This window comes from Saccharopolyspora shandongensis (assembly GCF_900106995.1).
In the GTDB taxonomy this organism is placed as follows: Bacteria; Actinomycetota; Actinomycetes; order Mycobacteriales; family Pseudonocardiaceae; genus Saccharopolyspora; species Saccharopolyspora shandongensis.
This window is the reverse complement of record NZ_FNOK01000003.1, coordinates 56,320-113,990: the sequence shown is the minus strand read 5'-3', so window position 1 is coordinate 113,990 and position 57,671 is coordinate 56,320. Positions and strand designations below refer to the sequence as shown.

49 protein-coding genes (2 of these 49 only partly in view) are annotated in these 57,671 nt (G+C 71.1%); 30 read left to right on the top strand and 19 right to left on the bottom strand.

Going from position 1 to position 57,671, the window contains the following annotated elements:
- The 5 genes from BLW84_RS03865 to BLW84_RS03845 form a co-directional block, all read left to right on the top strand.
- Positions 1-946, top strand: partial view of a M20 metallopeptidase family protein gene (locus BLW84_RS03865; RefSeq protein ID WP_093261342.1) — the 3' portion only. Its footprint begins 269 nt before the window's first position; only the last 946 of its 1,215 coding nucleotides appear in the window; its start codon lies off the left edge, out of view; its stop codon occupies positions 944-946.
- Positions 947-1,272: 326 nt separating this feature from the next.
- The gene (gene lpdA / locus BLW84_RS03860) at positions 1,273-2,733 is read left to right on the top strand and encodes a dihydrolipoyl dehydrogenase (RefSeq protein ID WP_093261339.1); all 1,461 of its coding nucleotides are present in this window, start codon (positions 1,273-1,275) and stop codon (positions 2,731-2,733) included.
- A 22-nt stretch (positions 2,734-2,755) separates the two neighbouring features.
- Positions 2,756-3,856: a pyruvate dehydrogenase (acetyl-transferring) E1 component subunit alpha gene (gene pdhA / locus BLW84_RS03855; protein ID WP_093261336.1), complete on the top strand. Its 1,101-nt coding sequence runs from the start codon at positions 2,756-2,758 to the stop codon at positions 3,854-3,856.
- 111 nt (positions 3,857-3,967) lie between these two features.
- The gene (locus tag BLW84_RS03850; protein ID WP_093261334.1) at positions 3,968-4,963 is read left to right on the top strand and encodes an alpha-ketoacid dehydrogenase subunit beta; all 996 of its coding nucleotides are present in this window, start codon (positions 3,968-3,970) and stop codon (positions 4,961-4,963) included.
- A gap of 248 nt (positions 4,964-5,211) precedes the next feature.
- Positions 5,212-6,462 carry a dihydrolipoamide acetyltransferase family protein gene (locus BLW84_RS03845; RefSeq protein ID WP_177226266.1) on the top strand — a complete coding sequence of 417 codons (1,251 nt, stop codon included), beginning with the start codon at positions 5,212-5,214 and terminating at the stop codon, positions 6,460-6,462.
- 113 nt (positions 6,463-6,575) lie between these two features.
- On the opposite strand, the gene BLW84_RS03840 is transcribed toward BLW84_RS03845, so the two are convergent.
- Both BLW84_RS03840 and BLW84_RS03835 read right to left on the bottom strand, forming a co-directional pair.
- On the bottom strand, positions 6,576-7,070 hold the full coding sequence (locus tag BLW84_RS03840) for an Lrp/AsnC family transcriptional regulator (protein ID WP_093261331.1): 495 nt from the start codon (positions 7,068-7,070) through the stop codon (positions 6,576-6,578).
- 49 nt (positions 7,071-7,119) lie between these two features.
- Positions 7,120-8,154, bottom strand: coding sequence for an iron-siderophore ABC transporter substrate-binding protein (locus BLW84_RS03835; RefSeq protein WP_093261328.1), 1,035 nt, complete (start codon positions 8,152-8,154; stop codon positions 7,120-7,122).
- A 205-nt stretch (positions 8,155-8,359) separates the two neighbouring features.
- Here BLW84_RS03835 and BLW84_RS03830 point away from each other — a divergent pair, with 205 nt between their 5' ends.
- From BLW84_RS03830 to BLW84_RS03805, 6 genes are all read left to right on the top strand, one after another.
- Positions 8,360-8,578, top strand: coding sequence for a hypothetical protein (locus BLW84_RS03830; protein ID WP_093261326.1), 219 nt, complete (start codon positions 8,360-8,362; stop codon positions 8,576-8,578).
- Between the two features lie 78 nt (positions 8,579-8,656).
- On the top strand, positions 8,657-9,424 hold the full coding sequence (locus BLW84_RS03825; protein WP_093261324.1) for an EI24 domain-containing protein: 768 nt from the start codon (positions 8,657-8,659) through the stop codon (positions 9,422-9,424).
- Between the two features lie 53 nt (positions 9,425-9,477).
- Entirely contained in the window at positions 9,478-10,791 is a 1,314-nt protein-coding gene (locus BLW84_RS03820; RefSeq protein ID WP_093261322.1) for a M20 family metallopeptidase, read from the top strand.
- 179 nt (positions 10,792-10,970) lie between these two features.
- Positions 10,971-11,948 (top strand): LacI family DNA-binding transcriptional regulator, encoded by a 978-nt coding sequence (locus BLW84_RS03815; protein ID WP_093261320.1) that lies wholly within the window; start codon positions 10,971-10,973, stop codon positions 11,946-11,948.
- A gap of 49 nt (positions 11,949-11,997) precedes the next feature.
- Positions 11,998-12,705: a M50 family metallopeptidase gene (locus tag BLW84_RS03810; protein ID WP_093261318.1), complete on the top strand. Its 708-nt coding sequence runs from the start codon at positions 11,998-12,000 to the stop codon at positions 12,703-12,705.
- 119 nt (positions 12,706-12,824) lie between these two features.
- On the top strand, positions 12,825-13,727 hold the full coding sequence (locus BLW84_RS03805; RefSeq protein ID WP_093261315.1) for an oxidoreductase: 903 nt from the start codon (positions 12,825-12,827) through the stop codon (positions 13,725-13,727).
- Between the two features lie 3 nt (positions 13,728-13,730).
- On the opposite strand, the gene BLW84_RS03800 is transcribed toward BLW84_RS03805, so the two are convergent.
- Positions 13,731-14,684, bottom strand: a complete 954-nt coding sequence (locus BLW84_RS03800) for a GlxA family transcriptional regulator (protein WP_093261313.1) — start codon at positions 14,682-14,684, stop codon at positions 13,731-13,733.
- Between the two features lie 71 nt (positions 14,685-14,755).
- Here BLW84_RS03800 and BLW84_RS03795 point away from each other — a divergent pair, with 71 nt between their 5' ends.
- From BLW84_RS03795 to BLW84_RS03785, 3 genes are all read left to right on the top strand, one after another.
- A complete protein-coding gene (locus BLW84_RS03795; RefSeq protein WP_093261311.1) occupies positions 14,756-15,448 on the top strand; it encodes a DJ-1/PfpI family protein in 693 nt (230 codons plus the stop codon).
- 109 nt (positions 15,449-15,557) lie between these two features.
- Entirely contained in the window at positions 15,558-16,367 is an 810-nt protein-coding gene (locus BLW84_RS03790; RefSeq protein WP_093261309.1) for an SAM-dependent methyltransferase, read from the top strand.
- 89 nt (positions 16,368-16,456) lie between these two features.
- Positions 16,457-18,613, top strand: a complete 2,157-nt coding sequence (locus tag BLW84_RS03785; protein ID WP_245760914.1) for a putative bifunctional diguanylate cyclase/phosphodiesterase — start codon at positions 16,457-16,459, stop codon at positions 18,611-18,613.
- A gap of 64 nt (positions 18,614-18,677) precedes the next feature.
- Here BLW84_RS03785 and BLW84_RS03780 read toward each other — a convergent pair whose 3' ends face one another.
- A complete protein-coding gene (locus BLW84_RS03780) occupies positions 18,678-20,123 on the bottom strand; it encodes an LVIVD repeat-containing protein (protein WP_093261305.1) in 1,446 nt (481 codons plus the stop codon).
- Between the two features lie 143 nt (positions 20,124-20,266).
- Between BLW84_RS03780 and BLW84_RS03775 the strand changes: the two genes are divergently transcribed.
- From BLW84_RS03775 to BLW84_RS03765, 3 genes are all read left to right on the top strand, one after another.
- Positions 20,267-20,896 (top strand): DUF305 domain-containing protein, encoded by a 630-nt coding sequence (locus BLW84_RS03775; RefSeq protein WP_093261303.1) that lies wholly within the window; start codon positions 20,267-20,269, stop codon positions 20,894-20,896.
- A 185-nt stretch (positions 20,897-21,081) separates the two neighbouring features.
- Positions 21,082-23,238 (top strand): WD40 repeat domain-containing serine/threonine protein kinase, encoded by a 2,157-nt coding sequence (locus tag BLW84_RS03770; protein ID WP_093261710.1) that lies wholly within the window; start codon positions 21,082-21,084, stop codon positions 23,236-23,238.
- 61 nt (positions 23,239-23,299) lie between these two features.
- Positions 23,300-24,139, top strand: coding sequence for a maleylpyruvate isomerase family mycothiol-dependent enzyme (locus tag BLW84_RS03765; RefSeq protein ID WP_093261301.1), 840 nt, complete (start codon positions 23,300-23,302; stop codon positions 24,137-24,139).
- Positions 24,140-24,145: 6 nt separating this feature from the next.
- On the opposite strand, the gene BLW84_RS03760 is transcribed toward BLW84_RS03765, so the two are convergent.
- The 7 genes from BLW84_RS03760 to BLW84_RS03730 form a co-directional block, all read right to left on the bottom strand.
- Entirely contained in the window at positions 24,146-24,502 is a 357-nt protein-coding gene (locus tag BLW84_RS03760; protein WP_093261299.1) for a GntR family transcriptional regulator, read from the bottom strand.
- Between the two features lie 45 nt (positions 24,503-24,547).
- Entirely contained in the window at positions 24,548-25,549 is a 1,002-nt protein-coding gene (gene meaB, locus BLW84_RS03755; RefSeq protein ID WP_093261297.1) for a methylmalonyl Co-A mutase-associated GTPase MeaB, read from the bottom strand.
- Positions 25,550-25,551: 2 nt separating this feature from the next.
- Entirely contained in the window at positions 25,552-27,771 is a 2,220-nt protein-coding gene (scpA, locus tag BLW84_RS03750) for a methylmalonyl-CoA mutase (RefSeq protein ID WP_093261295.1), read from the bottom strand.
- The gene (locus BLW84_RS03745) at positions 27,768-29,633 is read right to left on the bottom strand and encodes a methylmalonyl-CoA mutase family protein (protein WP_093261293.1); all 1,866 of its coding nucleotides are present in this window, start codon (positions 29,631-29,633) and stop codon (positions 27,768-27,770) included. The genes scpA and BLW84_RS03745 overlap by 4 nt, the downstream gene beginning before the upstream one ends.
- A gap of 188 nt (positions 29,634-29,821) precedes the next feature.
- Positions 29,822-30,082 carry a type II toxin-antitoxin system RelE family toxin gene (locus tag BLW84_RS03740; protein ID WP_093261291.1) on the bottom strand — a complete coding sequence of 87 codons (261 nt, stop codon included), beginning with the start codon at positions 30,080-30,082 and terminating at the stop codon, positions 29,822-29,824.
- Positions 30,079-30,360, bottom strand: coding sequence for a type II toxin-antitoxin system Phd/YefM family antitoxin (locus tag BLW84_RS03735; RefSeq protein WP_093261289.1), 282 nt, complete (start codon positions 30,358-30,360; stop codon positions 30,079-30,081). The genes BLW84_RS03740 and BLW84_RS03735 overlap by 4 nt, the downstream gene beginning before the upstream one ends.
- 46 nt (positions 30,361-30,406) lie before the next feature.
- Positions 30,407-30,604: a hypothetical protein gene (locus tag BLW84_RS03730; RefSeq protein WP_093261286.1), complete on the bottom strand. Its 198-nt coding sequence runs from the start codon at positions 30,602-30,604 to the stop codon at positions 30,407-30,409.
- Positions 30,605-30,748: 144 nt separating this feature from the next.
- Here BLW84_RS03730 and BLW84_RS03725 point away from each other — a divergent pair, with 144 nt between their 5' ends.
- From BLW84_RS03725 to BLW84_RS03715, 3 genes are all read left to right on the top strand, one after another.
- On the top strand, positions 30,749-33,277 hold the full coding sequence (locus BLW84_RS03725; protein ID WP_093261284.1) for a DEAD/DEAH box helicase: 2,529 nt from the start codon (positions 30,749-30,751) through the stop codon (positions 33,275-33,277).
- 92 nt (positions 33,278-33,369) lie between these two features.
- On the top strand, positions 33,370-33,783 hold the full coding sequence (locus BLW84_RS03720) for a universal stress protein (RefSeq protein WP_093261282.1): 414 nt from the start codon (positions 33,370-33,372) through the stop codon (positions 33,781-33,783).
- Positions 33,784-33,821: 38 nt separating this feature from the next.
- Positions 33,822-34,409: a DUF1349 domain-containing protein gene (locus BLW84_RS03715; protein ID WP_093261709.1), complete on the top strand. Its 588-nt coding sequence runs from the start codon at positions 33,822-33,824 to the stop codon at positions 34,407-34,409.
- Between the two features lie 75 nt (positions 34,410-34,484).
- Here the strand turns inward: BLW84_RS03715 and BLW84_RS03710 are convergent, their stop codons facing one another.
- Complete coding sequence (locus BLW84_RS03710) at positions 34,485-36,383, bottom strand: heavy metal translocating P-type ATPase (protein WP_093261707.1); 1,899 nt, start codon at positions 36,381-36,383, stop codon at positions 34,485-34,487.
- 98 nt (positions 36,384-36,481) lie between these two features.
- On the opposite strand from BLW84_RS03710, the gene BLW84_RS03705 reads away from it, so the two are divergent.
- From BLW84_RS03705 to BLW84_RS03685, 5 genes are all read left to right on the top strand, one after another.
- The gene (locus BLW84_RS03705) at positions 36,482-36,826 is read left to right on the top strand and encodes an ArsR/SmtB family transcription factor (RefSeq protein WP_093261280.1); all 345 of its coding nucleotides are present in this window, start codon (positions 36,482-36,484) and stop codon (positions 36,824-36,826) included.
- A 204-nt stretch (positions 36,827-37,030) separates the two neighbouring features.
- Positions 37,031-38,395, top strand: coding sequence for an MFS transporter (locus BLW84_RS03700; RefSeq protein ID WP_093261279.1), 1,365 nt, complete (start codon positions 37,031-37,033; stop codon positions 38,393-38,395).
- A gap of 126 nt (positions 38,396-38,521) precedes the next feature.
- Positions 38,522-39,292, top strand: a complete 771-nt coding sequence (locus tag BLW84_RS03695) for an IclR family transcriptional regulator (protein WP_093261277.1) — start codon at positions 38,522-38,524, stop codon at positions 39,290-39,292.
- Positions 39,289-40,515, top strand: a complete 1,227-nt coding sequence (locus BLW84_RS03690) for a CaiB/BaiF CoA transferase family protein (RefSeq protein WP_093261275.1) — start codon at positions 39,289-39,291, stop codon at positions 40,513-40,515. Before BLW84_RS03695 ends, BLW84_RS03690 begins: the two co-directional genes overlap by 4 nt.
- A complete protein-coding gene (locus tag BLW84_RS03685) occupies positions 40,512-41,360 on the top strand; it encodes a citryl-CoA lyase (RefSeq protein WP_093261273.1) in 849 nt (282 codons plus the stop codon). The genes BLW84_RS03690 and BLW84_RS03685 overlap by 4 nt, the downstream gene beginning before the upstream one ends.
- 4 nt (positions 41,361-41,364) lie before the next feature.
- Here the strand turns inward: BLW84_RS03685 and BLW84_RS03680 are convergent, their stop codons facing one another.
- The 5 genes from BLW84_RS03680 to BLW84_RS03660 form a co-directional block, all read right to left on the bottom strand.
- A complete protein-coding gene (locus tag BLW84_RS03680) occupies positions 41,365-43,062 on the bottom strand; it encodes a formate--tetrahydrofolate ligase (RefSeq protein WP_093261272.1) in 1,698 nt (565 codons plus the stop codon).
- Positions 43,059-43,901 (bottom strand): methylenetetrahydrofolate reductase, encoded by an 843-nt coding sequence (locus tag BLW84_RS03675; RefSeq protein WP_093261706.1) that lies wholly within the window; start codon positions 43,899-43,901, stop codon positions 43,059-43,061. The genes BLW84_RS03680 and BLW84_RS03675 overlap by 4 nt, the downstream gene beginning before the upstream one ends.
- A gap of 16 nt (positions 43,902-43,917) precedes the next feature.
- Positions 43,918-45,111 (bottom strand): glycine cleavage T C-terminal barrel domain-containing protein, encoded by a 1,194-nt coding sequence (locus tag BLW84_RS03670; protein ID WP_093261270.1) that lies wholly within the window; start codon positions 45,109-45,111, stop codon positions 43,918-43,920.
- A 329-nt stretch (positions 45,112-45,440) separates the two neighbouring features.
- Positions 45,441-47,912 carry a GcvT family protein gene (locus tag BLW84_RS03665; RefSeq protein ID WP_093261268.1) on the bottom strand — a complete coding sequence of 824 codons (2,472 nt, stop codon included), beginning with the start codon at positions 47,910-47,912 and terminating at the stop codon, positions 45,441-45,443.
- A 290-nt stretch (positions 47,913-48,202) separates the two neighbouring features.
- On the bottom strand, positions 48,203-48,859 hold the full coding sequence (locus BLW84_RS03660; protein WP_093261266.1) for a GntR family transcriptional regulator: 657 nt from the start codon (positions 48,857-48,859) through the stop codon (positions 48,203-48,205).
- A 96-nt stretch (positions 48,860-48,955) separates the two neighbouring features.
- Between BLW84_RS03660 and BLW84_RS03655 the strand changes: the two genes are divergently transcribed.
- From BLW84_RS03655 to BLW84_RS03640, 4 genes are all read left to right on the top strand, one after another.
- The gene (locus tag BLW84_RS03655) at positions 48,956-50,176 is read left to right on the top strand and encodes a sarcosine oxidase subunit beta family protein (RefSeq protein WP_093261264.1); all 1,221 of its coding nucleotides are present in this window, start codon (positions 48,956-48,958) and stop codon (positions 50,174-50,176) included.
- 64 nt (positions 50,177-50,240) lie between these two features.
- Positions 50,241-50,507 (top strand): sarcosine oxidase subunit delta, encoded by a 267-nt coding sequence (locus tag BLW84_RS03650; RefSeq protein WP_093261261.1) that lies wholly within the window; start codon positions 50,241-50,243, stop codon positions 50,505-50,507.
- Positions 50,504-53,356, top strand: a complete 2,853-nt coding sequence (locus BLW84_RS03645; protein ID WP_093261258.1) for a 2Fe-2S iron-sulfur cluster-binding protein — start codon at positions 50,504-50,506, stop codon at positions 53,354-53,356. Before BLW84_RS03650 ends, BLW84_RS03645 begins: the two co-directional genes overlap by 4 nt.
- Positions 53,343-53,957, top strand: a complete 615-nt coding sequence (locus BLW84_RS03640; RefSeq protein ID WP_093261256.1) for a sarcosine oxidase subunit gamma — start codon at positions 53,343-53,345, stop codon at positions 53,955-53,957. The genes BLW84_RS03645 and BLW84_RS03640 overlap by 14 nt, the downstream gene beginning before the upstream one ends.
- 55 nt (positions 53,958-54,012) lie before the next feature.
- Here the strand turns inward: BLW84_RS03640 and BLW84_RS03635 are convergent, their stop codons facing one another.
- On the bottom strand, positions 54,013-55,212 hold the full coding sequence (locus BLW84_RS03635) for an NAD(P)/FAD-dependent oxidoreductase (RefSeq protein WP_093261254.1): 1,200 nt from the start codon (positions 55,210-55,212) through the stop codon (positions 54,013-54,015).
- 219 nt (positions 55,213-55,431) lie between these two features.
- Between BLW84_RS03635 and BLW84_RS03630 the strand changes: the two genes are divergently transcribed.
- Positions 55,432-56,175, top strand: coding sequence for an IclR family transcriptional regulator (locus BLW84_RS03630; RefSeq protein WP_093261252.1), 744 nt, complete (start codon positions 55,432-55,434; stop codon positions 56,173-56,175).
- 16 nt (positions 56,176-56,191) lie between these two features.
- Here the strand turns inward: BLW84_RS03630 and BLW84_RS03625 are convergent, their stop codons facing one another.
- Positions 56,192-57,671, bottom strand: partial view of a Na+/H+ antiporter gene (locus BLW84_RS03625; RefSeq protein WP_093261250.1) — the 3' portion only. 86 nt of this gene lie beyond the right edge of the window; 1,480 of the gene's 1,566 nt are visible here — the last part of the coding sequence; its start codon lies off the right edge, out of view — the gene reads right to left on this strand; its stop codon occupies positions 56,192-56,194.

Here is a 57,671-nt window from a genome sequence, read left to right as displayed (position 1 = left end):
CGGGCTGGATTTCGCCGCGGACAACGGCCGGATGCACGCCTGCGGTCATGATCTGCACACGACGATGCTGCTGGGTGCGGCGAAGCTGCTCACGCCGCGCCGGGATCAGCTCGCCGGGGACGTGGTGTTCATGTTCCAGCCGGGGGAGGAGGGCTACGACGGCGCGGCGCGGATGCTCGACGAGGGCCTCCTGTCCGCTTCCGGGCGCAAGCCCGACGCGGCCTACGCGCTGCACGTGATCTCCGGCCTGCGCGGGGGTCTCTTCACCACCCGCGGCGGGCCGATGCTCTCGGCGTCCAGCCGGCTGGAGGTGACCGTCCGGGGCAGTGGTGGGCACGGTTCGGCGCCGTTCCGGGCGGTGGACCCGGTGCCGGTGGCGTGCGAGATGGTCCTGGCGCTGCAGGCCTTCGTGACCCGCCGGTTCGACATCTTCGACCCGGTGGTGCTGACGGTCGGCACGATCCACGGCGGCACCCAGGAGAACGTCATCCCGGACGAGGTCGTCTTCGCCGCGACGGTCCGGTCCTTCTCCCGGCACGCCCAGGCGGTGGTCAAGGACGGCGCGGTCCAGGTCTGCGCGGGCATCGCCGCAGCGCACGGTGCGGAGGTCCGGGCGGAATTCGCCGAGCAGTACCCGGTGACGGTCAACGACGAGGCGGAGGCGGAGTTCGTCGCGCACGCCCTGCGGGAGCTGCACGGCGAGAACCGCTTCGCCCCGGCTCCCCAACCGCTCAGCGCTTCGGAGGACTTCTCCCGGGTGCTCGACGAGATCCCCGGAGCGATGATCTCCCTGGGCGCCTGCCCGGAAGACCTCGCCCCGGAGAAGGCGCCGAACAACCACTCGCCGCGAGCCCGGTTCGACGACGCGGTGCTCGGCGACGGCGCGGCCGCGTACGCCGGGTTGGCGGTCCGGAGGATGTGCACGTTCACGCGGTCAGGCGCTTGACTGTGCAAGCGTGACATTCGGTCAAAGCGCGTATTTCTGGCTGCCGGCGGCGGCGTCGACTTCGAGTCGGCGCCGCCGCTTGCCTTTTCGTGCCTAGGTGTGTCTCGCGTCACGTGATCGACGTCTCGAGTACTGTCGGTGATGATCGCGTTACATGTTGTGTGTGTCACGCGGAGGAATGTGCGCTTTGCACATTCGTTGTCCGAGAAGTCTGGGCGAGCGGGCATAGCGCGGGAGTGGTCGTGCTCACGACACTCACAGTGAGAATTGCCCGCTCGATCCGGGCTTTCCGTAACCGGCGCGTGCAGTCAAAGGAGCACAGCGAAGTGCAGGAGTTCGACCTTCTCGTGGTGGGCGGCGGCCCCGGCGGATACGTCGCCGCGATCCGGGCCGCGCAGCGCGGCCTCGCGGTCGCCGTGGTGGAAAAGGAACGGCCCGGCGGGGTCTGCCTGAACTGGGGCTGCATCCCCACCAAGGCGATGCTGCGCTCGGCCGAGGTGTACGAAACCGTGCTGCACGCGGCCGATTTCGGGGTGAACGTCGAGAACGTCACCGTCGACTACGACGCGATCACGCGTCGCAAGAGCGCCGTCGTCAAGGGCCTCACCGACGGCGTCGCCGGCCTGCTCAAGACCAATGGCGTCACCGTGATCAACGGCCACGCCCGGTTCACCGGCCCGACCACCGTGGACGTCTACGCCACCGGTGAGTCGCCGCTGGGCGCCGACGGCCCGCGCTACGCCGCCGAACCGGCCGGCGCGCAGCCCATCGAGCAGGTCAAGGCCCGCGACGTCATCATCGCCACCGGCTCGGTCCCCGTGCAGCTGCCGCTGCCCGGCGCGGACCTGCCCGGCGTGATCACCTCCGACGGCGCCTTCGGGCTCACCGAGGTGCCGAAGCGCATCGCGATCATCGGCGGCAGCGCGGTCGGCGCCGAGTGGGCGACCCTGTTCGCCACCCTCGGCAGCGAGGTCAGCATCATCGAGATGCAGAAGACCCTGGTGCCCGCCGAGGACGTCGAGGTCGGCAAGGCGCTGGGCCGCTCGTTCACCAAGCGCGGCATCAAGGTGCTCACCGAGGCGACCGTGTCCCGCGTCGACCAGGCCGCCGACGGCCTGAAGGTCACCGTGGACGGCGCCAAGCCGCAGCAGATCGACGCGGACGTGGTGCTGGTCGGCGTCGGCCGCAAGCCCAACACCGCCAACCTGGACCTGGCGAAGACCGGCGTCGCCACCACCGAGCGCGGCTTCATCACCGTCGACGACAAGCTGCGCACCAACGTCGAGCACGTCTACGCGATCGGCGACGTGACCGGCAAGGCGCTGCTCGCGCACGTCGCGTCGCACCAGGGCGTGGTCGCCGCCGAGACGATCGCCGGGCACCACGCCGCGATCGACTACAACGTCATCCCGGCCGCCACCTTCACCCACCCGGAGATCGCCAGCGTCGGGCTCACCGAGGCCAAGGCGATCGAGGCCGGCCACGAGGTGGTCGCCGCCAAGTTCCCGTTCGCCGCGCTCGGTCGCGCGCAGAGCTACGGCGACACCGAGGGCTTCATGAAGATCGTCGCCGGCAAGAAGTACGGCGAGGTGCTGGGCGTGCACATCATCGGGCACTCCGCCAGCGACCTGATCACCGAGGGCGCCCTCGCCATGGCCCTGGAGGCCACCCTCGACGAACTCGCCGAGACCATCCACGCGCACCCGACCCTGGGCGAGATCGGCATGGAGGCGGCGATGTCCGCCCTCGGCCTGCCGGTCCACGTCGCGCCGCCGAAGAAGCGCTGAGCGAACGAGAAGGGGATCTGTGATGGCACAGACTGCTACCCGCACCAAGCCTGCCACTCGCGCCACCAAGTCGCGCCGCGCCGGTTCGGTACGCGGCTCCGGCGGCGGACGGTTCGCCGGTGAGTCGCCGGAGCTCCTGAAGGACTACTTCTACGAGATGACCCTGATCCGCCGCTTCGAGGAGCGCGCGGCCCAGGGCTACACCCAGGCCAAGATCGGCGGCTACTGCCACCTCAACCTCGGTGAGGAAGCCACCGTCGTCGGCCTGATGCGGGCGCTGCGCAAGAGCGACCTGCTGTTCACCAACTACCGCGAGCACGGCTACGCGATCGCCAAGGGCATCGAGCCCGGCCGCGTGATGGCCGAGCTGTACGGCCGCACCACCGGCACCTCCAAGGGCTGGGGCGGCTCGATGCACATGTTCGACGTCGAGGCCGGGCTGCTCGGCGGCTACGGCATCGTCGGCGGGCAGGTCCCGCTGGCCACCGGTGCCGCGATGGCCATCGACTACCGCGGCGGCGACCAGGTCGTGATGTGCCAGATGGGCGACGGCACCACCAACATCGGTGCTTTCCACGAGGCGCTGAACATCGCCGCGCTGTGGAACCTGCCGGTGGTCTTCGTGGTGATCAACAACCAGCTCGGGATGGGCACCACGGTCGACAAGTCCTCCGCCGAGCCGGACCTGTTCAAGCGCGCCGCCGCCTACCGGATGCACGGCGAGCGGGTGGACGGCAACGACGTGCTGGCCGTCCGCGACGCGGCGAGCCGCCTGGTCGAGGAGGCCCGCGAGAGCGGTCGCCCGGCGCTGCTGGAGGCGGTCAGCGAGCGGCTGAAGGGCCACTCGGTGGTCGACCCGGCCAAGTACCGCAGCGAGGACTCGATCGAGAAGGCCAAGCAGGCCGACCCGGTGGCGAACTTCCGGGCCGAGCTGATCGAGGCGGGCATCCTCGACGAGGACGCCGCCGTGGAGATCGAGCGCAAGGCGCAGGCCGAGGCCGACGCGGCGGTCGCGTTCGCCGACGACAGCCCGCACCCGGACCCCTCGACGCTGTTCGACTACACCTACGCCACTCCAGTGGCCAACGACTCGCGGCGCCTGCCGGCCGACCCGGTCTTCTGAGGCTTCTGCCCCGCGAATTCGCGACACCCCGCCACAGATCCCGTGGATCTCTCTGACGCCAATGGAGAGATCCACGGGGTTCACCAATGCTTTTGTGCAGGAGAAAAACCCTTGGCCGTCATCTCCTATCGCCAAGCGTTGCACGACACGCTTCGCGAAGAAATGCTGCGCGATGAGGACGTCTTCCTCATCGGCGAGGAAATCGGGGTCTTCGAAGGCTCCTACAAGATCACCGCCGGGCTGCTGAAGGAATTCGGCGAGAAGCGCGTGCGCGACACCCCGATCGCCGAAGAGGGCTTCGTCGGCGCCGCGGTCGGCGCCGCCATGCTCGGCCTGCGGCCGGTCGTCGAACTGATGACGATCAACTTCTCGTTGATCGCGCTGGACCAGATCGTCAACCACGCGGCCAAGATCTACGGCATGTTCGGCGGGCAGACCAGCGTGCCGATGGTGTTGCGCACGCCGGGCGGCGGCGGCCAGCAGCTGGGCGCCACCCACTCGCAGAACATCGAGCTGTACTACGCGTTCGTGCCGGGCCTGAAGGTCGTCGCGCCGAGCACCCCGGCCGACGCCAAGGCGCTGCTGCTGGCGTCCATCCGGGACAACGACCCGGTGCTGTTCCTGGAGAACCTCGCGCTGTACAACACCAAGGGCGAGGTCCCGGACATCGTCGAGCCCGCCGAGATCGGCAAGGCGAAGGTGACCAAGCAGGGCACCGACATCACCATCATCGGCTACTCGCGGATGGCCATGGTCGCCCAGCAGGTCGCCGAGAAGCTGCAGGCCGAAGAGGGCATCAACGCCGAGGTCGTCGACCTGCGGAGCCTGCGGCCGCTGGACCGCGACACCGTCGTGGAGTCGGTGCGCAAGACCGGCTGCGCCGTGATCGCCGAGGACGACTGGCTGACCTACGGCATCGGTGCGGAGGTCGCCGCGTCCATTTCGGACGGTGCGTTCGACTACCTGGACGCCCCGGTGCGTCGCGTCGCCGCGGCGGAGGTTCCGCTGCCCTACGCCAAGCCGCTGGAGCGGGCCGCGCTGCCGTCCGCCGAGTCCCTTACGACCGCTGTCCACCAAACGCTGGACGCCGTCGGCCGCCGTCGCTAGGAGAGGTTTCGGGTGCTCTGCGTGCCGGTGCGGGTAGCGGAACCTCAGAAGCCTTCTCGACTCCGGGATCCCAGACTTGTGTATGACCAATACGCGGCATCTGGGCTGTCCTCGCGAGAAGGCTTCTGAGAACCCGCGGCGGTGCCGGTTGCGAGGGCGGTTGAAAGCGGCTGGCGCCGCTTGCCTGACGTTCGGCCCGACTGGGCGCGTGGAGCTTTCCGATCCCAACGTATCTGCTGAGGAAGACCATGACTGAGATTCAGATGCCGAGGCTCTCCGACACGATGGAGGAGGGCGTGATCTCGACCTGGCACAAGAACGTCGGTGACCAGGTCAAGCGCGGCGAAGTGATGGCCGAGATCGAGACCGACAAGGCCATCATGGAGCTGGAGGCCTACGACGACGGGGTGCTGGAGAAGATCCTCGTCGACGCGGGTGCGACGGTGCCGATCGGCACGCCGATCGCGATCCTCGGCGACGGCTCCGGTGCCGCCGCGGAAGCCGCCCCGGCCCCCGCGCCCGCCGCCGCTGCGGCTCCGGCCGCCGAGGCCCCGGCCCCGGTCGAGCCCGCCGCCGCGCCGGCTCCGGCCGCGCCGGCTGCGCCCGCTGAGCAGGGTGCGAAGCCGAAGGCGTCGCCGCTGGCGAAGGCGGTCGCCAAGGAGAAGGGCGTGGACCTGTCCACGGTGCAGGGCACCGGCCCCGGCGGGCGGATCATCCGCGCCGACATCGAGGCCGTCGCCTCGGCCGCCCCGGCCGCCGCTGCTCCGGCTGCCGCCGCGCCGGCCGCCGCTCCGGTGGTGTCCAATGAGGACGTCGAGGAGATCCCGCTCAGCAACATCCGCAAGGTGACCGCGAAGCGCCTGACGGAGAGCAAGCAGCAGGCCCCGCACTTCTACCTGACCAGCGCCATCGACGTCACCGACCTGATGGCCTTCCGGGCGACCCTCAACGAGCGCCTGCAGGCCGCGGGCGGCCCGAAGGTCAGCGTCAACGACCTGATCGTCAAGGCGGTGGCGACGGCCCTGCGCGCGAACCCGGCGGTGAACGTCTCGTTCGCCGGCGACAAGATGCTGCAGCACAAGCGCATCAACCTCGGCGTCGCGGTGGCCATCGACAACGGCCTGGTCGTGCCGGTGATCAAGGACGCCGACCGCAAGAGCGTCTCGGAGATCGCCGCGGAGAGCCGGGAGCTGGCCGGGCGGGCCCGCGAGGGCAAGCTGAAGCTGGACCAGATGTCCGGCGGCACCTTCTCGATCTCCAACCTGGGCATGTTCGGCATCGAGCAGTTCAGCGCGGTGATCAACCCGCCGGAGGCGGCGATCCTGGCGGTCGGCGCGGCCCGCGACGAGGTGCAGGTTCGCGACGGCGAGTTCGTGGCCCGCAAGATCCTGCGGGCGACGCTGTCGGCGGACCACCGGGCGGTGGACGGCGCGGTCGGCGCGGCGTTCCTGCAGCTGCTGACCGGCCTCCTGGAGGACCCGATCCGCATCATCGCCTGACGATCGGCGACTTGGGCCCCTTCCGCGACGACACGGTCTCGCGGAAGGGGCCTTTTTCACCGTCGGCGTGGACCGGCGCGCGGTAGAAGTTGGTGTTGGGCGCCTTGATCGCGCTACCGGGTGCCCCAGGCGTAGGTCTGCTTGCGGAGCTTGAGGTAGACGAAGGTCTCGGTGCCGGTGACCGACTCCAGGCTGCGGATGCGGCGGTTGATCACTTCCAGCAGCTGGTCGTCGTCCCGGCACACCACCTCGACGAGCAGGTCGAACGAGCCCGCCGTGATCACGACGTACTCGATCTCCGGCAGCTCCGCGAGCCGGTCGGCGACCTCCTGCACGTCGCCGGACACGGTCACGCCGATCATCGCCTGCCGCAGGAAGCCGAGCTGCAGCGGATCGGTGACCGCGACGATCTGCACCATCCCCGAGTCCAGCAACCGCTGGACGCGCTGGCGCACCGCTGCCTCGGACAGGCCGACGGCCTTGCCGATCGCGGCGTAGGACCGTCGGCCGTCCTGCTGCAGCTGTTCGATGATCCGCTTGGACAACTCGTCCACGTGGACGGGCGATTTCGCGTCCGGCGAGTCCTGCTCGTGGGGCTTGCGTGTCACAGCGACGTATCGTTGCCGCCGCGCGAGCCGGGTGCAAACCCGGGGTCCGTCAGCTCAGCGCGTCGACCAGCTTCGGCGTCAGCCGCTCCAGGGCGAACGGGATGCTGGAGACGGTGGCCGAGCCCAGCGCCATGGTCAGGTCGTAGTCGTCCAGCAGCACCAGGGCGCCGCGCTTGGCCGCCGGGAGGTTGTTCAGCAGCGGGTCCTTGCGGACCGCGTCCACGTCGGCGGCCTTGGCGGTCGTCACGATCACGACATCCGCGTCCAGCAGCGACACCTGCTCCTTGCTGACCTTGACGTTGAACTTGCCGCCGCTGTCGAGGTTCTCGATGGCGGGCGACAGCCGCAGCCCGAGCTGCTCCAGCAGCGCGGTGCGGGCGTCCTGCTTGGTGTAGGCGGCGTAGGTGCCCGCCGAGTCGGTGCGGACCGTCACGTGCGTCTTGCCCTCGAACAGCGGGTTCGCCTGGCGGGTCTGGTCGATGCGTGCCTGGGTGTCGGCGAGCAGCTTGGCGACCTCGGCCTGCTTGCCGAGCGCCTGGCCGATCGTCTCGGCCTGCACCCGCCAGTTCACCCCGTAGTCGATGGAGTTCGGCGGCTGCGCCACCACCGGGTTGAAGGTGCTGAGCCGGTTGTACTGCTCCTGCGTCAAGGCGCTCTGCAGCGCGATCATGACGTCCGGGGCGAGCGCGATGACGCCTTCCACGTCGACCTCGCTGCCGAACACCTTGGGGCGCTGACCGCTCAGGAAGGGCTCCGCCCACGGGCCGACGCCGCTTTCCCACGGGCCCCACTTGGTCAGCCCGGCCGGGATCACGCCCAGCGGCAGCAGCACGTCGTGATCGGTGATGCCCAGGGTGACGACGCGCTGCGGCGCGGCTTTGATCTCCGCCGCGCCGTACCGGTTCGGGATGTTCGCCGGGAATCCGGGCCCGGTCTGGGCGTTGCCGGTCCCGCCCGGTCCGCCGGAGCCGCCGCAGGCCGTCAGCCCGGCGGCCAGTCCGGCGGCGAGCACGCCGGTCGTGCCGATCAGGAAGCCCCGACGGCCGAACCTGCCGCGGTCACCAGCTCCTGGGGGAGGGGTCATCACCGAAGTCCTTCGTCGTCCGGTTCGGGCGGACCGCCCGAAGTTCTGGCAAGAAAGGCTAACCTAAGTTGACCTCTTCCCCGCGGGCAACCGCGAGGCGCGGTCCGGTGAGACGGATCACCGCAGGCGGCCGGCGAGGTATGGTTAGCGGGGAGAGATCGCACGTGCACCATGCGTGAACAGCCGCGGGGATGCTGGAGCCGCCATGAGTGACGATGATGTTTTCGGCCGTCGCTGGGTGCTAGCCGAGGACGAGCTGCTGAGGATGCTCTGGCGCAGCCACGCCGGGGAAAACCCCGATGTCCTGCTGCTGGAGCTGCACGCGAACCACCAGGAGGACCGCCGGAATCCCCGGCCGGCCGCCGACCGGCGGCCCCGGTCGGTGCCGCATCCGCGGCGCAACCGGCACCACACGGTGCGCTGATCCGCCGTTCCCTCCCGGCGGCCGAGCCGCGGCCGATACGGTGGGCGTTGATCGCCACCGCACGGGAGACCAATCCTGATGAGTTCGTTCCTCTCCGGTGTCCGCACGCTCGGCACCGGTTTCGGCATCATCCTGCGCAATCCCAAGCTGCTGTTCCTCGGCGCGCTGCCGGCGCTGATCAGCGCCCTGCTGCTGCTGGGCGGCCTCGGCACGCTGATCTACTTCACGCCCGACCTGGTCAGCTGGATGACGCCGTTCGCCGACAGCTGGGGCGATGCCGCCCGCCAGGGGCTGCGCATCCTGGTGGGCGTGGCGCTGGTCGGCGCGGGCGGGCTGCTGGCGTCGGTGTCGTTCATCGCCGTCACGCTGCTCATCGGCGGACCGTTCTACGAGCACATCGCCGAGCAGGCGGAGCAGCAGCTCGGGCTGGACGCCTCCGACGACGGCGCCGGTTTCGCGCGGCAGCTCGGCCGCGGCGTGCGGGATTCGCTGAAGCTGGTGGGCATCGCGCTGGTCGGCGCGATCGTGCTGTTCGGCATCGGGTTCATCCCGGTGGTCGGGCAGATCGCGGCGCTGGTGCTGGGCGCGCTCTTCGGGGCGTGGCTGGTCACCCTGGAGATGGTCGGCCTGGTGTTCCAGCGGCGCGGCCTGACCTTCCGCGACCGGCGCCGGGCCCTGCGGCAGCACCGGGCGGCGGTCTTCGGCTTCGGGCTGCCGACCTACCTGCTGTGCCTGATCCCGGTCGCACAGCTCGTGGTGATCCCGTCGGCCGTCGTCGGCGGCACGCTCCTGGCGCACCGGGTGCTCGGGCCGGTTCCCCGGCAGGACGGCGTCGCGCGGCGATGATTCGCAGCGCCGCCACGCAAGACGCGTTTGTCCACAGGTTTTAGAGTCGGGGTGTGACTCAGCCTAGGCAGCCCGATGACTCCTACCTCCGCGCCGTTTCCGCTGCTACCGAGCGGGCGGTCGCCGCGGCAGAGCCGATCCGCTCCGAGTTCGCGGGCGCCGGCGAGGCGTTGCGCGCCGACGTCGAGCGGTGGGTGGACGACAACGCGGAGGATCTCGTCGCGCTGAGCCGGGATCTGCACGCGCACCCGGAGGAGGCGTTCGCCGAGCACCGGTCCGTCGCCCAGGCCGCCGAGCTGCTGCGGCGCCACGGGCACGACGCCGAGGTGGGCGTCGGCGGGCTGGACACCGCGCTGCGCGTCGAGGCGGGCGGCGACGGCCCGCACGTCGCGGTGCTGGCGGAGTACGACGCGCTGCCGGGCATCGGGCACGGCTGCGGCCACAACATCATCTGCTCGGCGGCCGTCGGCGGGTTCCTCGCCGCCGCCACCGCGGTGGCGGCGACCGGCGGCCGGGTGAGCCTGGTCGGCACGCCGGCCGAGGAGGGCGGCGGCGGCAAGGAACACCTCGCCAGGGCAGGCCTTTTCGACGACGTCGACGCGGTCGTGATGCTGCACCCGTTCTCCCACGACATCGCCGCGCACCCGTTCCTCGGGCGGCGCCAGGTGGAGGTGGTGTTCCACGGTGTCGCCGCGCACGCCGCCGCGCAGCCGTTCATGGGCCGCAACGCGCTCGACGCGGTCGTGGCGACGTACCAGGGCGTCGCGGCGATGCGGCAGCACATGCCGTCCACGGACCGGGTGCACGGGATCATCACCGACGGCGGCAAGCGGCCCAACGTCGTGCCCGACCGCGCCGCCGCGGTGTTCTACGTCCGGTCCGCCGAGCCGGGCTCGTTGCAGGACCTCGCCGCCCGGATCGAGGCGATCGCGCACGGCGCGGCCTCGATGACGGGCTGCGGCGTCGAGCTGAACTGGGACAACAACCCCGCTTACCTGCCCATCCGGCACAACGACGCGTTGGCGGCCCGCTGGGCGCGGCACCAGGCCCGGCGCGGCCGGACGTCCCTGCCGCGCGGCGTCGTCCCGGAGTACCTCACCGGCTCGACGGATCTCGGCAACCTCAGCTACCGGCTCCCGGCGATCCACCCGATGATCGGCCTGGGCGACCCGAACCTCGCCCTGCACACCGAGGAATTCGCCGCCGCGGCGGCGACTCCGGCGGGCGACCGGGCGGTGCTCGACGGCGCGATCGGCCTGGCTCTGACCACAGTGGACTACCTGGCCGACGCGGACCTCCGGCAGGCGGCCCGGGCCGAGTTCGAGGCCGCGGGCGGCGCCTTGGACGTCGCCACCTACTTCGGCTGACCCGCTCTGACCGCCGCGAGGCCACCACCTGGATGCCCGGGCTTTCGCCGGAGCTGGGGAAATGCCCGTGGAATCGGTTTCCGCAAATCTGCGGAATCGGTTCGGGACGTCCCCGATTCTGTGGAGAAATCGGCGCGAAATCGATTACGCTCCAGGCGGTACGAGACCGAGGAGGTGGCGTGGGCGTCACGATCCACGACGTGGCGGCGCGAGCCGGGGTGTCGGTCGCGACCGCGTCGCGCGCCCTGTCCGGTCAGCGCGGCGTGCGAGCGGAGAACCGGGAGAAGGTCCTCGCGGCCGCGCGCGAGCTCGACTACGAGCCCAACGTCGTCGCCGCCGCACTGCGCAGCCGCACCACGCACACCATAGGCATGGTCGTGCCGCGCATCGGCAACCCCTTCTTCGCCACGCTCGTCGAATCCGTGGAGAAGCAGCTGCAGGGCGGGCAGCGCAGCCTGCTGCTCGCGAACTCGCACTACGAGCCGGAAACCGAACAGCGCCAGGTCCGCGCGCTGCTCGATCGCCAGGTCGACGCCCTGATCATGATCCCGTGCCACCGCGAACGCAGCGGCGAGGTGCTGGCGGCGGCCGCCGCGCGGGTTCCCGTCATCCAGCTCGACCTGCGGGTGGACGGTTTCGCGGGCAGCTGGGTCGGCGTCGACAACGAGGCCGGGGTGAGCCAGGTCGTGCGCCACCTGCTGGGGCTCGGCGCGAACCGCCTGGTGTTCGTCGGGTCGCGGCCGACCGACTCGTCGGCGCAGGCCCGGCTGGACGGCTTCCGGCGCGCCGCGGGCGAGGGTGCCGACGTGCTGCTCGGCGACTTCAGCAAGGAATGGGGCCAGCAGGCCGCGGAGCGCCTGCTGGCGCAGGGGCCGCTGCCGGAGGGCATCGTGTGCGGCAACGACACGATCGCCCTGGGCGTGCTGAGCGAGCTGGCGCGGCGCGGCGTCCGGGTGCCCGAGGACGTCCGGGTCACCGGCTTCGACGACATCCCGTACGCCGAACTCGCCCAGCCCGCGCTGACCACGGTGCGGCAGCCGCAGGAGCAGATCGCGGCGGAGGCGGTCCGGGGGCTGGGGGCGCAACTGGCCGGCGACGAGGCCGCGTCCCGCGGCGTCGCCATCGCCCCGGAGCTGGTCGTCCGCGCCTCCGGCTGAACTACGGCTACGCTGGGCCGCGGTCTGTCGCCGACCTTGGGTGTCTACTGTGGACGATTTAGTGCGGGAGTGGTCCGCGCAACTGCTGGATTCGGGCAACGTCGCCGCGCTCATCGCGGGCGTGCTCTCGCTGCTCCTGGTGCTCAGCCGCAACACCTGGCTGCTGCTGCGCAACGTGGTGACCATCGCCCACGAGGGCGGGCACGCGGTGGTCGCGCTGCTCAGCGGGCGCAAGCTGAACGGCATCCGGCTGCACTCCGACACCTCGGGGCTGACCGTGTCGACCGGCAAGCCGACCGGGCCGGGCATGGTGTTCACGCTGCTGGCCGGCTACCCGGCGGTGTCGCTGCTCGGGCTCGGCGGCGCGTGGCTCGTCACCGTCGACCTCGCGCACGTGATGCTGTGGGTGTGCATCGCGCTGCTCGCCGTGATGCTGCTCGCCATCCGCAACGCCTACGGCGTGCTGTCGATCGTGCTCACCGGCGGCGTGATCTTCGCGGTGTCCTGGTTCGCGACGCCGGCCTGGCAGGCGCTGTGCTGCGCGCTGTTCAGCTGGTTCCTGCTCTTCGGCGGCCTGCGGCCGATCGCCGAGCTGCGCCGCAAGCGCACCGGCGGCCGCGCCCCGAACTCCGATGCCGACCAGCTCGCCCGGCTCACCGGGCTGCCCGCCGGGATCTGGCTCGCGATCTGGTTCCTCGTCGGACTCGTCGCCGTGGTGATCGGCGGGACCTGGCTGCTCCTGATGCCGCAGGTGTGAATTCTTGTTTCCAGGCTCGTCTTGCGTGGCGGTGCGGCTAAGCGGCTGCGCCGCTTCAAAGACAACGATGTGAGCAACGGCTTGTTGCCGAGGTCGCGGTTTTCTAGCAGCATCGCGGCGTGACGAGTGCTTCGAGCGCCCTGGGTGGCAAGTTCCCGCTGACCGCGGAGTTGACCGCGAGCCGGCTCGGTTTCGGTGCGATGCAGCTGGCCGGGCCCGGCGTGTTCGGCCCGCCCGCCGATCGCGAGCAGGCGATCCGAGTGCTGCGCCGCGCCGTGGAGCTGGGCATCGACCACATCGACACCAGCGACTTCTACGGGCCGTGGGTGGTCAACGAGCTGATCGCGGAGGCGCTGCGGCCCTACCGCGACGGGCTCGTGCTGGCCACCAAGATCGGCGCGTACCGCGACCACGAGGCGGCGTGGCTGCCGCTGAACCACCCCGACGCGCTGCGCGCGCAGGTGCACGACAACCTGCGCCGCCTGGGGCTGGAGACCCTGGACCTGGTCTACCTGCGGCACACCGTCGACCGGGGCATCGCGCTGGCCGACCAGCTCGGCGCGCTGGCCGAGCTCCGCGAGCAGGGCCTGCTGCGCGCCATCGGACTGTCCAATGTGTCCGCCGCGCAGTTCGAGGAGGCGCGGCGGCACACCGAGATCGCGTCCGTGCAGAACCTCTACAACGTGGTGAACCGGACGTCGGCCGATCTGGTCGAGCAGACCGCGGCGGCCGGCGCCGCGTTCGTCCCGTTCTTCCCGTTGGGCTCCGGTTTCGCCGACAGCCGCGCCCGCCAGGACGACGTGCTGCGCGCGGTCGCCGAGCGCCGCGGCGCGACCCAGGCCCAGGTGTCCCTGGCCTGGCTGCTGCAGCGCTCGCCGAACATCCTGCTGATCCCGGGCACCTCCTCCCTCGGCCACCTCGAGGAGAACACCGCGGCCGCGGGCGTGGCGCTCACCGCCGAAGACGTCGCCGAGCTGGATGCCCTGGTCGCGGACGGGGAAACCCTCGAAGAGGCGCACTGACGCTCATCGCAACTGCTTGCGCCGGAACTCGGTGCGGTACGCGATCGGGCTGCTGCCGACGCGCTCACCGAAGTGCCGGCGCAGCACCGCGGCCGAACCGAAGCCGACGTGGTCGGCGATCACCTCGACCGGCAGGTCGGTGGTTTCGAGGAGCTCCTGCGCCCGGTGCACGCGCGCCAGCACCAGCCAGCGCAGCGGCGTAGTCCCGGTCTGGGCGCGGAACCGGCGGTTCAGCGTGCGGACGCTCACCCTCGCCCGTTCCGCGATCTCGTCCAGGGCGAGGTCGCGGTGCAGGTTGTCGCGCATCCAGTCCATCGTTGGCTGCAGGCTGCCGCCGGGCCGCTCGTACTCGATGAACTGCGCCTGGCCGCCGTCCCGGTACGGCGGCATCACGATCCGCCGGGCTGCGTGGGCGGCCAGCGCCGCGCCGTGATCCCGGCGGATCAGGTGCAGGCACAGGTCGATGCCGGCGCACACCCCGGCAGAGGTGAGCACCTGCCCGTTGTCGATGAACAGCACCGACGGGTCCACCTGCACCCGTGGATAGGTCTCGGCGAGTCGCGCGGCGGCGTCCCAGTGCGTCGTCGCCCGCGCCCCGTCGAGCAATCCGGCGGCGGCGAGCAGGAACGCGCCGGTGCAGATCGACGCGATGCGCGCGCCCCGGGCCGCGGCGGTGGTCAGCAGGTCCAGCGCCTCCGGTGCCGGTGGCTGCCGGTGATCGCGCAGCCCCGGCACGACGATCGTGTCCGCATCGGCGAGATCGGCGAGGGTGAACGGTGCGGACAGCCGGAAGCTGCCGGTGCCCACGGCGGTGACGAGCGCGTCCTCGGCGCTGCAGACCCGCACCTCGTAAGGGCTTTCCTCGCCGGGCGACCAGGCCGACGCGAAGACCTGGCACACGGTGGTCAGGTCGAAGCCGACCACGCCGTCCACGGCCAGCACACCGACAACGTGCATGACCAGAATCTAGCGGAAAGCGGCATTCCGGCTGCTGGTCCCGGGCGGCGGGCAAGATCAGGATCAACGGCATGAACCGACGATCCCTGTTCCGAACCGGCGCGGCCGTGGCCGTGGCCGGCGGTGTGATGGCAACTCCCGCGCACGCCCAGCAGCGCGACCGGCTGCGCGTGCACGTGCTCGTGTTCGACGGCGCCGACGACCTGGACTTCGTTGCGCCGAACGAGGTCTTCCAGCATGCCGTGCACCACGGCGCGCGCATCGAATCGAAATTCGTCACCGGCGGCGAGCCCGGCACGATCTCCTCGGCCTTCGGCACGAAGCTCGAGGCCGCCGGCTGGTCGCCGCGGGACGCGGACCTGATCGTGGTGGCCGGTGGCGGCTACGGCAAGCCCGCGGACCAGCCCGGGGTGCCCGCCGAGATCCGGCGCGGCCACCTCCCGGCCATCCTGCGCGACGCCCGGCGTCCCGGCCTGACGCTGGCCGCCGTGTGCACCGGCGCGATGCTGCTGTCGGCGGCCGGGATCACCGAAGGCCGACCGTGCACCACGCACCACCAGGCCATCGCCGATCTCGCGGCGCAGGGCGGCCGGATCGCGCGCGGCCGCGTCGTCGACGACGGCGACCTGGTGACCGCGGGCGGCGTCACCTCGGGGCTCGACCTGGCGCTTTGGTTGGTGGAGCGGCATTTCGGCGCCGACGTGGCGCTGGGTGTGGAGACCACCATGGAGTACGAGCGGCGGGGCACGGTCCGGCACGTGTAGGCCGATCTCGATCGATACGGACGGTCGCGGCGCGGTCACGTCCGTCAAGCCGTTTAGTGTCACCCAGTAGTCTGGCCGACACGCAACGGCGCTAGAAGCGAGGCGAACCGTGACCGAACAGGCGACGTGGGTACCCCAAGACGTCGACGAGGAGATCCCGAGCGCGGCGCGGCTCTACGACTACCTGCTGGGCGGCGCGCACAACTTCGCCGCCGACCGGGCGTTGGCCGAGAAGTTCCTGACCGCGCTGCCCAGCGCGCGCGACGTGGCGCGGCTCAACCGGGCCTTCCTGCGGCGCGCCGTGGTCTGCATGGCGCAGCACGGCGTGCGGCAGTTCCTCGACGTCGGCTCCGGCATCCCGACCGTGGGCAACGTGCACGAGATCGCCCAGGCCGCCGACCCGCAGGCGCGTGTGGTGTACGTGGACTACGAGTCGGTCGCCGTCGCGCACAGCCAGCTGCTGCTGGAGGGCAACGACAACGCCACCATCATCCAGGCCGACCTGGCCGAGCCGGGCACCATCCTGGAGCACCCGGAGACCCGGCGGCTGCTGGACTTCGACGAGCCCATCGGCCTGATCATGGCCGGGGTGTTCCACTTCGTGTCGCACGAGCAGGACACCCCGGGGATCATCACCCGCTACCGGGACGCGCTGACGTCCGGCAGCTACCTGGCGTTGTCGCACTTCACCGCCGACATCAGCCCGGACGAGATGGCCGGTGTGGTGGAAGTCATGCGGCGCAGCTCGGACTCGATCCACACCCGCACGCACGCGGAGATCACCGAGCTGTTCACCGGGTTCGATCTGGTCGAGCCGGGCGTCGTCGGCACCGCGCTGTGGCGGCCGGACCGGCCGGAACGGGCCGCCGACGAGCCCGGCGGTTCGCAGATCTACGCAGGGGTGGGACGCAAGCGATGACGGGTCACGGGGGGCGTGGCGCTGATTTCCGGTGATGCTAGGAAGGTGTGCGACCAGGGCGATTCGCCGAACGTTGACGGACGGGTGAGATGAGCGAGGGAACTCCGGACGCCCCGAGCGGAATGCCGGACGTGCTGGACCCGAAGCGGTACGACGCCGACTGGCGGGCCGAGGTGGCACGCCGCTGGGCGGCGCAGCTCAGCACGGCGTCCTACATCCCGCTGTCCCGCGAGACCGTCGAGCAGACGCTGCAGGAACTCGTCGACCGCGTCGTCGGCGCCCTCGACGATCCGTCCACTGTGGACGAGGTGGGTCGCACCGTCGGCAGCAAGCTGGTCGAGATGCACGCCACCGGCGAGGACAGCCTGCCGCTGAGCCTGAACCTGCTCCGCGACGAGCTGGTCCAGCTGCCCGGGAACGACGCGGTGCGCCGGATCCTCGGGCTGGTCACCGCGGTCGCGGCCGGCTACGCCGCCGCCGACCGGGAGAGCACCTTCGTCCAGCAGGAGACGCTGAAGAAGGCGCTGCTGCGCTCGAAGCTGAAGGCCGACCGGGAGCTCGCGGCCAGCGAGGCGCGGTTCGGCGAGGTGTTCACGACGACGCCCATCGGGGTCGCGATCTGCGACCTGGAGGGGAAGTTCGTCCAGGTGAACCCGGCGTTCGAGAACACCCTGGGCTACCAGGCGCACGACCTGGCGGCCATGACGATCCACGACCTGTTCCACTCCGACGACGCCGAATACCTGACGGCGGCCTACCGCGAGCTCGCCGAGGGCGGCAGCTCGAAGCGGCTCAGCGACCGCAAGCGCCTGCAGCACGCCACCGGCGAGGAGGCGTGGGTCTACCTGGCGGTGTCAGTGCTGCGCGGTTCCGACGGCGCGCCGCGGCACTTCGTCACGATGGTCGAGGACATCACCGAGCTGCACCTGCTGCAGGACCGCTTCCAGTACCAGGCCCTGCACGACGCGCTGACCGGGCTGCCGAACCGGCAGTTCTTCCACACCCGCCTGGAGGCGGCGCTGGCGAACCTGCCGAACGACGCCCGGCTGGCGCTCTACCAGCTGGGCCTGGACGGCTTCGAGCTGATCAACGACGGCCTCGGCTACGAGGTCGGCGACCGGGTGATCAAGGCCGTGGCCCGGCGGCTGGAGCAGCTGGTCGAGAACGAGGAGGGGATAGTCGCCCGGTTCGGCGGCACCGAGTTCGCGATCCTGCTCTGGCAGCAGGAGAAGACACCGCCGGTGACAACGTTGACCCAGCAGATCAACGACCTGCTCGCCGAGCCGGTCTACGTCGGCGACCAGGGCATCGCGGCGTCGGCCGGGATCGGCGTGGTGGAGCGGATGGCGGCCGACGCGGACGCGGCGAGCATGCTGTGGGCGGCGGACGTCGCGCTGCGCCGCGCGGAGGCCGCGGGCAAGCGGCAGTGGGCGCTGTTCGACCCGGACACGGCGCCGGAGGAGCGGATCGAGTCGAAGCTGGCCGCGGTGATGCCCGGCGGCCTGGAGCACGGCGAGTTCGAGGTCCTCTACCGGCCGCTGGCCCGCATGGACAACGGCGCGCTGGTCGCGCTGGAGGCCGAACTCCGCTGGGAGACGAGCGAATACGGCACCCTGGAGCACGGCGAGTGCCAGCGCCTCGCGGAGCGCTCCGGGGTCACCCTGTCGCTGCGGGACTGGATGCTGGAAACCGCGTGGCGGCAGCTGTGCGAGTGGCGTACGGCGGGCTACGAGGTGCAGCTGAAGCTGTCGCTGAGCCCGAACCAGGGCCAGGACCCGGACCTGGCGGCGGTGATCCACCGGGTGCTGGACTCCTGCGACATCGACGCGACGTGGATGCGGCTGTGCCTGCCGATGGCCGCGATCAGCGGCGACCACGAGGAAGCCCGGGACAACGTCCGCTACCTCAACAGCCGCGGCATCAAGACCTCGCTGCACGGCTTCCACGGCTCCGCGGACGAACTGCGCCTGCTGCGCGACCTCCCGGTCGACTCGGTGCGCCTGTCGGACGATCTCGTCGACCTCGTGCACGCGGCGGAGTCCGCGGACGTGCCGGAGGTTCAGGCGATCCGGTCGCTGGTGCCGCTGGTCGAGGCCTGCGGGGCCCGCCTGTGGGTGGGCCGGATCGACACGGCGGAGCAGGCGGCCACCTGGCACGAGATGGGCTGCGAGGTCGGCGCGGGAGCCCACTTCGGCGAGCCGCTGTTCGCCTTCGACGTCCCCGACTTCCTCGGCCCGGAGGGCTAGCCCGGAAACGCGGAGCGGCCCCCGCCGGGTGTTCCGGCGGGGGCCGCATCACTTCGCTACCGGCTCAGTTCTGGTACACCGGCTGGGTTTGCGGGTTGAACTCCTCGAAGCGGACCTTCTTCGCCGAGTCCGTCCGCTTGTCCTTGATGTCCAGCACGTCCAGGCCTTCCTGGATGCCGCTGGAGTAGATGTAGCCGTTGTAGTAGTACGCCGACCAGGAACCCGCCGTCTGCAGCTTCGACGGGTCGAACGCGCTGCGGTCGAAGAAGCCGATCTCCTCCGGCTTGGTGGAGTCGGTGAAGTCCCACACCGACACGCCGCCCTGGTACCAGGCCTGCACCATGATGTCGCGGCCGTCGACCGGGATCAGCGAACCGTTGTGCGCCACGCAGTTCTCGGTGTCGGCCTGGTGCCGCGGGATCTTGAAGTAGTTGCGGAACTCCAGCTTCGAGTCCGCGCCCGAGCCGACGATGTCGTAGACGCCGTTGGCGCCGCGGGTCGGGCCGGTCGCCTCGTTGCAGGTGGCCGCGCCGCCGCCGCCGAGCTCGTCGGTGAAGACGACCTTGGTGCCCTCGTTGTTGAACGTCGCCGAGTGCCAGAACGCGAAGTTCTCCTCGTCGCGGACCTGGTTGATCACCCGCGGCTGCTCCCGGTCGGAGATGTCCAGCAGCACGCCGTCACCCATGCAGGCGCCGGCGGCGAGGTCCTTCTCCGGGAACGCGGTGATGTCGTGGCAACCGGTGGTCGCGCTGGTGCCGGGCGAGCCCGGGTTGCCGCCGTCCGGGAACAGCACGGGTGCGTCCACCACCACCGGCTCGGCCGGGTTGGCCAGCGGCACCTTGATGATGGAGATCTTGTCGTGCGGCGGCTGGCACTTCGGGAACTCCGCGCGCGGGCCGTACGACGAGACGTAGAGGTACACCGCCTCGCCGGCCTTGTCCGGCACCAGGGTGTTGGTGTGCGAGCCGCAGTCGGTGGCGATCGCCGACACGTAGCGCGGCTTGGCCGGGTCGCTGATGTCGAAGACCTTCATGCCCTCCCAGCCGTTGGGGTCCTTGGCGTCGGTCTTCTCGCTGGTGCACGTGTTGTTCGTGCGCGGGTAGTCGGTGGAGACGAACAGCAGGTTGCCGGAGACGGAGACGTCGCCCTGGCCGCCGGGGCAGAGCACCTGCGTGACGACCTGCGGCTTCTTCGGGTTCTTGATGTCGTAGACGACGAATCCGTCGTAGCTGCCGACGAACGCGTAGTTCTGCTTGAAGGCGATGTCGGTGCCGAAGGCTTCGAGCGTGTTGAACGGCGCCTGCTTCGGCAGGTTGGTGACGTGCTCGATGTTCTCGCTCTTGCTGACTTCGCCGGCCGGCGCGGCAACGGTCTGCGCGGAGAGTTCCTCCGGGCCGTTGTTCGGCGGCGTCGCCGCGGATGCCGGGGCGAGCGCTAAGCCGAGAGTCAACACGCCGATCGCCGCGCCCAGCGCGCGCAGCCTTCCCCTGGGGCTCGGTTTCAAGACCATCCACTCCCATGCTCGTCGCTGCCCTGCGTTCGGGCAGTCGAAATGGGCGGTACCGAGTACCGCTGGAGATCAGTATTGTTATGCCCGGATCGTGGCCCTATCGGCCAATTGGCCGCAATTGCCTGCAACACAAGGAGGATTCGATGCGCCGGTTAACAGCCGCGTTACTTCTGGCGGTGGGCGCGCTGGCCGGTTGCGCGACGGAGCAGGCGTCGCCGCCGGTGGTCCTGCCGGGCGCGCCGGGCGATCAGCCGCAGGTGGTGGCGAGCGCGGCGCCGGAGCGGAGCACGCCGGTCGAGGTCGAGGCGGACTACGTCCGCATGATGATCGTGCACCACCAGCAGGCGGTGGAGATGACGGCGCTGTCCCCGGAACGCGTGCAGAATCCCAAGGTTCGCGCGCTGTCGGAGCGAATCGGCGGCGCGCAGGGCCCGGAGATCGGCGCGATGCAGGGCTGGCTGGCCACCCGCGGCCTCGACGAGCAGACCGGCCACAGTGGACACGGTGGCCACGGCGGCGGCCACGACCACGCGAGCATGCCGGGCATGGCGACGCCGGAACAGCTGGCGCAGCTCGAGAATTCCAGGGGAGCGGACTTCGACCGGCTGTTCCTCCGGCTGATGATCGCCCACCACGAGGGCGCCCTGACGATGGCCACCGACGTCATGGCCAATGGCCTGGACGAGCAGGTCCACGAAATGGCCCAGGACGTCCTCGTGACCCAGCAGGACGAGATCAACACCATGCGAGCCCTGCAGGCCGAAGTCGGCTGACCTGCGCTCCTCCGTTCGCGGCGGGCGCGGTCGCCGCGATGTGCGGTTCGCTTCACGTCGAGAGGCTTTCCTGACTAGGATTCGTGCTTTGGATCCGCGCGATCCCGGCTGGGGATCATGGCGGCCGATGTGACGTCCGGCGGTGCTCTGGGAACCGATCCGGCACTGGTTGGAACGGGGTTGTCATGAGGCCGTTAGGTCCGTCGGGCCCGCGCGAGGTCGGGCAGTACCGGGTGCTCGCGGAGCTGGGCCGAGGCGGGATGGGGCGGGTGCTGCTGGGCAGCGGCCCGGACGGCCGGCTGGTCGCGCTGAAGCTGGTGCACGACCAGTTCGCCGAGGACGACGGGTTCCGGGCGAGGTTCCGCCGCGAGGTGGAGGCATCTCGCGCGGTGTCCGGCGCGTACACCGCCGCGGTCATCGATGCCGACCCGGACGCGCCCACGCCGTGGCTGGCATCGGTTTTCGTGCCCGGTCCCTCGCTGCACGAGACGGCCGCGGCCATCGGTGCGCTGCCGGAGGAATCGGTGCTGCGCCTGGCCGCCGGGCTGACCACCGCGCTGGTCCAGATCCACCGGGCCGGGCTGGTGCACCGGGACCTGAAACCGTCCAACGTGCTGCTCGCCGAGGACGGTCCCCGGGTCATCGACTTCGGCATCGTCCGGGCCGTCAACGGCGACCGGACCGGCGACCTGACCCGGGCCGGCTGGCTGGTCGGCTCGCCCGAGTACATGTCGCCCGAGCAGGCCAAGGGCGAGTCGGTGACCTCGGCCAGCGACGTGTTCTCCCTCGGTTCGGTCGTCGTCGCGGCCTGCACGGGTGCCAGCCCGTTCGCCGACACGGCGACCCTGCAGACCCTGAACAACGTCGTGCTGGTCGACCCGGACCTCTCCGGGATTCCCGGCGCGGTCCGGCGCATCGCCGAGCCGTGCCTGGCCAAGGATCCCGCCGAGCGGCCGACCCCGGCCGAGCTGCTGGAATCGATCGGCCAGATCGCTCCGGCAGCGCGGCCGTGGCCCGCCGGGGTGCACCGGTTGATCGCGCAGCGGAACGCCGACATCGCCCGGCTCCTCGACGCGTCGCAGGTGCCGACTGCGATCACCGGCACGCCGACGGTGGTGTCCACCCGGGTGGACACCGGCCCGGTCGACGCGACCCGCGAGGCCACCGCAGAGGAAACCCCGCCCACGCGCACCGAGCCGACGGCCGACGGGGGTGCCCGGCGGCACTTGCTGGGCCTCGGCGTCGCCGCCGTCGCGCTGGCTCTGGTCGGCGTCCTGATCTGGGCGCTGCAGCCGCCGCCGCAGGTCTCCTCCTCGCCGCCGCCGCAGGTTCCCCAGGTCGGTTCGATGGCCGCTGTCGTCCCGGCCCGGCGTCTGCTGTTCAGCCCGGACGGCCGCACCATGGCGACCGTCCACCAGGACAGCACCGTGCAGCTGTGGAACGTCGCCGAACAGCGGCAGGTCGGCCAGATCATCGGCCCGCTCGACGGCCTGAACGACCTCGTGTTCGGCCCGGACGGCCGAACCCTGCTCGCCGCGATCTACGACGGCTCCAACGGTTCGGTGCGCCAGTGGGACGTGGCCAGCGGCGCCCAGGTCGACCAGCACCCCATCGCCGGGATCGGCGAACTGGCCGAGCGGTCCGAGTGGCTGGTGTTCAGCCCGGATGCCCGCTACCTGGCGGTCAGCTACGACGAGGATGTTTCGGAAGCGGACGACGTGGAAGAAAACGTCGTGCGGGTGTGGGACGTGGCCGGTGGCCAGCAGATCGGCGATCTCAACGTCCGGGACGAGGAGTATGGCGGTCCTGGGATCACCTTCGGCCCGGACGGCCGCACCGTCGCGATCAGCGTGCAGTGGACCGACAAGTCCGGGTCCGAGAACGACGTCAGCGCCGTGATCCTGTGGGACTTGGCCAGCCGCCGGCAGATCGGCGACCCGATCAGCCTGCCCCGGGCGGAGAGCCTCAGCACCACCGCGTTCGGCCCCGACGGCCGCGTCCTGATGACCGTGGGCAAGGCCACCGCGACCACGTCCGACGACGAGACCGCCAGCGCGTCCACCAAGACCAACTGGCTGCGGTTGTGGGACCTGTCCAGCCGCAACCAGATCCGCCAGCCCAGCACCATTCCCGACGGCTCCTGGCAAGTGCCCAACCGGGACGGAAGCGTGCTCGCCATCAAGGACAACGACACCGTGCGGCTGTGGAACGTGGCCGCCGCCGAGCAGATCGGCCCCGCGATCGAGCGCGTCAACAACATGGTGTTCAGCCCGGACGGCCGCACCCTGGCAACCGCGGGCGAGGACGGCGTTGTGCGGCTGTGGAGCGTCCCCGCCGGCTGACCTGGCTTCGGGCGGGCCAAATTCGATGGCTGCGTGGTGCGGGTGGTGGGAGCATTCCCGCATGACGATCTTCGGGCCCGTGCTGGACGTCCGCCCCCTGTTCCGCCAGGAGCGGCAGGAGTTGCTCGCGCTGCTCCGGTCGCTGAGCGCTGCGGACTGGGCGCGGGAAACGGTGTGCCCGGGTTGGGACGTGCACGACGTGGTCGGGCACGTCCTGAACGACTACCTGCGGCGGATCTCGGGAAGCCGGGACGGCTTCGCCGGGGCGACCTTCGCCAACGACGAGACCCTGCCCGGCTACTTGGCCCGCACCAACGACGAATTCGTCCGAGCCGCGCGGCAGTGCAGCCCCGAGCTCATGATCGGGCTGCTGGCGCACCTCGGTCCGGAGCTGGATAGGCTCTGGGGGACCTTCGACCTCACCGCACCGGCCGCGTTGGACGTGTCCTGGGCCGGCCCCGGTCCGAGCCCGGCCTGGTTGGACATCGCTCGGGACTACACCGAATTCTGGGTGCACCAGCAGCAGATCAGGGACGCGGTGGGGCGACCGGGTGCCGACCAACCCGAACTGGTGCACCCCGTGCTGGACACGTTCGTGCGCGCACTGCCCCACGCGCTGCGCGAAGTCGCCCGCCCGCACGGCACCGCAGTCCGCGTCGTCGTTCCCGGGCCTTCCGGCGGAACCTGGCACGCGGTGTCCGACGACGGCCGCTGGCGAATGGCCGGCGACGAGGCGGAGCCCGTGGGTGGAACAGCGGCCACGATCACCATGCGGCCGGACGACCTCTGGCGGCTCGCCACCCGCGGAATCACCGTCGCCGAAGCCCGCCGACGAGCGGATGCGCAAGGCGACCACGCCCTGATCGACGCGGCGACAGCGCTCCTCGCGATAGTCGCCTGAACCGGATCACGCCTTCAGGGCCGCTCGGACGATGGCAAGGGCCTCGTCGGCGGGGATGCCCAGGGCGTGGGTGATCTGGGCGTAGGTCGCCGCCGCTTCCGCGGCTCGGGCCGCCGCCTGGTTTCCCGCGTCCGAGACGAAAGTGCCTGCGCGGCCCCGGGTTTCGAGCAGGCCCGCCTGCTCCAGTTCCCGGTAGGCCTTCGCCGCCGTGTTGGCCGCGATGCCCAGGTCGGCCGCCAGGGCGCGGACCGTCGGCAGCTTGGTGCCCACCGGGAGTTCGCCGCTGTTGATCTGCTCCGCGATCGTCGACCGCACCTGTTCGAAGGGCGGCACGTCCGAGCTGGGGTCAACGCTGATCCGCATGGTTCTCCCGGGTCGAGTCTGCTCGGGCCAGTATCCGCCCTCGTCCTACGTGGACTCCCGGCCGGGTTTCCGGAAGGCGTCGAGCAGCTGTTCCGCCGCCAGGCTCGCGGTGAGTTCGCCCGCCCGCACCCGGGTTTCCACGTCGCCGACGATCGCGCGCACCGCCGGGTGGCGGGTGAGTTCCGACATCAGCTGGTCGCGCACCAGGGCCCAGGTCCACTCGACCTGCTGGCGGCTGCGCTTGTCGGCCAGCTCGCCGGCCTCGTCCAGCGCCGCCCGGTGCTGCTCGATCTGCTCCCACACCGTGTCCAGCCCGAGCCCCTGCAGGCCGCTGCAGGTCAGCACCGGCGGCGTCCACGCGGCGCTGACCGGGGTGAGCAGGCGCAGCGCGCCGCGGAGCTCGCGGGCCGCCTTGCGGGCCTCGGCGGCGTGGTCGCCGTCGGCCTTGTTGACCGCGATGACGTCCGCCAGCTCCAGCACGCCCTTCTTGATGCCCTGCAGCTGGTCGCCGGTGCGGGCGAGGGTGAGCAGCAGGAAGCAGTCCACCATGCCCGCGACCGTCACCTCGGACTGGCCGACGCCGACGGTTTCCACCAGCACGACGTCGAATCCGGCCGCCTCCATCAGCACGATCGTCTCGCGCGTCGCGCGCGCGACGCCGCCGAGCGTGCCCGCCGACGGCGACGGCCGCACGAACGCGGCGGGGTCGCTGGCCAGCCGGCCCATCCGGGTCTTGTCGCCGAGGATGCTGCCGCCGCTGCGGGTCGACGACGGGTCGACCGCGAGCACCGCGACGCGATGCCCCGCCGCGGTCAGCATCGAGCCCAGCGCCTCGATGAACGTCGACTTGCCCACCCCGGGCACGCCGGTGATGCCGACGCGGTGCGCGCCGCCGCTGTGCGGGAGCAGCTCGACGAGCAGTTCCTGCGCCAGCGCGCGGTGGTCGGCGCGGGTGGATTCGACGAGCGTGATCGCCTGCGCCAGCTTGGTGCGGGAACCGGCGAGCACGCCCTTGGCGTAGTCCTGGACGTCGATCTGTCGCGGCATGATCAGTGGTCGAGTCGGGTGCGGAGTTCTTCGAGCAGGCCCAGCGCGGCGTCGGCGATCACGGTGCCGGGCGGGAAGATCGCGCTGGCCCCGGCCTGCCGGAGGGCGTCGAAGTCGGCGGGCGGGATGACCCCGCCGACGACGACCATGATGTCCTCCCGGCCCAGCTCGGCCAGCTCGTCGCGCAGCGCGGGCACCAGGGTCAGGTGCCCGGCGGCGAGGCTGGAGACGCCGACGATGTGCACGTCCGACTCGGCTGCCTGGCGGGCCACCTCGGCCGGGGTCTGGAACAGCGGGCCCACGTCGACGTCGAAGCCGAGGTCGGCGAACGCGGTCGCGATCACCTTCTGGCCGCGGTCGTGGCCGTCCTGCCCCATCTTCGCGACCAGGATGCGCGGTCGGCGGCCTTCGGCCTCGGCGAAGTCCACCACCTGCCTGCGGGCCGCCTCCAGCTGCTCCGACGGCCCCGACTCGTCCCGGTACACGCCGGTGATCGTACGGATCTGCCCGGAGTGGCGGCCGAAGACCTTCTCCAGCGCATCGGAGATCTCGCCGACGGTCGCCTTCTCCCGCGCCGCGTCCACGGCCAGCGTCAGCAGGTTGTGCGCCATGTCGTTGGGGCGCTCAGTCGGCTGCGCCGAATCGGAAAGGGACGCCTCGGCCGCCGCGGTGAGCCGGCGCAGCGCGTCCTCGCAGGCCGCGCTGTCGCGCTCTTCGCGCAGCCGCCGCAGCTTCTCCAGCTGCTGCGCGCGGACCCCGGCGTTGTCCACTTTGAGCACGTCGATCTGCTCGTCGCCGTCGTAGCGGTACTTGTTGACGCCGATCAGCGGCTGCCGCCCGGAGTCGATGCGGGCCTGGGTGCGGGCCGCGGCCTCCTCGATGCGCAGCTTGGGGATGCCGGCGTCGATGGCCTGGGCCATGCCGCCCGCGTCCTCGACCTCGGCGATGTGCGCCCAGGCGCGCTCGGCGAGGTCCTTGGTGAGGCGCTCCAGGTAGTAGCTGCCGCCCCACGGGTCGATCACCCGCGTGGTCCCGGATTCCTGCTGCAGCAGCAGCTGCGTGTTGCGGGCGATGCGCGCGGAGAAGTCGGTGGGCAGCGCCAGCGCCTCGTCGAGCGCGTTGGTGTGCAGCGACTGGGTGTGGCCCTGGGTGGCGGCCATCGCCTCGACGCAGGTGCGCGCCACGTTGTTGTAGACGTCCTGGGCGGTCAGCGACCAGCCGGAGGTCTGCGAATGGGTGCGCAGCGACAGCGATTTCGGGTTCTTCGGCTCGAAGGTCTGCACCAGCTTCGACCACAGCAGCCGCGCCGCGCGCAGCTTTGCGACCTCCATCGCGAAGTTCATCCCGATGCCCCAGAAGAACGACAGCCGGGGCGCGAAGGCGTCGATGTCCAGCCCGGCCTGCCGCCCGGCGCGCAGGTATTCGACGCCGTCCGCGAGGGTGTAGGCCAGCTCCAGGTCGGCGGTCGCCCCGGCTTCCTGGATGTGGTAGCCGGAGATGGAGATGGAGTTGAACTTCGGCATCCGCTGCGAGGTGTAGGCGAAGATGTCGGAGATGATCCGCATCGACGGCTGCGGCGGGTAGATGTAGGTGTTGCGGACCATGAACTCCTTGAGGATGTCGTTCTGGATGGTCCCGGCCAGCTTCTCCGGCGCGACGCCCTGCTCCTCGGCGGCGACGATGTAAAGCGCCATCACCGGCAGCACCGCACCGTTCATGGTCATCGACACGCTCATCCGGTCCAGCGGGATGCCGTCGAAGAGCTGGCGCATGTCGAAGATCGAGTCGATCGCGACCCCGGCCATGCCGACGTCGCCCGCGACGCGCGGGTGGTCGGAGTCGTAGCCGCGGTGGGTGGCGAGGTCGAACGCCACCGACAGGCCCTTCTGGCCGGCGGCCAGGTTGCGGCGGTAGAAGGCGTTGGACTCGTCGGCGGTGGAGAACCCGGCGTACTGCCGCACCGTCCACGGCTGGTTGACGTACATCGTCGGGTACGGCCCGCGCAGGAACGGCGCCAAACCCGGGTAGGTGTGCGGGAATTCGAGCCCCTCGACGTCGGCCGAGGTGTAGAGCGGCTTGATGCCGATGCCCTCTGGCGCCTCCCAGACCAGCGCGTCGGCCGCCTTGCCGGTGGCGGCGAGGATCTCGGCCTGCCACCGAGCCGGGTCGGCGGCGGGCGGGGCATCCAGCGGGATGCCGGCGAAGTTCGGGATCTGTGTCATCGGCCCACTCCCAGCTTCTCGTGGACGTCGGTGAGGACGGCCAGCGCATCGCACCCGGCGAAGAGGAACCCGTCGACGCCCTCCGGCGGCGGATCGCCCGGCTTTCCGGCCAGCAGCACGTGCTTCGCCCCGGCCTGCTTGAGCGCGGCGGCGGTTTCCGCGGCGCGCTCGGCGTAAACCTTGTCGCTGGAGCAAAGGCAGACCACCGGCGTGCCGGCGTACGCCGCCAGAACGTCATCGGTGGACTCGGTTGCTCCGGCGTCGGTGCTCTCGATGCCGCCCGCGGCGAAAAGGTTCCGCGCGAACGAGGCGCGCGCGTTGTGCGCGGCGAGCGAGCCGAGCGTCGCGAGGAACACCGCGGGGCGGCTGCCGGTCTCGGCGAGCCGCGCGTCGGCGGCGTCGCGCAGCCGCTCGAAGTCCTCGGCGTAGCGGTGCACCGGGAGGCCGCCCGAAGGCTGCTGCGGTGCGGGCTCGCGCTCCAGCGGCGCCTCGTCCAGGTTCGGGAACTCGCTGACGCCGGTGATCGCGTCCGCGCGGTGCGCGATCGCCGCCCGGCGCTCCTCCCACGTGGCCGAGAGCCGCTCGGCGACGAGGCCGGATTCCAGCGCGGCGGGCAGCCCGCCCGCGGCCTCGATCTCCTGGAACCACTGCCAGGCGGCCTGCGCCAGCTCGTCGGTCAGCGACTCGACGTACCAGGAGCCGCCCGCCGGGTCGATCACCTGCGCCAGGTGCGATTCCTCCAGCAGCAGGGACTGCGTGTTGCGGGCGATGCGGCGGGCGAAGCCGTCCGGCAGGCCGATCGCGGCGTCGAACGGCAGCGCGGTGACCGCCTGCGCGCCGCCCATCCCGGCGGCGAAGGTCGCGATCGTGGTGCGCAGCATGTTCACCCACGGGTCGCGCCTGGTCAGCATGGCCGCCGACGTCACGGCGTGCTGCGTCTGCGCCCGCGTCGGCTCCGACGCGCCGCAGGCGCGGGTCACCTGCTCCCACAGCCGCCGCGCGGCGCGCAGCTTGGCGATGCCGAGGAACTGGTCGGCGTTGGTGGCGTAGCGGAACTCCAGCAGCCCGGCGGCGGTGTCGACGTCGAGCCCGGCCTCGGTCAGCCACCGCAGGTAGGTCGTGCCCGCGGCGAGCGAGCAGCCGAGCTCCTGCGCGTCCGAGCCGCCCGCGTCGTGGTACGGCAACCCGTCCACGACCAGCGCCTTCAACTCCGGGAACTCCGTCGCGCAGCGGCGCGCCAACCGCACCGCGCCGTCCCGGTCGCCGGGGCGCCCGGTCCGGGCCTGCACGCCCAGCGGGTCGGCGCCGAGGTTGCCGCTGAGCGCGCTGCCGCGCACGTCCTGCTCGGCAGCCACGACCAGGAAAGCCTCGGCTGCGGCGCCGAAGTCCTCGCCCGCGTCCAGGGCCACGCCGATCATGTCCAGGTGGACGCCTTCCAGCGCGTCCGCGAGGTCGTCGACGGCCAGCCCGCCGGAACCGAGCCGGAGCCACAGCGACGACACGCCGTTGTAGAGGTCGGCCAGGATTTCCCGGTTGGTTTCGGCGGCATCCGGGTTCTCGTGCCGCTGCCGCACGTCCCAGCCCTCGGCGACGCTGCCCTGCGGGCGGCTGCCGCGCACGAACGGCGCCAGCCCGGGCGAGCCGGCCTCGGGCGGCCCCTCGGTGTAGAGGGGGTGCACGGCTATGCCGTCGTAGGTCGTCGAGGCGAGCACGTCCTCCACCGGACCGGCCGGGGCCTGCTCGCCGATCAGCCCGGATCGCTGCAGCACCTTCTTGACCTGAGACCGCCACTGCTCGCGGTCCACGGGTGTGGCGGAGGAGAGGTCCGGCCCGCCGCCGCTCGACATCGAGTGCGCCACCATGGAGGTGAGATTAGCCGAGTGCCCGGTTCTGGGAATACCCCTGATCTGTGAATCAGGTCGCAAGACAACCTAGCGGCGATTCACTTAGCGGCTTGGTGCGGTAGTCCGGCGGCGGTCCGGTCAGTCCCATTCCCAGGCGATCCCGGGGGTGCCTCGCGGCACGTCGCGGGTCGCGAGGTGCACCGACGTCAGCGCTCGTAGATTTCGCGACGGTGGCCGACCGCGACCACCACGACAACGAGGCGTCCATCTTCGACGCGGTAGATCACCCGGAAATCCGAGACCCGGATCCGCAGGTAACCGGAAACGCCCTTGAGTGCGATGGCCCCGGCGGGGCGCGGATTTGCGGCGAGCTGATCGATCGCGACCTGCAGCCGTCGCCGGATCGGCTTGTCCAGCTTGGCCAGGGTCTTCAGGGCGTCGCGGGTGATCTCGATCTGGTAGGTCACCGATCCCGCTCCAAGGCGACGATCGCCGCTTCCCAGGAAACCGTCCCCGACTCTTCCGCCTCAGCGACGCGGCGCGCCCAGTGCGCGTCTTCCTCGGCTTCCCAGTGCTCGGCGACGTCCGCTGCCACCAGCGCGGCAACCCGCTTGCCCCGATGGGTCAGGTAGACGTACTGCCCCTCGCTCGCCAGCTCGATGTAGGTCGGCAGCTGAGCGCGGGCAGACGAGACGTTGACTTCGATGGCGGCGCTGTCGTCCATGTGTACAGCTTCGACGCTCATGCGCGAATTGTACAGTCGGTACAAGTAGTTGATCGATCACCCTCGGTCACGGTCGGCGGCCGCAGAGGTGGTAGACCCAGCCGGATTCCGGGGTGTAGTGCAGCTCGTAGTGGGTCTCGATCTTCGGGCCGTCGTGCAGGTGGACGTGCCGCAGCAGCCGTCCCGCGACCGCCTCCGAGTCGCGCAGGTCCTGGATCCGGCCGTCCAGCGGCCCGCCGACGAAGCGCACGTTCCGGTTCGCCATGACACCCCTCCTCCCGCACGTGCCTCAATGGTCCCCGATCGCAGGTCCCGAACACCAGCACGTGAACCGGCGTGCCTCCCACAGCCTGGGTTCGGCCACCCCGGGTCACTCCGGCCCGAGCTGAGCAGGGACGATGGGTGACTGATGAAGCTCACCGACCAGCTCCCCGCCCTGACGACCGACACCCCGGACCCCGACGCGCTGCTCGACGCGTTCGTGTCCTGGACCACCGACCAGGGCATCGAGCTCTACCCGGCGCAGGAAGAAGCGCTGATGGAGGTCGTGACCGGGGCGAACCTGATCCTGAGCACGCCGACCGGCTCCGGCAAGAGCCTGGTCGCCACCGGGGCGCACTTCACCGCGCTGGCCGCGGGCAAGCGCAGCTTCTACACCGCGCCGATCAAGGCTCTCGTGTCGGAGAAGTTCTTCTCGCTGGTGGACGTCTTCGGCGCCGAGAACGTCGGCATGATGACCGGCGACAGCAGCGTCAACGCCGACGCCCCGATCATCTGCTGCACCGCGGAGATCCTGGCCAACATCGCGCTGCGCGACGGCGACCGCGCCGACGTGGACCAGGTCGTGATGGATGAGTTCCACTTCTACTCCGAGCCCGACCGCGGCTGGGCGTGGCAGGTGCCGCTGCTGGAGCTGCCGCGCACCCAGTTCGTGCTGATGTCCGCCACGCTCGGCGATGTCACCTTCTTCCAGGAGGACCTGACCCGGCGCACCGGCCGGGAGACCGCCGTGGTCACCTCGGCGGAGCGGCCGATCCCGCTGTCCTTCCGCTACGCCAAGACGCCGCTGCACGAGACGATCGAGGAGCTGCTGGCCGGGCAGCAGTCCCCGGTGTACGTCGTCTACTTCAACCAGGCCTCCGCGCTGGAGCAGGCGCAGGCGCTGATGAGCGTCAAGGTCGCCTCCCGCGAGCAGCGCGACCGGATCGCCGAGGCGATCGGCGAATTCCGGTTCACCGCCGGGTTCGGCAAGACCCTCTCCCGGCTGGTGCGGCACGGCATCGGCGTGCACCACGCCGGGATGCTGCCGAAGTACCGGCGGCTGGTCGAGCAGCTCGCGCAGGCCGGGCTGCTCAAGGTCATCTGCGGCACCGACACCCTCGGGGTGGGCATCAACGTGCCGATCCGCACCGTGCTGATCACCGGGCTGACCAAGTACGACGGGGTCCGCACCCGGCACCTGAAGGCGCGTGAGTTCCACCAGATCGCCGGTCGCGCCGGCCGCGCCGGATACGACACCGCCGGCTACGTGGTGGTGCAGGCGCCCGAGCACGAGATCGAGAACGAGCGGGCGATGGCCAAGGCCGGCGACGACCCGAAGAAGAAGCGCAAGCTGGTGCGCAAGAAGGCGCCCGAGGGCTTCGTGTCCTGGAGCGAGAAGACCTTCGAGAAGCTGGTGGCCGCGGAGCCGGAGCCGCTGCGGTCCAGCTTCAACGTCAACCACGCGATGCTGCTCAACGTCATCAACCGGCCCTCCAACGGTCGGCACAGTGATGCCTTCACTGCTATGTCTCACCTGCTGACGGACAACCACGAGGACCGGCCGACGCAGCGCCGCCACATCCTGCGGGCCATCGCGATCTACCGCGCGCTGCTGTCCGCCGGCGTGGTCGAGCAGCTCGACGAGCCCGACGAGCAGGGCCGCCGGGTGCGGCTGACCGTGGACCTGCAGTTCGACTTCGCGCTCAACCAGCCGCTCTCGCCGTTCGCGCTGGCCGCGATCGAGCTGCTGGACACCGAGTCGCCGGGCTACCCGCTGGACGTGCTGTCGGTGATCGAGTCCACTCTGGACGATCCGCGGCAGGTGCTCTCGCAGCAGCAGTTCAAGGCGCGCGGCGAGGCCGTGTCGCAGATGAAGGCCGATGGCATCGAGTACGACGAGCGGATGGAGCTGCTGGAGGAGATCACCCACCCGAAGCCGCTGGCCGAGCTGCTGGAAGCCGCCTACGAGACCTACCGCAAGGGACATCCGTGGGTCGGCGAGCACGAGCTGTCGCCGAAGTCCGTGGCCCGCGACATGTTCGAGCGGGCGATGAACTTCGTCGAGTTCGTCAACTTCTACGGGCTGGCCCGCTCCGAGGGCCTGGTGCTGCGCTACCTGGCCGACGTCTACAAGGCATTGCGGCACACGGTGCCCGACGACGCCAAGACCGAGGAGCTCACCGACATCATCGAGTGGCTCGGCGAGCTGGTCCGGCAGGTCGACTCCAGCCTGCTCGACGAGTGGGAGAAGCTGCGCCATCCGGGCGCGGAGCCGGCGGTCGTCGCGGTGGACGAGGGCCCGGAGCGGATCACGTTGAACAAGCGGGCCTTCCGGGTGCAGGTGCGCAACGCGCTGTTCCGCCGCGTGGAGCTCGCGGCCCGGCGCCGCTACGACGAGCTCGGCGAGCTCGACGGCGACAGCGGCTGGGACGCCGACGCGTGGGCCGACGCGCTGGAGGAGTACTTCGAGCAGCACGAGGAGATCGGCGCAGGTCCGGACGCGCGCGGCCCGGCGCTGCTGCTGATCACCGAGGAGCCGGAGCGCTGGCTGGTCCGGCAGATCTTCGCCGACCCGGACGAGGACCATGACTGGGGCATCAGCGCCGAGGTCGACCTCGCCGCGTCCGACGAGGCCGGCGGCGCGGTCATCCGGATCACCGACGTCAACCAGCTCTGACGGAATGCGACCGTTCCGGCGGTCGCGGAGCACCCCGGTCTGCCCTACCATCCCGGCGGGATCACCCAGAACGTCGCCGAAGGGAGCCGGGCATGCCGCAGACCATCGCAGTCGGAGTGGACGGATCGGACGAGTCGGTGCGGGCATTGCGCTGGGCCGCCAACCAGATCCGCGAGGTCGGCGGCATCGCCCACGCGATCATGGTCTGGCACCAGCCGGTCCAATTCGGATATCGTCTGCCGACCCCGGACACCGAGCTGGAAGAGCGGGCGAACAAGGCGTTGAACACCGCCGTGACGGCGGTCCAGGCCGATTTCCCCGACGTGGACCTGCGATCCCGGCTCATCCGCGGGCACGTGGTCGACGAGCTGGTCGGGCTGTCCAAGCAGGCCGACCTGCTGGTGGTGGGCAACAAGGGGCACGGCGCCTTCACCGGCATGCTGGTCGGGTCGGTGGCGTTGAAGCTCGTGCACCACGCGGCCTGCCCGGTGGTCGTCGTCCGCTGACGACAGCCGGCCCCGCCGACAAGTGGAGACGGGTGGGCATGCAGCAGGCCGAGGACATCACGCTGTTCGGGCTCAGTGGTTGGCGGTGGCTCAACCCGCCGGTGAACTGGTTGTCCTACGGTGGTCTGACGGTGACCGCCGACTCCGGCACGGACTTCTGGCGGACGACGCACTACGGATTCGTGCGCGACAGCGGGCACGCCCTGCTGCGGCCGGTGGGACCGCGGTTCAAGCTGACGACCCGCCTGTTCGGCGACTACCGCGAGCAGTACGACCAGGCCGGGCTGCTGCTGCGGCTGGACGAGCGCAACTGGATCAAGGCGGGCATCGAGCTGGTCGACGGCGAGCAGCTGCTCAGCGCCGTGGTGACCCGCGACGTCTCGGACTGGAGCGTGGTGCCGCTGGAGGCGGTGTGCGGGCCGGTCGAGTCGATCACGCTGGAACTGGAGCGGGCGGGCGACACCGTGACGGTCCGCTACGCCGCCGACGGCAGCGAGCCGAAGGCCGTGCTGCGGGTGGCGTACTTCCCGCCGGACCTCCCGGCCGAGGCCGGCCCGATGTGCGCCTCGCCGGACGGCGCGGGCTTCGCGATCCGCTTCACCGAGGTGTCCCTGGCGGAGGACTGATCAGCGTTCCGCGGTGAGGAAGTCGCCGAAGCGCGTCAGGCCGCGTCCCCGGAGGTCAGGGCGCGGCCGAACCGGTCAGCGGCGGCGCCAGGCGCGTTCGCCGAGCAGGCGCAGGCCGTTGAGGCCCACGATGATCGTCGAGCCCTCGTGGCCCGCCACGCCCAGCGGCAGCGGCAGGTTCCCGACCAGGTCCCACACCACCAGCACCGCGATGAAGGTGCCCGCGATGACGAGGTTCTGCTTGACCAGGCGGCGGGCCCGGCGGGACAGGTCCACGACCTTCGGCACCGCGCCCAGCTCGTCGCGGACGATCACCACGTCCGCCGTTTGCAGCGTGAGATCGGAGCCGGTGCGACCCATGGCCACCCCGCAGTGCGCGGCGGCCAGCGCGGGCGCGTCGTTGACGCCGTCGCCCAGCACCATCGTCCGCCGCCCGGATTCCCGCACGGCCGCAACCTTGTCCGCGGGCAGCAGGTCCGCGCGCACGTCGCCGATGCCGACTTCGGCCGCGACCCGGACGGCCGCGTGCTTGTTGTCGCCGGTGAGCAGCACCGGCTCCGCGCCGGTCAGTTGCCGCAGCCCGCGCACCGCTTCGGCAGCGTCCGGGCGCAGCCGATCGGCGATCTCGAGCACTCCGGCGGGGGAGCCGTCGACGGTCACCAGCACCGCGGTGTGGCCCGCGGTTTCCGAATCTGCGGCGATGTCCGAGCCGCGCGGGCTGGTGACCGTCACGTCGCGTCCGTCCACTGTGGCCGATACGCCGAACCCCGGCGTGGCCCGGAAGTCCTCGGCGGCCGGGATGGCAAGGCCCCTTTCGTGCGCCGCCGCGACGATCGCGCGCGCCAGCGGGTGTTCGCTGAGGTGCTCGGCGCCGGCCGCCAGCGCGAGGAGCTCGTCGGCGTCGTGGTCGTCGGCCGGGGCGACCCGCACCACGCGCGGCGTGCCTTCGGTGAGGGTGCCGGTCTTGTCCAGCGCGACCAGCTCGACCTCGCCGAGTCGTTCCATCGCCACGGCCGACTTCACCAGCACGCCGTGCCGTCCGGCGTTGGCGATCGCCGACAGCAGCGGCGGCATCGTCGCCAGCACCACGGCGCACGGCGAGGCGACGATCATGAACGTCATCGCGCGCAGCAGGGCGCCCTCCAGATCGTCGCCGAACAGCAGCGGAATCCCGAAGACCGCGAGCGTGGCCGCCACGACGCCGATGGAGTACCGCTGCTCGATCTTCTCGATGAACAGCTGCGTCGGCGCCTTCGCCTCGCTGGCCTCGGCGACCAGCGCCACGATGCGCGCGATCACCGATTCCGAGGCGTCCTTCGCGACGCGCACCCGCAGTGCGCCGGTGCCGTTGAGGGTGCCGGCGAACACCTCGTCGCCCGGCCGTTTCGCCGTCGGCAGCGGCTCGCCGGTGATGGTCGCCTGGTCGACGTCGCTGGTGCCTTCGAGCACCTCGCCGTCGGCGCCGATCCGCTCGCCGGGTCGCACCACGATCACGTCGCCGACCTGCAGCTTCGCCGTGTCGACGGTCTCCTCGGCACCGTCGCGCACCCGCACCGCGGTCTCCGGCGCGAGGTCGAGCAGGCTGCGCACGGAGTCCTCGGTGCGGGCGGTGGCGTAGGCCTCCAGGGCGCCGGAGGTGGCGAAGATGACGATCAGCAGCGCGCCGTCGGTGATCTGCCCGATCGCGGCGGCGCCGATGGCCGCGACGATCATCAGCAGGTCCACGTCCAGCGTCTTCTCGCGCAGCGCCTGCAGCCCGGCGAGGCATGGTTCCCAGCCGCCGGTGGCGTAGCAGACCAGGTACAGCGTCCAGTAAAGCCCGGCGGGGCCGCCGGAGAGTTGCACGGCGAGGCCGAGCAGGAACGCCGCCAGCGCCGCGGCGGCCCACCGCGCTTCCGGGAGCGCGAACAGGCCGCGCCGGGTGCTCGGCGGCTCGGGTATCGGCGTGGTCGTGCGGTCGGTGACGGCGGTCATCGCGAGCAGCCCTCCGGAGTCGGTTGCGGTCCGGGCGAGCACAATACATGAACGTCTGATCAATCGTTCATATGTGCCAGAACGTTAGACTCCCGGACATGGGGCATGTGGTCAAGCGCGATGTCACGCCGACTGCGCGGCTGGACGCGGCGTCGGCCGCCTCGGTCGCGGAGACCCTGCAGGCCCTGGCCGCGCCGTCGCGCCTGCTGATCCTCAGCGAACTGCGCCAGCGCGCGATGGCGGTGGGCGAACTGGCGGAGGCGGTGGGCATGGAGCAGTCGGCGGTCTCGCACCAGCTGCGCCTGCTGCGCTCCCTCGGCCTCGTCGTCGGGAACCGCTCCGGCCGAAGCGTGGTCTACTCGCTGTACGACAACCACGTCGCCCAGCTGCTCGACGAGGCCGTTTACCACATCGAACACCTGCGCCTGGGGCTGTCGGACTGACCGGTCGGGCCGCCAGGTCGACGAGATCGGACCCGTGATCCGCTTCGCCCGCTGATCCCGCCGGCCGGCTAGGCGTCGGGGCGCGGGTTTTCCGGCGGTCTCGCCCAACCCTTGTCGGATGGGAGTCTCGCTCGTACTATCGCCAAGCCGCCTGGCGAGACATTAGTGCCATCAGGCGGTACGACTAGGCGACAAGGGAGTCCCATGAGCACGCCAACCGGGCAACGCCCGCTGTTTCAGCCTCGGGTGATCTCAGCGGCGGTCTTCGGCACCACGGTGGAGTGGTACGACTTCGCGCTGTACGCGACAGCCGCATCGCTGGTGTTCAACAAGCTGTACTTCCCCGGCGGCGACCCGCTGGTGGGGACGATCGCGGCCTTCGGCACGTTCGCCATCGGTTTTCTCGGGCGCCCGCTCGGCGGCGCCTACTTCGGCGAACTGGGCGACCGCAAGGGCCGCAAGCACGTACTCGTCGTCACGCTGCTGCTGATGGGGATCGCCACCACCGGGATCGGGCTGCTGCCCACTTACGGCGCGATCGGCGTCGCGGCCCCGGTTTTGCTGACGCTCCTGCGATTCCTCCAGGGCTTCGCGGCCGGTGGCGAGAAGACGGGCGCTCTGATCCTGCTGTTCGAGAACGCGCCGCCGCGCTGGCGCGGGTTGCTCTCCAGCCTCCCGGCCATCGGCACGGGTACGGGAACGCTGCTGTCGACGGGTGCGATGGCGCTGGCCTCGACGACGCTTTCCGGGCAGGCGTTCCTGGACTGGGGTTGGCGGATCCCGTTCCTGCTCAGCGCGGTGCTGACGTTGTTCGGGTTGTGGGTCCGCAGGTCGCTGGACGAGACCGATGATTTCCAGCAGGAGTTGAAGCGCCTGGCGGCCGAGCGGCCGGAGCGTGCCGGGAAGGAGCCGCTGCGGCGGCGGCTGGCGGCGAGCCGGTTCGTGGAGTCGTGGCGGAAGTACCCCAAGGAGATGGTCATCGTCATCTGCGCCGGGGCCGCGGAGAATTGCGGGTACTACGTCTTCGGCACCTTTTCCGTTGCGTACGCGGCGGATTCCGGCCTGGTCACCGGTCCGCTGCTCACCGGGATCATGGCCGTTTCCGTTGTGAAGCTCGTATCCGTGCCCCTGTTCGGGGCGCTCTCCGACCGCTGGGGAAGGCGTCCGGTCAGCATCCTGGGCGCGCTGGTGATGGCGGCGGCCTGCTACCCCTTCTTCCGCATGGTCGACACCGAGCAGGCCTGGCTGATCTGGTTGGCGCTGCTGCTGACCCTCGGGATCGGGCAGTCGGCCATCCTGGGGTCTCAGCCGGCCTTCTTCGCGGAGCTGTTCGGCACCAGGGTGCGATTCACGGCCGTGGGCGTCGCCAACAACATCGGCACGGTCCTCACCGGCGGGATGGCCCCGTTGCTCGCCAGTGCTCTGCTGCTGTGGTTCGACCACAGCATCGCCGGTGTTGTCATCTTCCTGTTGCTGACCTGCGGCATCACCGTCGTCACCGTCGCGCTTGCACGCGAGACGAGAGAACGCGAAGGCGTTCGTGCCCACGCCGAGGACAAGGTCGGTTAGGGCGTGGTCTCCGTGCGGAATCCGCACTGCTGCCGGCTTGTTTCAACGGGGAAGGCGAGTGTCGCAGAATGGTATGATTGTGCTACTAGATGGTCCAAAGTGATATCCGAAGGCAAGGAACGGCCGATGCAGAGCTCAGCAGGAGAAGGCGGCGAGGGAGTGCGCAGCGTGCTGCGCGCACTGGATCTGCTGGCGCTTTTCGATGATTCCCACCGTTCGCGCAGCATGCGGGAGCTGATCGACGCCACGGGGCTGCCGAAGTCCACAGTGGTCCGCCTGGTCGCCACGCTGGAGCAGCGCGGGCTGCTCTGGTCTCGTGGGGACGGTCGTCTCACCCCGGGTGGCGGGCTGCTGCGCTGGGCGCAGCTCGCGCAGGATGCCTGGCAGCTGCCGCCCGAGGCGGTCGAATGCCTGCGCGTCCTGTCGGTCGAGGCGGGTGGCGAATCCTCGCGCATCTACATCCGGCAGGGCATCTCGCGAGTGTGCGTCGCTCAGCACGAGGGGACTCAGCAGCTGCGCCACGTGGTGCGCATCGGTGCGGCGATGCCCTTGTGGGCGGGCGCGTCCGGGCACGTGCTGCTCAGCGGAGGCGCGGCCCAGGACCTGCACCGCGCGGCGCTGGCCGCCGGGCGCGGCCCGGATTTCGAAGCGGTCCTGGCCGAACGGGTGCGCCGGGCCGGCGACCAGGGCTGGGCGGTCAGCCACGGCGAGCGCGAGGACGGCGTGTCCGCGGTGGCGGCGCCCATCACCGATGCGGCCGACCGGGTCGTCGCCGCGGTGGGCCTCGGCGGCCCCACCACCCGCTTCACCGAGGAACGCGTCAGCGCGTTCGTGCCCGTTCTGACGAAGGCGGCCGAGCGGCTGTCGGATCTGCAATTCATCGGAGGTACCGCGTGAGCGAACAGCTCTCCCCGCGTCCCGCCAACCTGCTCGCCGGCGTCCGCGTGCTGGACCTGACCAACGTGCTGGCCGGGCCCTTCGCGGCGTACCAGCTGGCGCTGCTGGGAGCGGATGTCGTCAAGGTGGAGATCCCCGGTGCCGGCGATCTCGCCAGGCGGCTGGGTGCGGACCCGGCGCTGAACGAGGACGGCCTTGGTGCCTCCTTCCTGGCGCAGAACAGCGGGAAGCGTTCGTTGACGGTCAACCTCAAGTCGCCGCGCGGGCGCGAGGTCCTGCTTCGCGCCGTGCGGCAGGCCGACGTGCTCGTGGAGAACTTCCGCCCCGGCGTCCTGGATCGGCTCGGGCTCGGCTGGGACGTGCTGCGGGAAGCCAACCGAGGGCTGGTGTGCTGCTCGATCTCCGGTTTCGGTCAGGACGGCCCGCTGCGCGACCGGCCCGCGTACGACCAGATCGTGCAGGGCCTGTCCGGGATGATGAGCGTGACCGGCACGCCCGAAACCGGGCCGCTGCGCGCGGGCTACCCGGTCGCCGACACCCTCGGCGGCATGGCCGCCGCGTTCTCCATCGCCTCGGCGATCGTGCACCGCGACCGCACCGGCGAGGGCGTCCGGCTCGACGTTTCCATGCTGGAGGCGGCGCTGACCGCCATGGGCTGGGTCGTCTCCAACCAGCTGATCGCCGGCCAGGAGCCGGTCCCCATGGGCAACGACAACTTCACCGCGGCGCCGTCGGGAACGTTCGCCACCGCCGATGGCATGCTCAACATCGCAGCCAACGAACAGCGCCAGTTCACCGCGCTGTGCCGGATCCTGGAACGCCCGGAACTGGCCGAGGACCCGCGTTTCGCCGAACGCGCGGCGCGCAAGACGAACCGCCACGAGCTGACCGCGGAGCTCGAGAAGGCCCTCGCCGCACGGACCGCGCCGGAATGGGAGCGGCTGCTGGCCTCCGCCGGGGTTCCAGCGGCATGCGTGCTGACCGTCCCGGAAGCGCTGGCCCACGAGCAGATCGCCGCCCGGGACTTCGTCCACGAGCTGCCCTTCCCCGGCAGCCCGGGGCGCGAGCTGCGCGTGCTCGGCAGCCCGATCCACGTCCGGGGCGCTGCGCCCGGGCCGCAGGCCCCACCACCGCTGCTCGGCGAACACACCGACGATCTGCTCGCCGAACTCGGCTACGGCGTCGAGGAAATCGCCGAGCTGCGCGAAGGAGGAGCGGTATGAACACCCCTGCCTTCGACACCGCAGAGGAGTACGAGGACAAGGTCACCGGCTGGTGGCGCACCGGCGTCAGCCGCATCCGGCCGGGGGAGATCCTGCTCCGCGGTTACCCCGTCGAGCAGCTGATCGGCCAGCTGTCCTTCGCCGACACGATTTGGCTGATGCTGCGCGGCGAACTCCCCACCGCGGCCCAGCGCCGGTTGCTGGAGGCCGCGCTGGTCGCGGCCGTCGACCACGGGCCCCAAGCGCCGTCCATCGCCGCGGCCCGGATGGCGGCCACCTGCGGACTCGGCCTGAACAACGCCGTCGCCACCGGGGTGAACCTGCTCGGCGACGTGCACGGCGGAGCCGGTCAGCAATGCATGCAGGTCCTGGCAGATCTCGAACAAGCCGCATCCCAGGGCGCCGATCTGGACGCGGCGGCCGAACGACTCGTGGCCGACTACCGCGCCGACCGCCGCCACGTTCCCGGATTCGGTCACCGGTTCCACCCGCGCGATCCACGCCGCGACCCGCTGCTGGCGCTGGTGGAGGAGGCCGTGACGACCGGGGAAGTTCCCGGCCGGGCACTGCGCGCCGGAACAGCCCTGGAACGCGCGTTGTCCCAGGGCCGCAGCCGCCCCGTCCCGATGAACATCGACGGCGCGACCGCCATCATCTACCGCGAGCTCGGGTTCCCGCCCGAACTCGGCAGGGGGCTGTTCGTCCTCTCCCGCAGCGTCGGCATCCTCTCCCACGCCTGGGAGGAGAAGTCCCAGAACACCCGCATCAAAGGCCCGCTGCCGCGCCCCCTGCTGCCCGCCTACGACGGCCCCGCTCCCCGCGATCTGGGCCCGCGGCACGCCTGACACCTCAGTTCAGGCCGATGATCTGGCCGTGGTCGTCGATGTCGATCGCCTCCGCCGCCGGGTGGGAGCCCAGACCCGGCATCGTCCGCATCTCGCCGCAGATCGGGTAGATGAAGCCCGCACCCACAGAGGCCCTGACCTCCCGGACCGGGAGGGTCCAGCCCGTCGGGGCGCCGAGCAGCGCCGGGTCCGAGCTCAGCGACAGGTGCGTCTTGGCGATGCACACCGGCAGGTCGCCGAAGCCGTTCGCCTCGTAGCCGTCCAGGGCGCGGGCCGCCGCCGGCAGGTACGACACGCCGTCCGCGCCGTACACCTTCGTCGCGATCGTTTCGATCTTCGCCCGCAGGTCCGCCGAATCCGGGTACAGCAGCTGGAAGCCGTTCGGCTCCTCGGCCGCCGCGACCACCGCTTCGGCCAGCTCCACCGCTCCCTTGCCGCCCTCCAGGAAGTGGTTGCTGATCGCGACGCGCGCGCCCTCCGCCTCGGCGACCTGCCGGATCGCCTCGTGCTCGCTGTGGTAATCGGTCGGGAACGCGTTGATCGCCACCACCGGCGACACCCCGTGCAGGCGGATGTTGTCGATCTGCTTGCGCAGGTTCGCCGCCCCGGCCAGCACGTCGTCGGGGTTCTCCGCGAGCATCGCCGCGGGCAGCGGCTTGCCCGCAACCACCTTGTAGCGCCCGGAGTGCGCCTTCAGCGCGCGCACCGTCGCCACCAGCACCGCCGCGTCCGGGCGCAGGCCCGACGTGCGGCACTTGATGTTGAAGAACCGCTCCGCGCCCATGTCGGCGCCGAATCCCGCTTCGGTGACCACGTAGTCCGCGCAGCGGCTGGCGATCCGGTCGGCCACCACCGACGAGTTGCCGTGCGCGATGTTGCCGAACGGCCCCGCGTGCACCAGCACCGGCGTGTTCTCGGTGGTCTGCATCAGGTTCGGCTTGATCGCCTCGCGCATGATCACCGTCATCGCGCCGGCCGCCCGCAGCTGCTCGGCGCTGACCGGCGAGCCGTCGCGGGTGTAGCCGACGACGATGCGGCCCAGCCGTCGCCGCATGTCCTGCAGCGACGTGGAAAGCGCGAGCACCGCCATCACCTCGCTGGCCGCCGTGATGTCGAAGCCGGTCTGCCGCGGCGTGCCGTCGAGCCGGCCGCCCAGGCCCGTGACGATGTTGCGCAGGTCCCGGTCGTTGACGTCCAGCACCCGCCGCCAGGTGATCCGGTTCGGGTCGATGCCCAGCGAATTCCCCTTGTCCAGGTGGTTGTCCAGCATCGCGGCCAGCAGGTTGTGCGCCGCGGTGACCGCGTGCATGTCGCCGGTGAGGTGCAGGTTCAGCGCCTCCATCGGCACCACCTGGCTGTAGCCGCCGCCCGCGGCGCCGCCCTTGATGCCGAACGTCGGGCCCATCGACGGCTGCCGGATCGCCACCGCGGACCGCTTGCCGAGGTGCCGCAGCGCCTGGCCGAGCCCCACTGTCGTGGTGGTCTTGCCCTCGCCCAGCGGGGTGGGCGTGATGGCCGAGACCACGACGTAGCGCGCGGTCGGCCGCTCGGGCAGCTCGTCGAGGGCGTCCAGCGAGATCTTCGCCGCGCTGTGCCCGTAGGGTTCGAGCAGGTGCGCGCCGATGCCCAGCTGCGCCGCGACTTCCTCCAGCGGCAGCAGCGCGGTGGCCCGGGAGATGTCCAAATCGGACGGAATGTTCATGCGGGGACCTCCCGTAGTCTGGCGACCAGGTCGTGGCGCCATTGCAGGGTCTTCGCGATCTCGTTGAACGTGAAGAAGTGCCAGCCCGCGATGCCGAGGGACGGGTCGGCGAGGTAGGGGGACAGCTCGCCGAGCAGTTCCTCGGGCGTGTAGCGGGTGAGCAGCTTCGACACCACGCCGTGCTGCTTGCGCAGGAAGCGCATCGACTCGCCGAGCCCGATCTTCAGCGAGATCCGGAGCAGCCGGTGCGCGTCCACCACGCCCGGCACCCCGATGTGGATCGGCAGCGCCAGGCCGCGGGCCCGCACGGCCGTCATCCAGGCCGCCACGGTGTGCGGGTCGTAGCAGATCTGCGAGACGACGTAGTCGGCGTAGCGGGACTTCTCGGCCATCGCGCGGATCGTCGAGGCGTCGGAGATGAACGCGTGCCGCTCGGGGTAGCCGGTGATGCCCACTCGCGCGGGCCTCCTGCCCAGCTCGTCCATCGCGCGCAGCAGCGCCAACGCGTCCGGGAAGCCGCCGCGCGGCTCGGGGGAGTCACCGGCCACCACGAACACCTCGGACAACCCGAGCCCGTCCGCGCGGTCCAGCAGCGCGGTCAGGTGCGCGGTGTCGGCGATCAGGCGGGCGGCCAGGTGCGGCACCGCGCGCAGGCCGCGGCCGACCAGCTGGGCGGCGACGTCGAGCGTCGCCTCGGTGCCCTTCGACGGGGAGGCGGTGACGGTCACGGTCGTCCCGGCCGGCAGCAGCTCGGCCTGCTCGACCGCGCCGCGCAGCGGCAGCACCTCGAACCGGGCGTTCATCAGGTACTGCTCCAGCAGCTCGGCGTTGGCGTCCATCGCGATCACCTCCCCGTCACGCCGTCCGGACGAGTTTTTTCGGGATGTCCTTGGTGGGATCCAGGAACGGCTTCTCCACCACCACCGCTTCCTGCGGGCCGTGCTGGGTGTCCACCACCAGCTCGGTGCCCAGCTCGTGGTAGGCGATCGGCACCATCGCGTAGCCGATGTTGCGCTCCAGCCGCGGCGAGTAGCAGGCCGAGGTGACCTCGCCGATGCGCAGGCCGTGCGGGTCGTGCACGTCGAAGGTGTCGATCATCGCGCCGTCGTTGAACGAACCCACGCTCGGGCCGCCGATCTCGACGCCCACGAGCTTGCGGCTGATGCCCTCGTCCTTGATCCGCCGCAGGGCGGCCTTGCCGATGAAGTCGGCCTCCTGGTCGAGGTCGACCATCCAGGTCTTCTCGAAGCCGTAGCCCACCTCGAACGGGTTCGTGTCGTAGGTGATGTCGCAGCCCCAGGACAGGATGCCGGCCTCGATGCGCCGGATGTGGCACGGCCCGATCACCTTCAGGTCGTGCGGTTTCCCGGCCTCCCAGATTGCGTCCCACAGCTTCACGCCGTCGCGGCTCGCGTCGTGCAGGTAGATCTCGTAGCCGAGCTCGGCGGTGTAGCCGGTGCGCGACACCACCACCCGCATGCCGTCGAGCTCGCGGTCGACGGCGTAGTAGTAGGGAACGTCCAAGATGGACTCGCCGAACAGGTCGACCAGCACGTCCCGCGACTTCGGCCCCTGGATCTGCACCGGCCCGACGTCCGGCTCCCGGATCTGCACGTCCATCCCCAGGTTGTGCGCCAGGCCCTTCGCCCACAGCAGCACGTCGCTGTCGGCCAGCGACAGCCAGAAGTGGTTCTCGCCGAGCCGCAGCAGCACCGGGTCGTTGATGATGCCGCCGTCCTCGGCGGTGACGAACACGTACTTGCACTGCCCGACCTTGCACTTGGTCAGGTCTCGCGGCACGAGCATGTTGGTGAACTCGAACGCGTCGGGTCCGGTGATCTCCACCTGCCGCTCGACGCCGACGTCCCACAGCGTCACGCCTTCCAGCAGCGCCCAGTACTCGCCGATCGGGTCGCCGTAGTGGCGGGCGTGGTAGGTGTGGTTGTACACGCTGTAGAGGCCGACACCGTGCCGCCGCGAGGCGTAGAAGAACGGCGACTTGCGCAGGCGCGGGTAGAGCAGGACGCCGGGGTTCGGGTTGATGCTCATGACTGGTTCCTCCGTGACTGGTTCGTGGTCGTTTTGCTTGGCGGTGCGGGTGGCGGAACCTCAGGCGGCGTCTCGCTGTGGGATCCCCGACTCATGTATGTCCGATACACCACGCCGGGGCTGTCCTCGCGAGACACCACCTGAGAACCCGCGGCGGCGCGAGCTGCGAGGGTGGGCTAAGCGGCTTCGCCGCTTCAAAAGCAAGAACCAAGTCGATTTCAACGACAAGCTCCTTCAGATCCGAGGGTGCAGCGGGGTGTACGGCACCCGCACCGCTGGCCGATCACCGCGGCCGGGCGCTTTGCAGGTCTGGCGTGGAAGTGCGCCGATCAGCAGCGCATTCTGGTCATCTCGGGGTCGAACACGGGGTCAGCGACGACCGTCGCCGGATATCGCTGGTCGAAGTAGGACACCCGCACGGGGGTGCCCGGATCGGACAGCTCGGCGGGCAGCCACGCGTAGGCGAGGCTCGCTCCGACGCTGTGCCCATAGCCGGCGCTCGTCGTGAAGCCGACGGGGGCGTCGTCGGCGAACACCGGCTCGGATCCCATCAACACGGTGCCGTCGTCGATCCGCAGACAGCACAACCGCCGCCGCGGGGCCTGCTCCCGGCGCCGCAGCAACGCGTCCCGCCCGATGAACTCGCCCTTGTCCGCCTTCACCGCGAAGGCCAGGCCCGCTTCATCGGGATCGTGCAAGCTCCACATGTCCGCCCCCCAGGCTCGGTATCCCTTCTCCAGGCGCAGTCCGTTGAACGCGCCGCGACCGCCGGGGAAGATGCCGTGCTCGGCGCCGGCGGCGGCCAGCAGGTCCCACAGCCGCCTGCCGAACTCCGCCGAGGCGTACAGCTCCCAGCCGAGTTCGCCCACATAGGACAGTCGCAGCGCGAGTACCGGCACCTCGCCGACGAACAGCCGCTTCGCGCGGAAGAACCGGAAGGCCTCGTGCGAGACGTCCCGGTCGGCCAGCTTCGCGAGCACGTCCCGGGCCCGCGGCCCCCACAGGCCGATGCAGCACGTGCCGCCGGTGATGTCGCGGACCTGGACCGCCTCGTCGGCGTGGCGGCGCAGCCAGGCGATGTCGCGCGGGCCGTTGCAGCCGATCTGGAAGGCGTCCCGCGCCAGCCGGGCGACCGTGATGTCGGCCCGGATGCCCGCGGTGGGCTCCAGCATCAGCGTGTAGGTGACGTAGCCGGGCGGCCGGTCGAGCTGGTTGGTGGTCAGCCGCTGCAGCAGGTCCAGGGCGCCGCGACCGGTGACTTCCGCGCGGGGGAGGGAAGTCATGTCGTACATCGCTGCTCGCTCACGGGTGGCCTGGTGTTCGGCGCCGACGATCGGGGACCAGTAGCGCCCCGCCCACGGCCCAGGCTGGGCGATGTCGCGGCCGTCGACCAGGGACTTGTTGCTCTCGTACCAGTGCGGCCGCTCCCAGCCGTTCGCTTCGAGGAACACCGCGCCGAGCTCGCGCTGCCGGTCGTGGAACGGGCTGGTGCGCAGCGGGCGCGGGTGCTCCGGCGGCTGCTGCGGGTGGATGATGTCGTAGACCTCGCGGAAGCTCTGCGCGCCGCGTTCGCCCACATAGGACGGACTGTGCGCGAAGTCCTCGAAGCGGCGGAGATCGGCCTGCCGCAGGTCGATGCCGGGCACCTCGCCGGCCAGCCACTGCGCCATCGCCCGGCCGACCCCGGCGGCGTGGGTGATCCAGACGGCCTCGGCGACCCAGAAGTTGCCGACCTCGTTGCTCGGGCCGAGCACCGGCATGCCGTCGGCGGTGAACAGGAACAGGCCGTTCATGCCCTCGGTGATCTCGGTGTGGCGCAGCGCGGGCAGCAGCTCGCAGGCATCCGCCCACGGCCCGGCGAAGTCCTCGGGCGTGAACGGCTGCACCGACGCCATGCCCTTCCAGCCGCCGCCCTCCGACGGCGCCTCGGCGCCCGCGCCCGGCGCGGCGGTGGGCAGCAGGTCGTCGCTGCGCACCGGGATCGCGCGGTGCTGGTAGGAGCCGATGCCGTAGCGGTCGTGGATCTGCCGGAAGTACATGGAGCTGTCCTGGTGCCGCAGGATCGGCTGCCGGACCTCGCCGTCGGCCGGCTCCAGGCCCGGCACCGGGCTGGTCACGGCGTACTGGTGCGCCAGCGGCTGCACCGGGATCGACACCCCGGCCAGCCGGCCGACCTGCGGGCCCCAGATTCCCGCGCAGCACAACACGGTCTGCACTGCCACGTCGCCGCCGGAGGTGTGCGCGGTGCGGATCCGCCCGTCGCGCACCTCGAAGCCGATCACCTCGGTGCCCGCGGCGAACCGCACGCCGAGCCGCTTCGCCTCGCGCGCCATCGCCTCCGCGGCGCGGACCGGCTTGGCGACGCCGTCGGTGGGCACGTGCAGGCCGCCGTGGATGCGCGCCGGGTCGATCTGCGGGATGCGGTCGTGCACCTGCCGCGGGTCGAGCAGCTCGCCCCGGATGCCCCACGCGGTGGCCAAGCCGAGCTTGCGCTGGAGATCCGCCCAGCGCTCCGGCGTCGCCGCGACCTCGATCCCGCCGACCTGGTGGAAGCACGGCAGCCCGTCGAGCTCCAGCCCGGCGTAGCAGCGGACGGTGTCGGCGGCCAGGCGGCTCATCGTCTCGGACGGGTTGGTCTGGAAGACCAGGCCGGGCGCGTGCGAGCTGGAACCACCGGTGGCGAACAGCGGTCCCTGTTCCACCACGAGGACATCGGTGATCCCGAGGCGCGCCAGGTGGTATGCGGTGCTGCACCCCACGATGCCGGCCCCGACGACGAGGACTTGGGTGCTCGAATCCATCGCTGCCGCCTTGTTGCGTCTACGACAACTCTCCGCGTGTATCGCAACAGTGCGCTTCGACCAAGGGTCGCGTCAAGGACACGCGCGAGTCAATTTCCGCATCGGCCGGTCGAGGGCCGGAGGCCACGCGCGGTGCGCCCCGGCGCGCGCGTCCGGGTGGCGGCCGACCGGAACGGATCAACGCGGATCACGTTGCGGGGTCAGGGGAATCCCCGAGATCCGCCTCGGCGCCCCGGGCGGGGCCGCAATATCAATGGAAACCGGATCTTCGATTTCCGTTGGAACCGCGGTCAGATCAGCCGGCGGATGGCCTGCTCGAAGTGGTCGACGTGGGCGACCGCGATGCGGTCCGCGCGGTCGGCGTCCGCGGCGATCACCGCCTTGAGCAGTTCCGCGTGCTCCTCGACGTGCTCGGAGACGTCCGGCAGCCGGTCGAAGAACAGGTGCCAGATCCGCAGCGCCAGGTTGTAGTACTGGCCGAGGGTGCCTTCGAGGTAGCGGTTGTGGGTGCAGCGGTAGATCGTGCGGTGCACCCGCGAGTCGACGTCCATGATCACCGCCTGCTCGCCGCCGAGGTCATCGGCCAGCGCCCGCAGCTCGTCGAGTTCGGACCGCTCCGCCTCGGTCGCGCGCTCGGCGGCGCGGCGGGCGGCGTGCCCTTCCAAGCGGCGGCGCACGTCGGCGATCAGCGCGTGGTCGGTGATGTTGACCTCGGTGACGAAGCTGCCGCGGCGCGGGTAGATCGCCACCAGCGACTCGGCCTCCAGCCGCTTGACTGCCTCCCGGAACGGGGTGCGGCCGATGCCGAGCTCGGTGGTCAGCGGCTCCTCCTGCACCGGAGCGCCGGGCGGCAGCCGCAGGGTCAGGATCAGGTCGCGCAGCGTCAGGTACGCGCGCTCGGCCTGGGAGAGCGGGTCGCCGGATCGGGAATTGACGGCTGCGGGCACGTCTCGTAGCCTACCCGAAAGACTGATATATCAGTTGTCGATAACTTCTACTCGTGTCATTTCCCCTGGTAGAACCTGCTTCTGCGGGAGGCTGCGGTGTCACGTCCCCTGTTGCCCGAGCCGCCGCCGCGGCTGTGGCGCACCCCGGAACCCAAGCGGCACTACGAGGTGGTGATCGTCGGCTCCGGCGGCCACGGCCTGGCGACGGCCTACTACCTGGCGCGCAACCACGGCATCACCGACGTCGCGGTGCTCGAACGCGGCTGGCTGGCCGGCGGCAACATGGCGCGCAACACGACGATCATCCGCTCCAACTACCTCTTCGACGCCAGCGCGGCGCTCTACAACCACGCGCTGGACCTGTGGGAGCAGCTGCCCGCCGAGCTGGAGTACGACTTCCTGCTCAGCCAGCGCGGCGTGCTCAACCTCGCGCACACCGAGCAGGAGGTCCGGGACTCCCGGCGGCGGGTGTTCGCCAACCGGCTCAACGGGGTCGACGCGGAATGGGTGGAGCCGGCCGAGATCGCGGAGCTGTGCCCGATCCTGAACCTCTCCGACGGCATCCGGTACCCGGTGCTGGGCGCGACGCTGCAGCGGCGCGGCGGGATCGCCAAGCACGACCACGTGGCGTGGGCGTTCGCCCGCAAGGCCGACGAGATGGGCGTGGACCTGATCCAGGGTTGCGAGGTAACGGGATTCGAGACCGACGGCGACCGGGTGACCGGCGTGCGGACGTCGCTCGGCCCGATCGGCGCGGGCCGCGTGGCGCTCGCGGCGGCCGGCCGGACGACGCTGCTGACCGACACGCTCGGGCTGCGCCTGCCGCTGCAGAGCCACCCGCTGCAGGCGCTGGTGTCGGAGCTGCTGGAGCCGATCCACCCGTGCGTGGTCATGTCCAACCACGTGCACGTCTACTGCAGCCAGGCGCACAAGGGCGAACTGGTGCTGGGCGCGGGCATCGACTCCTACAACGGTTACGGCCAGCGCGGATCGGTGCACGTGATCGAGCGCCAGATGGCCGCGGCGCTGGAGCTGTTCCCGATCTTCGCGCGGGCGCACGTGATCCGGACCTGGGCGGGCACCGTGGACGTCACGCCGGACGCCTCGCCGATCATCGGGCCGACGCCGTTCGAGAACCTCTTCCTCAACTGCGGCTGGGGAACCGGCGGTTTCAAGGCCACGCCCGGGGTGGGCTGGGCGTACGCGCACACGATCGCCACCGGTTCCCCGCACCCGCTCAACGAGCCCTACGGCCTCGACCGGTTCCGAACCGGAGCCCTGATCGACGAACACGGCGCAGCCGCCGTCGCCCACTGAGCTCGTGAGTGTTTTGGACCGCCATGGCAATCCAAAACGCTCACGACCCCGTTTGGAGGCCCTGATGCTTCTGATCCACTGCCCCTGGTGCGGCGATCGGGACGAGACCGAGTTCCACTACGGCGGTCAGGCCCACGTCGACTACCCCGAGAGCCCCGCCGACGTCGACGACGCCGCCTGGGCCGAGTACCTGTTCGTGCGCGACAACCCGCGCGGGTTGTTCCACGAGCGCTGGACGCACTCCGCGGGCTGCCGGCGCTGGTTCAACGTCGTCCGCGACACCGCGACCAACGAGATGCACCCGGAGATGCCCGGAAAGGTGGCGCCATGACACGGCCTACTCCTCCTTCCCGCCTGCCGGAGGGCGGTCGCATCGACCGGACCCGAACGCTGCGCTGCACCTTCGACGGCATGGAGTTCGCCGGGCATCCCGGCGACACGCTCGCCTCGGCGCTGCTCGCGAACGGCCGGATCGAGGTGGGCCCGTCGATCTACCGGGACCGCCCGCGCGGCATCGTCACCGCCGACTGCACCGAACCGAACGCGCTGGTGCAGGTGCTCGACGGCGGCCCGGAGCCGCTGGTGCCCGCGACGCGGCTGGAGCTCTACGACGGCTTGCAGGTCGCGAGCCTCTCGGGCATCGGCTGGCTGAGCAACGCGCCGGATCCCACCGTCTACGACAAGAAGTACGTGCACGCCGACGTCGTCGTGGTCGGCGCCGGTCCGGCCGGGATCGCCGCCGCGCTGGCGGCAGGGCGCAGCGGCGCCAGGGTGGTGCTGGTGGAGCAGGGCCGCGAGCTCGGCGGGTCGTTGCTGGACGGCGGCGAGCGCATCGACGGCCGGCCCGCCGTCGAGTGGATCTCCCGCGCGGCGCGGGAATTCGTCGATCTGCCCGAGGTGCGGGTGCTGACCCGCGCCACCACCGTGGGCCACTACGACCACAACTACCTGCTCATCGCCGAGCACCGCGGCAACCGCCAGCGTCTGTGGCACGTGCGCGCCCAGCGCGTGGTGCTGGCCACCGGGGCGCACGAGCGGCCGATGGTCTTCGCCGACAACGACCGGCCGGGCATCATGCTCGCCTCGGCGGTGCGCAGCTACATCAAGCGCTTCGCGGTGCTGCCGGGCCGGGAGGCCGTCGTGGTCACGACGTCCGACAGCGCTTACCTCGCGGCGCTCGACCTGGCCGCCGCGGGCGCGCGTGTCCGCGCGGTCGTCGACACCCGGCCCGAACCGCCGCAGCGGCTCGTCGAGCAGGCCCGGTCGATCGGCGCTCAAGTGTTCACCGGCTCCGCCGTCGTCGGCACGACGGGGGACCGGCGGGTGTCGTCCGCGCGGATCGCCGAGATCGACGGCGCGGGACTGATCGCCGGCACCCCGGTGGACGTCGGGTGCGATCTGCTGGCGGTGTGCGGCGGCTGGAGTCCGGCCGTGCACCTGTTCAGCCAGGCGGGCGGCGCGGTGCGCTGGGACCAGCTGGTGGCCGGGTTCGTGCCCGAGCAGAAACCCGGGCTGCCCAAGGTGATCGGGGCCGCGCGCGGCACCTACGACCTCGCCGGCTGCCTCGCCCAGGGCCTGTCGGCCGGGGCCGAGGCGGCGACCGAGAGCGGCTTCCGGATCGCCGCGCCGCCCGTCCCGCCGGTGACCGGCGACCGGCCGGTCGCGCAGCCGCGCCCGCTGTGGCTGGTGCCCGCCGAGACCGGCGACCCGGCGCGGTGGACGGAGCACTTCGTCGACCTGCAACGGGATGCCACGGTCGCCGACGTGTGGCGCGCGGTCGGCGCCGGGATGCGCTCGGTCGAGCACGTCAAGCGCTACACCACGATCGGCACCGGGAGCGACCAGGGCAAGACCTCCGCCGTGAACGCCATCGGCGTGATCGCCGACGCGCTGCTGGCCGAATCGCCGGGCGAGGTGGGCACCACGACGTTCCGGCCGCCTTACTCGCCGGTGTCGTTCGCGCTGCTGGCCGGGCGGGACCGGGGCGCGCTGCACGACCCGGTGCGGACCACGCCGATGCACTCCTGGCACGTCGCGCACGGCGCGGAGTTCGAGAACGTCGGCCAGTGGAAGCGGCCCTGGTACTACCCGCGCCCCGGCGAGGACATGGCCGCGGCGGTGCGGCGCGAATGCCTGGCGGCGCGCACCGGGGTGGCGATGCAGGACGCGACGACGCTCGGCAAGATCGAGATCGTCGGGCCGGACGCGCCGGAGTTCCTGAACCGGATCTACACCAACGCCTTCGCCAAGCTCCCGGTCGGCAAGGCCCGCTACGGCGTCATGTGCACCGCGGACGGCATGGTGTTCGACGACGGCGTGTCGATGCGGCTGGCGGAGGACCGCTACCTGATGAGCACCACGACCGGCAACGCCGCGGCGGTGCTGGAGTGGCTGGAGGAGTGGCTGCAGACCGAGTGGCCGCACCTGGCGGTGCACTGCACCTCGGTCACCGAGCAGTGGGCGACGGTGGCGGTGGTCGGCCCGGACTCGCGGGAGGTCGTCGCCCGCGTGGCGCCCGACCTGGACGTCTCGGCCGAGGCGTTCGGGTTCATGGAGTTCCGGGAAACCGCGCTGGGCAACGGGATTCCGGCCCGGATCAGCCGGATCTCGTTCTCCGGCGAGCTGGCGTTCGAGATCAGCGTCGCCTCCTGGTACGGCATGGCGGCGTGGGAGGCGGTGCACGAGGCGGGCCGGGACTTCGGCATCACGCCCTACGGCACCGAGACGATGCACGTGCTGCGGGCGGAGAAGGGCTTCGTGATCGTCGGACAGGACACCGACGGCACCGTGACGCCGCACGACCTCGGCATGGACTGGGTGGTGTCGAAGCGCAAGGACTTCATCGGCAAGCGCTCGTTCGGCCGCCCGGACACCGCGCGAACCGATCGCAAGCAGCTGGTCGGGCTGCTGCCGCTGGACCCGGCGGAACTCCTGCCGGAGGGCGCGCACCTGGTCGAGCCCGGCACCCCGCTGGAGCCGCCGGTGCCGATGCTCGGGCACGTCACGTCCAGCTACCGCAGCGCGATCCTGGACCGGACGTTCGCGATGGCCTTGGTGCGCAACGGAAGTCAGCGCATCGGCGAGGTGCTGGACGTGCCGCTCGACGGCCGGTCGATCCAGGTCGAGGTGACCAAGCCGCTGTTCTACGACGTCGAAGGAGCCCGCCGTGACGGTCGCTAGCCCCGCACAGGTCGACACGCTGTCCCTGCGCCGCAGCCCGCTCGCCCACCGGGCGGCCGAGTTCTCCGCGATCGGCACCGATCGGTTGCGGCTGGCGGAGGAGCCGTTCCTGACCCAGGTGAACCTGCGGGTGCACCCGGGCAGCCCGGCGGTGGCGCGCGTCGAGCACGCGCTTGATCTCGCGCTGCCGCACCACGAACCGAACCTCGTCTCGGGCGACGAGAACGCCGCGGCCCTCTGGCTCGGCCCGGACGAGTGGCTCCTGGTGGCCCCGGACGGCCGCGCGGCCGAGCTGGTCGCCTCGGTGCGCGGCGCGCTCGCGGACTCGCTGGGATCCACAGTGGACGTATCCGCGAACCGCACGGCGCTGCGCCTGTCCGGCCCGCTGTCCCGCGAGGTCCTGGAGAAGATCTGCTCCCTGGACCTGCACCCGAGGTCCTTCACCCCGGGCCACTGCGCCCAGACCCTGCTGGGCAGAACCCAGGCGATCCTCTGGCAGCTGACCCCGGAACCGGCCTATCGGATCCTCGTCCGCAACTCCTTCGCCGACTACCTCGCGGACCTGCTCCTGGACGCGGCGCAGGAGTTCGCCGCGTCCTGACCCGGTCCTGGAGCGAACGGCCCGTTCGCCTCGATTGGCGGAGCGAACGGTCCGTTCACCTCACCGCTCTGGATGCCGCCGGACCGGGGTTCGTCAGGGCCGTGATGAGGCGACGGCGGTGGGTGGCGAACTGCTTGGGGCTGTTCATCGCGAACACCGCGATCGTCCGGCCGCCGCGCTGGTAGGTCGCGACGAACCGGCGTGCCTTCAGCGAACCGTCCACCACCGTGATCCGGTCCTTCGGCCCGGCGTACCCGGCGAACTGCAGCGTCGAGCCGTACTGCTGCGACCAGAAGTGCGGCACCCCGGTGAAGGCCGCCGCGGTGTGCCCGGCGAGCAGGTTGCGCACCGCGACCGGCGGCTGGTTCATCGCCGTCGACCAGTGGTCGCTGCGCACCGTGTGCGACCGGTGCGCGGGCTGGTAACGCGCGATGTCGCCGACCGCCACCACGTTCGGCAACGCGGTCACGCACCCGGAGTCGGTCACGACGCCGTCGCGCAGCTTCAGCCCCGATCCGCGCAACCACCGGGTGGCGGGCTCCGCGCCGACCTCGACGACCACGACGTCGGCCGGGATCACGCGGCCGTCGGCGAGCTCCACGCCGGTGACCCGGTCGTCCGCGAGCACGCGCTGGGCGGGCGTCCCGCACCGCACTCGAACCCCGTGGTCCTCGTGCTGCGCGAAGCACAGCGGCGCCAGCTCGATGCCCAGGGTGCGCGCCAGCGGCAGGTGCTGGGCGTCGACGAGGGTCACCGCCGCGCCCAGGGACCGGCAGGTCGAGGCGATCTCGGTGCCGATCAGCCCGCCGCCGACGACCACGACCCGGGCGCCGGCGTGGATTTCCCGGCGCAGCGCCAACGCGTCGTCGACGGTCCGCAGCCGGTGGATGCCGGCGGCTTCGGCGCCGCCCGGCAGGCTCCGCCGGGCGGATCCGGTGGCCAGCACGACGCCGTCGGCGCGGAGCTCGCTGCCGTCGGCGAGCACCACGGCGCCGCGCCGGGTGTCCAGCCGCGCCGCCGGGACGCCCAGCCGCCACTCGGCGGCGAGGTCGGCCTCCTCCTGCTCGCTGCCCAGCGCGAGTTCCTCCGGTTGCAGCTTCCCGGCCAGGAATTCCTTGGACAGCGGCGGCCGGTCGTAGGGTCGGTGCGGTTCCGCGCCGACGATCACCAGCCGCCCGTCGAAGCCCTGCTCGCGCAGCTCCTGCGCGGCCCGCCAGCCCGCCACCGACGAGCCGACGACGACCACGGTGTTCATGCCTCGATCACGGCCGGTGGGGCGGCCGCGGGGAATGACAACAAGCCGACCTCCGTTGCACAATGAGGAACAGAGCGTAGTATTCGCAACAAATCTGACCCTTTGGTTGCGAGAACGTCAAGAGGGACAACGGATGGTTCCGGGATGTGCACCTCGAACGGATACGGTTGACCGGTGGGTAGCGCAGCTGAAGCACGCGGAAGGAGTTCTGGCGCCCTGGTGCAGTCCGTCGACCGGGCTGTGACCGTCTTGGAACTGCTGGCGCGCAATGGGGAAGCCGGCATCACCGAGATCGCCGGGGAGCTGGGAGTGCACAAGTCGACGGCCTCCCGGCTGGTGAGCGTGCTGGAAGCCCGGGGCCTGGTGGAACAGCTGGGGGAGCGCGGCAAGTACGCGATCGGCTTCGGCATCGTGCGGCTGGCGGGCGCCGCGACCGAGCGGATGGACCTGCCCCGACTGGGCCGGCCCTTCTGCGAATCGCTGGCCGCAGACCTGGGCGAGACGGTCAACATCGCGATCCGGGACAACGACGTCGCCATCAACATCAGCCAGGCCCGCGGCACGGCGGCCGTCACGGCGCACAACTGGGTCGGCCAGCGCACCCCGCTGCACGCGACGTCCAGCGGCAAGGTCCTGCTGGCGCACGCGCCGCGGGAGGACCAGGACGAGGTGCTCGTCCGGCAGCTGGAGCGCTACACGACGCGGACCGTCACCAGCGCCGGCGAGCTGCGCAAGGACTTCGAGCTGATCGTCCGCGACGGATACGCGACCAGCTACGAAGAACTGGAACTCGGGCTCAACGCGGCGGCGGTCGCCGTCTACAACCACGAGGGCGACGTGATCGCGGCGCTGAGCGCCTCCGGCCCGTCGTACCGCTTCTCCCGCAAGCGAATGCGCGAGGTCGTCGGCGCGATGCGCGTCGCGGCCAAGGAACTCTCCTCGCAGCTCGGCTTCCTGACGTAGCAGCGGCCCGGCGCTGCTAGTCACGGGAGAGCCAGAGCTCTTCCAGGTCCAGCTGGTGCATGACTCGGCGCAGCACCTCGTCGTCGATGCGGCGGTCGTCGCGGAACTGCACGAACACCGTCCGCTCCGCGGCCAGCATCTCGCCGCGCAGGCGGCGGTACGCCGCCGTCGGGCTCTCGCCGACTTCGTCGGCGGACCGGCCCAGCCGCTCCCACGCCCGGTTGCTGCGCTGCTGCGCGGCGCGGCGCAGCCGCTCGGCCACGTCGCCTGGCGGCTCCGCTTCCGCGGTGAGCTCGTCGAGCCGCTCCTGCGCGGCGCGGGCGGCGTTGTGCTGCGCTTCGGCTTCGGCGAGCGCGTCGGTGTAGTCCTCGGTGCCCCGCACACCGAGCAGCCCGATGAGCCACGGCAGCGTGGTGCCGTGCAGCAGCAGCGTCGCCAGCGTCACGAAGAAGGTCAGGAACAGGACCTCGTTGCGGTGCGGGAACGGCTCCCCGGCCAGCGTCGCGGTGGGGATCGCGGAGGCGGCGGCCAGCGACACCACGCCCCGCATCCCCGCCCACGACACGATCACCTTGTGCCGCCAGTCCGGGTTGCGCCGCCGGAGGAATTCCGGCAGGTACATCACGAGGAACACCCATGCGCCGCGGGCGAGCACCATCCCGGCGGTGAGGACGAGACCGGCGACGACCAGCGGCCCGAAGTCCGTCGACACGCTTTCCAGGACGCTGCGCAGTTGCAGGCCGATCAGCGCGAACACGACCGCTTCCAGCAGCGTGTCCGCCGCGTTCCACACCGCCCGGTCCTGCAGCCGCGTCGCCGCGCTTCCGGACGGCGCGCGGTGCCCCAGGTACAGCCCGGCCACCACGACGGCGAGCACCCCGGAGGCGTGCACCTCCTCGGCGACCAGGTAGGCGAAGAACGGCACGATCAGCCCGACCGCGCTCTCCAGCATGTCGTCGCGCAGCAGCCGCCGGACGCGGTGCACGACCCAGCCGATGGCGTAGCCGATCACCGCGCCGCCGACCGCGGCCAGCAGGAACAAGCCGACCCCGGCCAGCAGCGAGTAGCCGGTACCGATCACGGCGGCCACGGCCACCCGGTAGGCGGTCAGCGCGGTGGCGTCGTTGACCAGGCTCTCGCCGCTGAGCACCGTCATGATCTTGCGCGGGAGCCCCAGCCGGCGGCCGATCGAGGTGGCCGCGACCGCGTCCGGCGGCGCGATGACGGCGCCCAGCACCAGCGCCACGCCCAGCGGCATGCCCGGCACCAGCCACCACGCGAGCACCCCGGCGACGGCGGTGCTGAACAGCACCAGCCCGAACGCGAGCAGCCCGATCGGCCGCAGGTTGGCGCGGATCCCGATGGTGGAGCTGTTGAGCGCGGCCGAGTACAGCAGCGGCGGCAGGATCACCAGCAGCACCAGGTCGGGATCGATCGTGTAGTCCGGCACGCCGGGGATCGACGAGACGGCCAGGCCCACCACGACCAGCGCCAGC

Bases quoted from the DNA above. Each gene is read 5' to 3' on its own strand.
- pdhA (WP_093261336.1), top strand. From the start codon at position 2,756: ATGGCACAGACTGCTACCCGCACCAAGCCTGCCACTCGCGCCACCAAG.
- BLW84_RS03845 (WP_177226266.1), top strand. From the start codon at position 5,212: ATGACTGAGATTCAGATGCCGAGGCTCTCCGACACGATGGAGGAGGGC.
- BLW84_RS03835 (WP_093261328.1), bottom strand. From the start codon at position 8,154: ATGACCCCTCCCCCAGGAGCTGGTGACCGCGGCAGGTTCGGCCGTCGG.
- BLW84_RS03830 (WP_093261326.1), top strand. From the start codon at position 8,360: ATGAGTGACGATGATGTTTTCGGCCGTCGCTGGGTGCTAGCCGAGGAC.
- BLW84_RS03825 (WP_093261324.1), top strand. From the start codon at position 8,657: ATGAGTTCGTTCCTCTCCGGTGTCCGCACGCTCGGCACCGGTTTCGGC.
- BLW84_RS03800 (WP_093261313.1), bottom strand. From the start codon at position 14,684: ATGCACGTTGTCGGTGTGCTGGCCGTGGACGGCGTGGTCGGCTTCGAC.
- BLW84_RS03795 (WP_093261311.1), top strand. From the start codon at position 14,756: ATGAACCGACGATCCCTGTTCCGAACCGGCGCGGCCGTGGCCGTGGCC.
- BLW84_RS03785 (WP_245760914.1), top strand. From the start codon at position 16,457: ATGAGCGAGGGAACTCCGGACGCCCCGAGCGGAATGCCGGACGTGCTG.
- BLW84_RS03780 (WP_093261305.1), bottom strand. From the start codon at position 20,123: ATGGTCTTGAAACCGAGCCCCAGGGGAAGGCTGCGCGCGCTGGGCGCG.
- BLW84_RS03775 (WP_093261303.1), top strand. From the start codon at position 20,267: ATGCGCCGGTTAACAGCCGCGTTACTTCTGGCGGTGGGCGCGCTGGCC.
- BLW84_RS03770 (WP_093261710.1), top strand. From the start codon at position 21,082: ATGAGGCCGTTAGGTCCGTCGGGCCCGCGCGAGGTCGGGCAGTACCGG.
- BLW84_RS03765 (WP_093261301.1), top strand. From the start codon at position 23,300: ATGACGATCTTCGGGCCCGTGCTGGACGTCCGCCCCCTGTTCCGCCAG.
- BLW84_RS03760 (WP_093261299.1), bottom strand. From the start codon at position 24,502: ATGCGGATCAGCGTTGACCCCAGCTCGGACGTGCCGCCCTTCGAACAG.
- meaB (WP_093261297.1), bottom strand. From the start codon at position 25,549: ATGCCGCGACAGATCGACGTCCAGGACTACGCCAAGGGCGTGCTCGCC.
- scpA (WP_093261295.1), bottom strand. From the start codon at position 27,771: ATGACACAGATCCCGAACTTCGCCGGCATCCCGCTGGATGCCCCGCCC.
- BLW84_RS03745 (WP_093261293.1), bottom strand. From the start codon at position 29,633: ATGGTGGCGCACTCGATGTCGAGCGGCGGCGGGCCGGACCTCTCCTCC.
- BLW84_RS03735 (WP_093261289.1), bottom strand. From the start codon at position 30,360: ATGAGCGTCGAAGCTGTACACATGGACGACAGCGCCGCCATCGAAGTC.
- BLW84_RS03730 (WP_093261286.1), bottom strand. From the start codon at position 30,604: ATGGCGAACCGGAACGTGCGCTTCGTCGGCGGGCCGCTGGACGGCCGG.
- BLW84_RS03725 (WP_093261284.1), top strand. From the start codon at position 30,749: ATGAAGCTCACCGACCAGCTCCCCGCCCTGACGACCGACACCCCGGAC.
- BLW84_RS03720 (WP_093261282.1), top strand. From the start codon at position 33,370: ATGCCGCAGACCATCGCAGTCGGAGTGGACGGATCGGACGAGTCGGTG.
- BLW84_RS03715 (WP_093261709.1), top strand. From the start codon at position 33,822: ATGCAGCAGGCCGAGGACATCACGCTGTTCGGGCTCAGTGGTTGGCGG.
- BLW84_RS03710 (WP_093261707.1), bottom strand. From the start codon at position 36,383: ATGACCGCCGTCACCGACCGCACGACCACGCCGATACCCGAGCCGCCG.
- BLW84_RS03705 (WP_093261280.1), top strand. From the start codon at position 36,482: ATGGGGCATGTGGTCAAGCGCGATGTCACGCCGACTGCGCGGCTGGAC.
- BLW84_RS03700 (WP_093261279.1), top strand. From the start codon at position 37,031: ATGAGCACGCCAACCGGGCAACGCCCGCTGTTTCAGCCTCGGGTGATC.
- BLW84_RS03695 (WP_093261277.1), top strand. From the start codon at position 38,522: ATGCAGAGCTCAGCAGGAGAAGGCGGCGAGGGAGTGCGCAGCGTGCTG.
- BLW84_RS03685 (WP_093261273.1), top strand. From the start codon at position 40,512: ATGAACACCCCTGCCTTCGACACCGCAGAGGAGTACGAGGACAAGGTC.
- BLW84_RS03680 (WP_093261272.1), bottom strand. From the start codon at position 43,062: ATGAACATTCCGTCCGATTTGGACATCTCCCGGGCCACCGCGCTGCTG.
- BLW84_RS03675 (WP_093261706.1), bottom strand. From the start codon at position 43,901: ATGGACGCCAACGCCGAGCTGCTGGAGCAGTACCTGATGAACGCCCGG.
- BLW84_RS03670 (WP_093261270.1), bottom strand. From the start codon at position 45,111: ATGAGCATCAACCCGAACCCCGGCGTCCTGCTCTACCCGCGCCTGCGC.
- BLW84_RS03665 (WP_093261268.1), bottom strand. From the start codon at position 47,912: ATGGATTCGAGCACCCAAGTCCTCGTCGTCGGGGCCGGCATCGTGGGG.
- BLW84_RS03650 (WP_093261261.1), top strand. From the start codon at position 50,241: ATGCTTCTGATCCACTGCCCCTGGTGCGGCGATCGGGACGAGACCGAG.
- BLW84_RS03645 (WP_093261258.1), top strand. From the start codon at position 50,504: ATGACACGGCCTACTCCTCCTTCCCGCCTGCCGGAGGGCGGTCGCATC.
- BLW84_RS03635 (WP_093261254.1), bottom strand. From the start codon at position 55,212: ATGAACACCGTGGTCGTCGTCGGCTCGTCGGTGGCGGGCTGGCGGGCC.